The sequence below is a fragment of the uncultured Sulfitobacter sp. genome, assembly GCF_964021855.1.
Taxonomy (GTDB): Bacteria; Pseudomonadota; Alphaproteobacteria; order Rhodobacterales; family Rhodobacteraceae; genus Sulfitobacter.
In genome coordinates this window covers 1-57051 of the sequence record NZ_CAXHZD010000008.1, presented here as the reverse complement: position 1 = coordinate 57051, position 57051 = coordinate 1, and the positions used below count along the sequence as shown (strand labels likewise).

The 57051-nt window shown below is 53.3% G+C and carries 56 protein-coding genes, 1 pseudogene and 1 riboswitch (1 of these 58 only partly in view); of the genes and pseudogenes, 32 read left to right on the top strand and 25 right to left on the bottom strand.

The window, feature by feature from the left end:
* Positions 1-162, bottom strand: the start of a protein-coding gene (locus tag AADJ11_RS18340; protein WP_341235880.1) for a cation transporter. The gene continues 687 nt to the left of window position 1, outside the view; the window shows 162 of its 849 coding nt (coding positions 1-162); it begins with the start codon at positions 160-162; its stop codon lies beyond the left edge, outside the window.
* A gap of 56 nt (positions 163-218) precedes the next feature.
* Between AADJ11_RS18340 and AADJ11_RS18335 the strand changes: the two genes are divergently transcribed.
* Positions 219-563, top strand: a complete 345-nt coding sequence (locus AADJ11_RS18335) for a metalloregulator ArsR/SmtB family transcription factor (RefSeq protein WP_203243532.1) — start codon at positions 219-221, stop codon at positions 561-563.
* A 550-nt stretch (positions 564-1113) separates the two neighbouring features.
* Here AADJ11_RS18335 and AADJ11_RS18330 read toward each other — a convergent pair.
* The 5 genes from AADJ11_RS18330 to AADJ11_RS18310 form a co-directional block, all read right to left on the bottom strand.
* Positions 1114-1842, bottom strand: a complete 729-nt coding sequence (locus AADJ11_RS18330; RefSeq protein ID WP_341235879.1) for a DUF736 family protein — start codon at positions 1840-1842, stop codon at positions 1114-1116.
* A 206-nt stretch (positions 1843-2048) separates the two neighbouring features.
* Positions 2049-6326: a strawberry notch family protein gene (locus AADJ11_RS18325; RefSeq protein ID WP_341235878.1), complete on the bottom strand. Its 4278-nt coding sequence runs from the start codon at positions 6324-6326 to the stop codon at positions 2049-2051.
* Positions 6327-6434: 108 nt separating this feature from the next.
* Positions 6435-7094 carry a hypothetical protein gene (locus tag AADJ11_RS18320; protein WP_203243535.1) on the bottom strand — a complete coding sequence of 220 codons (660 nt, stop codon included), beginning with the start codon at positions 7092-7094 and terminating at the stop codon, positions 6435-6437.
* Positions 7094-7687, bottom strand: a complete 594-nt coding sequence (locus AADJ11_RS18315) for a DUF3085 domain-containing protein (RefSeq protein WP_341235877.1) — start codon at positions 7685-7687, stop codon at positions 7094-7096. The genes AADJ11_RS18320 and AADJ11_RS18315 overlap by 1 nt, the downstream gene beginning before the upstream one ends.
* Before the next feature lie 92 nt (positions 7688-7779).
* The gene (locus tag AADJ11_RS18310; protein WP_341235876.1) at positions 7780-9753 is read right to left on the bottom strand and encodes a ParB/Srx family N-terminal domain-containing protein; all 1974 of its coding nucleotides are present in this window, start codon (positions 9751-9753) and stop codon (positions 7780-7782) included.
* Between the two features lie 1198 nt (positions 9754-10951).
* Between AADJ11_RS18310 and AADJ11_RS18305 the strand changes: the two genes are divergently transcribed.
* The 3 genes from AADJ11_RS18305 to AADJ11_RS18295 all read left to right on the top strand — a co-directional run bounded on the left by AADJ11_RS18305 (position 10952) and on the right by AADJ11_RS18295 (position 14343).
* Positions 10952-11977, top strand: coding sequence for a replication initiator protein A (locus tag AADJ11_RS18305; protein WP_341235875.1), 1026 nt, complete (start codon positions 10952-10954; stop codon positions 11975-11977).
* 96 nt (positions 11978-12073) lie between these two features.
* Positions 12074-13729, top strand: coding sequence for a Fic family protein (locus tag AADJ11_RS18300; RefSeq protein WP_341235874.1), 1656 nt, complete (start codon positions 12074-12076; stop codon positions 13727-13729).
* 248 nt (positions 13730-13977) lie between these two features.
* Positions 13978-14343 carry a hypothetical protein gene (locus AADJ11_RS18295; protein ID WP_341235873.1) on the top strand — a complete coding sequence of 122 codons (366 nt, stop codon included), beginning with the start codon at positions 13978-13980 and terminating at the stop codon, positions 14341-14343.
* A gap of 14 nt (positions 14344-14357) precedes the next feature.
* Here the strand turns inward: AADJ11_RS18295 and AADJ11_RS18290 are convergent, their stop codons facing one another.
* Positions 14358-14882: a hypothetical protein gene (locus AADJ11_RS18290; RefSeq protein WP_341235872.1), complete on the bottom strand. Its 525-nt coding sequence runs from the start codon at positions 14880-14882 to the stop codon at positions 14358-14360.
* Between the two features lie 264 nt (positions 14883-15146).
* The gene (locus AADJ11_RS18285) at positions 15147-15530 is read right to left on the bottom strand and encodes a hypothetical protein (protein ID WP_341235871.1); all 384 of its coding nucleotides are present in this window, start codon (positions 15528-15530) and stop codon (positions 15147-15149) included.
* A gap of 216 nt (positions 15531-15746) precedes the next feature.
* Here AADJ11_RS18285 and AADJ11_RS18280 point away from each other — a divergent pair, with 216 nt between their 5' ends.
* From AADJ11_RS18280 to AADJ11_RS18220, 13 genes are all read left to right on the top strand, one after another.
* Complete coding sequence (locus tag AADJ11_RS18280) at positions 15747-16118, top strand: hypothetical protein (RefSeq protein WP_341235870.1); 372 nt, start codon at positions 15747-15749, stop codon at positions 16116-16118.
* Positions 16069-16782, top strand: a complete 714-nt coding sequence (locus AADJ11_RS18275) for a lytic transglycosylase domain-containing protein (protein WP_341235869.1) — start codon at positions 16069-16071, stop codon at positions 16780-16782. The genes AADJ11_RS18280 and AADJ11_RS18275 overlap by 50 nt, the downstream gene beginning before the upstream one ends.
* The gene (locus tag AADJ11_RS18270; protein WP_341235868.1) at positions 16782-17063 is read left to right on the top strand and encodes a TrbC/VirB2 family protein; all 282 of its coding nucleotides are present in this window, start codon (positions 16782-16784) and stop codon (positions 17061-17063) included. The genes AADJ11_RS18275 and AADJ11_RS18270 overlap by 1 nt, the downstream gene beginning before the upstream one ends.
* Positions 17064-17131: 68 nt before the next feature.
* On the top strand, positions 17132-19786 hold the full coding sequence (locus AADJ11_RS18265; protein WP_341235867.1) for a VirB3 family type IV secretion system protein: 2655 nt from the start codon (positions 17132-17134) through the stop codon (positions 19784-19786).
* A 195-nt stretch (positions 19787-19981) separates the two neighbouring features.
* Complete coding sequence (locus tag AADJ11_RS18260) at positions 19982-21088, top strand: lytic transglycosylase domain-containing protein (RefSeq protein WP_341235866.1); 1107 nt, start codon at positions 19982-19984, stop codon at positions 21086-21088.
* Complete coding sequence (locus AADJ11_RS18255; RefSeq protein ID WP_341235865.1) at positions 21078-21878, top strand: type IV secretion system protein; 801 nt, start codon at positions 21078-21080, stop codon at positions 21876-21878. The genes AADJ11_RS18260 and AADJ11_RS18255 overlap by 11 nt, the downstream gene beginning before the upstream one ends.
* On the top strand, positions 21875-22378 hold the full coding sequence (locus AADJ11_RS18250) for a hypothetical protein (RefSeq protein ID WP_341235864.1): 504 nt from the start codon (positions 21875-21877) through the stop codon (positions 22376-22378). The genes AADJ11_RS18255 and AADJ11_RS18250 overlap by 4 nt, the downstream gene beginning before the upstream one ends.
* 2 nt (positions 22379-22380) lie before the next feature.
* On the top strand, positions 22381-23388 hold the full coding sequence (locus tag AADJ11_RS18245) for a type IV secretion system protein (RefSeq protein WP_341235863.1): 1008 nt from the start codon (positions 22381-22383) through the stop codon (positions 23386-23388).
* A gap of 28 nt (positions 23389-23416) precedes the next feature.
* Positions 23417-24073, top strand: a complete 657-nt coding sequence (locus tag AADJ11_RS18240; RefSeq protein WP_341235862.1) for a type IV secretion system protein — start codon at positions 23417-23419, stop codon at positions 24071-24073.
* Between the two features lie 2 nt (positions 24074-24075).
* A complete protein-coding gene (locus AADJ11_RS18235) occupies positions 24076-24816 on the top strand; it encodes a TrbG/VirB9 family P-type conjugative transfer protein (RefSeq protein ID WP_341235861.1) in 741 nt (246 codons plus the stop codon).
* Position 24817: 1 nt separating this feature from the next.
* Positions 24818-26314: a TrbI/VirB10 family protein gene (locus AADJ11_RS18230; protein WP_341235860.1), complete on the top strand. Its 1497-nt coding sequence runs from the start codon at positions 24818-24820 to the stop codon at positions 26312-26314.
* Entirely contained in the window at positions 26314-27303 is a 990-nt protein-coding gene (locus tag AADJ11_RS18225) for an ATPase, T2SS/T4P/T4SS family (RefSeq protein WP_341235859.1), read from the top strand. The genes AADJ11_RS18230 and AADJ11_RS18225 overlap by 1 nt, the downstream gene beginning before the upstream one ends.
* A gap of 245 nt (positions 27304-27548) precedes the next feature.
* Positions 27549-28112, top strand: coding sequence for an isoprenylcysteine carboxylmethyltransferase family protein (locus AADJ11_RS18220; protein WP_341235858.1), 564 nt, complete (start codon positions 27549-27551; stop codon positions 28110-28112).
* Between the two features lie 227 nt (positions 28113-28339).
* Here the strand turns inward: AADJ11_RS18220 and AADJ11_RS18215 are convergent, their stop codons facing one another.
* Together AADJ11_RS18215 and AADJ11_RS18210 are read right to left on the bottom strand one after the other, a co-directional pair.
* Positions 28340-29134: an ImmA/IrrE family metallo-endopeptidase gene (locus tag AADJ11_RS18215; RefSeq protein ID WP_341235857.1), complete on the bottom strand. Its 795-nt coding sequence runs from the start codon at positions 29132-29134 to the stop codon at positions 28340-28342.
* The gene (locus AADJ11_RS18210) at positions 29118-29450 is read right to left on the bottom strand and encodes a helix-turn-helix transcriptional regulator (RefSeq protein WP_341235856.1); all 333 of its coding nucleotides are present in this window, start codon (positions 29448-29450) and stop codon (positions 29118-29120) included. The genes AADJ11_RS18215 and AADJ11_RS18210 overlap by 17 nt, the downstream gene beginning before the upstream one ends.
* Before the next feature lie 106 nt (positions 29451-29556).
* Between AADJ11_RS18210 and AADJ11_RS18205 the strand changes: the two genes are divergently transcribed.
* The 13 genes from AADJ11_RS18205 to AADJ11_RS18145 all read left to right on the top strand — a co-directional run bounded on the left by AADJ11_RS18205 (position 29557) and on the right by AADJ11_RS18145 (position 42284).
* The gene (locus AADJ11_RS18205; RefSeq protein ID WP_341235855.1) at positions 29557-29745 is read left to right on the top strand and encodes a DUF1508 domain-containing protein; all 189 of its coding nucleotides are present in this window, start codon (positions 29557-29559) and stop codon (positions 29743-29745) included.
* 93 nt (positions 29746-29838) lie between these two features.
* Positions 29839-31248: a DUF2235 domain-containing protein gene (locus AADJ11_RS18200; protein ID WP_341235854.1), complete on the top strand. Its 1410-nt coding sequence runs from the start codon at positions 29839-29841 to the stop codon at positions 31246-31248.
* A gap of 485 nt (positions 31249-31733) precedes the next feature.
* On the top strand, positions 31734-32450 hold the full coding sequence (locus AADJ11_RS18195) for a hypothetical protein (RefSeq protein ID WP_341235853.1): 717 nt from the start codon (positions 31734-31736) through the stop codon (positions 32448-32450).
* Entirely contained in the window at positions 32425-33690 is a 1266-nt protein-coding gene (locus AADJ11_RS18190; protein WP_341235852.1) for an XRE family transcriptional regulator, read from the top strand. The genes AADJ11_RS18195 and AADJ11_RS18190 overlap by 26 nt, the downstream gene beginning before the upstream one ends.
* A gap of 303 nt (positions 33691-33993) precedes the next feature.
* A complete protein-coding gene (locus tag AADJ11_RS18185; protein WP_341235851.1) occupies positions 33994-34893 on the top strand; it encodes a hypothetical protein in 900 nt (299 codons plus the stop codon).
* A 62-nt stretch (positions 34894-34955) separates the two neighbouring features.
* Positions 34956-35531, top strand: coding sequence for a hypothetical protein (locus AADJ11_RS18180; RefSeq protein ID WP_341235850.1), 576 nt, complete (start codon positions 34956-34958; stop codon positions 35529-35531).
* 144 nt (positions 35532-35675) lie between these two features.
* Positions 35676-36266, top strand: a complete 591-nt coding sequence (locus AADJ11_RS18175; protein WP_341235849.1) for a ComF family protein — start codon at positions 35676-35678, stop codon at positions 36264-36266.
* A gap of 2 nt (positions 36267-36268) precedes the next feature.
* Positions 36269-36826, top strand: a complete 558-nt coding sequence (locus tag AADJ11_RS18170; protein WP_341235848.1) for a hypothetical protein — start codon at positions 36269-36271, stop codon at positions 36824-36826.
* 371 nt (positions 36827-37197) lie between these two features.
* Positions 37198-37415: riboswitch (cobalamin riboswitch) on the top strand.
* Between the two features lie 120 nt (positions 37416-37535).
* Complete coding sequence (locus AADJ11_RS18165; RefSeq protein WP_341235847.1) at positions 37536-37943, top strand: DUF1636 domain-containing protein; 408 nt, start codon at positions 37536-37538, stop codon at positions 37941-37943.
* Complete coding sequence (locus AADJ11_RS18160; RefSeq protein WP_341235846.1) at positions 37940-38722, top strand: ABC transporter ATP-binding protein; 783 nt, start codon at positions 37940-37942, stop codon at positions 38720-38722. Before AADJ11_RS18165 ends, AADJ11_RS18160 begins: the two co-directional genes overlap by 4 nt.
* Before the next feature lie 14 nt (positions 38723-38736).
* On the top strand, positions 38737-39672 hold the full coding sequence (locus AADJ11_RS18155) for an ABC transporter substrate-binding protein (protein WP_341235845.1): 936 nt from the start codon (positions 38737-38739) through the stop codon (positions 39670-39672).
* A 6-nt stretch (positions 39673-39678) separates the two neighbouring features.
* Complete coding sequence (locus AADJ11_RS18150; protein WP_341235844.1) at positions 39679-40731, top strand: iron ABC transporter permease; 1053 nt, start codon at positions 39679-39681, stop codon at positions 40729-40731.
* Positions 40732-40931: 200 nt separating this feature from the next.
* Complete coding sequence (locus AADJ11_RS18145; RefSeq protein ID WP_341235843.1) at positions 40932-42284, top strand: DUF6880 family protein; 1353 nt, start codon at positions 40932-40934, stop codon at positions 42282-42284.
* 102 nt (positions 42285-42386) lie between these two features.
* Here AADJ11_RS18145 and AADJ11_RS18140 read toward each other — a convergent pair whose 3' ends face one another.
* The 7 genes from AADJ11_RS18140 to AADJ11_RS18110 all read right to left on the bottom strand — a co-directional run bounded on the left by AADJ11_RS18140 (position 42387) and on the right by AADJ11_RS18110 (position 48892).
* Positions 42387-43289: a DMT family transporter gene (locus AADJ11_RS18140; RefSeq protein ID WP_341235842.1), complete on the bottom strand. Its 903-nt coding sequence runs from the start codon at positions 43287-43289 to the stop codon at positions 42387-42389.
* Between the two features lie 123 nt (positions 43290-43412).
* Positions 43413-43574 (bottom strand): hypothetical protein, encoded by a 162-nt coding sequence (locus tag AADJ11_RS18135; protein WP_203243566.1) that lies wholly within the window; start codon positions 43572-43574, stop codon positions 43413-43415.
* A gap of 43 nt (positions 43575-43617) precedes the next feature.
* Complete coding sequence (locus AADJ11_RS18130; protein WP_188678666.1) at positions 43618-43893, bottom strand: DUF5676 family membrane protein; 276 nt, start codon at positions 43891-43893, stop codon at positions 43618-43620.
* A 149-nt stretch (positions 43894-44042) separates the two neighbouring features.
* Complete coding sequence (locus tag AADJ11_RS18125; RefSeq protein WP_203243478.1) at positions 44043-44660, bottom strand: sigma-70 family RNA polymerase sigma factor; 618 nt, start codon at positions 44658-44660, stop codon at positions 44043-44045.
* A gap of 109 nt (positions 44661-44769) precedes the next feature.
* Positions 44770-45180, bottom strand: coding sequence for a hypothetical protein (locus AADJ11_RS18120; RefSeq protein ID WP_203243479.1), 411 nt, complete (start codon positions 45178-45180; stop codon positions 44770-44772).
* A 1-nt stretch (position 45181) separates the two neighbouring features.
* On the bottom strand, positions 45182-46540 hold the full coding sequence (locus AADJ11_RS18115; RefSeq protein ID WP_203243480.1) for an APC family permease: 1359 nt from the start codon (positions 46538-46540) through the stop codon (positions 45182-45184).
* 15 nt (positions 46541-46555) lie between these two features.
* Positions 46556-48892 carry a copper-translocating P-type ATPase gene (locus AADJ11_RS18110; protein ID WP_341235841.1) on the bottom strand — a complete coding sequence of 779 codons (2337 nt, stop codon included), beginning with the start codon at positions 48890-48892 and terminating at the stop codon, positions 46556-46558.
* Between the two features lie 1250 nt (positions 48893-50142).
* On the opposite strand from AADJ11_RS18110, the gene petA reads away from it, so the two are divergent.
* Complete coding sequence (petA, locus tag AADJ11_RS18105) at positions 50143-50712, top strand: ubiquinol-cytochrome c reductase iron-sulfur subunit (protein WP_203243482.1); 570 nt, start codon at positions 50143-50145, stop codon at positions 50710-50712.
* A 248-nt stretch (positions 50713-50960) separates the two neighbouring features.
* Here petA and AADJ11_RS18100 read toward each other — a convergent pair whose 3' ends face one another.
* The 3 genes from AADJ11_RS18100 to AADJ11_RS18090 are packed head-to-tail and all read right to left on the bottom strand — an operon-like array spanning position 50961 to position 53270.
* Entirely contained in the window at positions 50961-51500 is a 540-nt protein-coding gene (locus AADJ11_RS18100; protein ID WP_203243483.1) for a TlpA disulfide reductase family protein, read from the bottom strand.
* A complete protein-coding gene (locus AADJ11_RS18095; protein ID WP_341235840.1) occupies positions 51497-52777 on the bottom strand; it encodes a sialidase family protein in 1281 nt (426 codons plus the stop codon). The genes AADJ11_RS18100 and AADJ11_RS18095 overlap by 4 nt, the downstream gene beginning before the upstream one ends.
* A 43-nt stretch (positions 52778-52820) precedes the next feature.
* Entirely contained in the window at positions 52821-53270 is a 450-nt protein-coding gene (locus tag AADJ11_RS18090) for a c-type cytochrome (RefSeq protein WP_188678676.1), read from the bottom strand.
* A 150-nt stretch (positions 53271-53420) separates the two neighbouring features.
* Between AADJ11_RS18090 and AADJ11_RS18085 the strand changes: the two genes are divergently transcribed.
* Positions 53421-53621: a heavy metal-associated domain-containing protein gene (locus AADJ11_RS18085; protein WP_341235839.1), complete on the top strand. Its 201-nt coding sequence runs from the start codon at positions 53421-53423 to the stop codon at positions 53619-53621.
* Between the two features lie 74 nt (positions 53622-53695).
* Here the strand turns inward: AADJ11_RS18085 and AADJ11_RS18080 are convergent, their stop codons facing one another.
* From AADJ11_RS18080 to AADJ11_RS18060, 5 genes and pseudogenes are all read right to left on the bottom strand, one after another.
* On the bottom strand, positions 53696-54136 hold the full coding sequence (locus AADJ11_RS18080) for a cytochrome c (RefSeq protein WP_341235838.1): 441 nt from the start codon (positions 54134-54136) through the stop codon (positions 53696-53698).
* A 34-nt stretch (positions 54137-54170) separates the two neighbouring features.
* The gene (locus AADJ11_RS18075; protein ID WP_341235837.1) at positions 54171-55409 is read right to left on the bottom strand and encodes an ABC transporter ATP-binding protein; all 1239 of its coding nucleotides are present in this window, start codon (positions 55407-55409) and stop codon (positions 54171-54173) included.
* A 9-nt stretch (positions 55410-55418) separates the two neighbouring features.
* Positions 55419-55952 (bottom strand): plastocyanin/azurin family copper-binding protein, encoded by a 534-nt coding sequence (locus AADJ11_RS18070; protein WP_341235836.1) that lies wholly within the window; start codon positions 55950-55952, stop codon positions 55419-55421.
* Between the two features lie 117 nt (positions 55953-56069).
* Entirely contained in the window at positions 56070-56783 is a 714-nt protein-coding gene (locus AADJ11_RS18065; RefSeq protein ID WP_341235835.1) for a copper-binding protein, read from the bottom strand.
* A gap of 47 nt (positions 56784-56830) precedes the next feature.
* Positions 56831-57051 (bottom strand): annotated as a pseudogene (locus AADJ11_RS18060) (copper oxidase); the annotation flags it as partial.

Sequence of the window (57051 nt, the reverse complement as noted above, 5' to 3'; positions counted from 1 at the left end):
GGTCATGATATGTGTCGCTGCCGACACTTTCACCGCGTCGGGCGCGACCCCGGCAGACTGCGCCGCCCGTTCAATCTGTGCGGCATCCTTGGCGCAATCCATGCCGGAGACGCGGTAACGGAAGGATCGGGCATCTGTTATCGCACTTTCTGCATTGGCCATGATCGCAGTTCTCCTGTTAAAGTGAATCAAAGAACAATATATCAGTGAGTAATGATATGACGCAGATCGTTGCCGACCACAAGACCGCTACCATTGAACAACGCGCAAAGCTGTTCCGTGGCTTCGCCGACCCAAGCCGATTGGCTATTCTCGGCGCTTTGTGCGGGGGGCCGCTGGTTGTTCACGAACTCGTCGAGCGCACGGGATTATCACAACCAAACGTATCCAACCATTTACGGTGCTTGCTGAAGTGCGGGCTTGTCAAAAGTGACCGCAATGGGCGCTTTGTCCGCTACCGTATCAGCAGCGCACGTATCGCAATGCTATTGAGCGATGTGGACGAACTTCTTGATGTCGTCGCAGAGGGCGTTGAGGCTTGTGACAACTATCGCGGTAGATAAACAGCCGTCTTTGGCGCATTGGGCAAATCGGCAGCGACCCTTGGAAATTCTTCGGCCTGACAACCTTAGAAAAACTCTGTCTGATTTTGACACGTTGTTAGCAGTATGTCTAAGAGCATGTATTGATAAGCAGCGCAGCATCGTGCAATTGAGGCTGGGTTTGTTCTCTAATTTATAAATTTGCTTTCTCACTTTTCGGGCCGTTTGACGTCTGAGGTTGCCTTGGTTCTCTTCGACCTCACTGGTTCATGATGGGGTTGGCTGGGCGTGGATCGGCAAGTCCCTTGGCGTTATAGAGATAGCCCATACCCGATCAAATCATCATTTTCATGGATGCCGTCATCTTCTGCGATCCGCTTTAGTTCCGCAATTTTTTGGAAGAAGCAGTACGCCGGGCGACTGGATATAGCCAATGGATCTTACCGCATTTGTACCACCAGATGGCCGTTCGAAAACGACTGCAAACCGAAAAGGGGCGCTTGAAAAATCTCAAGCGCCCCCGTCTAATTTTTAACTGCACTCACGTGGCCAGCCCATCACGGCTCGGTCGTTACGCGACCAAGGCCAACCCACCAGTTGTCGAGCCAACAGTCTCGCCCGCTTCAACAAAGGGAATGATTGAGAATGTATCCCCGCCACGCTGTTCTTCATTCTGGACTGCATTGACCCGCAAATCCCCATCAGGCGTGTTGATCAGAAGCGAGATGTAATCGTTGCCGGTCTTCTCGCTTGTGGCAAGCCAGGCCGACCCGACGCGGATCGCTGTTCCGTTTGGAGAGCTGATTTCAATGCGATAATCTGGGTGCTTTTCAGCTGTCTTGTACTCGTTCTCGATCAACATGAAGTTCAGATCGAACATCATATTGGCCACATAGCCCGCAAATGCGTTATCTGCATCCATCGCAGTCAACTCACCGCTGATCGAGCCAGACTTCATCACACTGTTTGCAACAAATGGAATGATGTCAAAGTCGTTGCTCTTGGCTTTGCGTGCCTCTTCGGTCTGCACTGCATTCACCCGAAACGGACCATTTCCGACGTCAACTTGCAACGAGATGTAGCGGTTACCGGTTTTGTCACTGATCTGGTCCCACGCCGATCCAATCCGAATTGTGCGACGAGTGCGATTGATCGCTGTCACTTCGAAATCAGGAGATTTGGGGGATGTCTTCGCAACCGGGTTGAGCGCAATGGCGATATCGAAGTCCCGCGCATGCAATTTGCCGTTAAACGAGACAGTGTCACGGGCTGTGGTTTGGGTGAGAGTTCCTGCGAACATGGGAAGTATCCTTCATTGATGTGCGCCAGCCGACCTTCGATCTGCCGCACGGTTTCTCTTTCAGGTCCCTCATGGAACCCAAAACTAAAAAAGCTTGCTTTAACTTTCTTGCGCACCGTCAGATGCATCCCCGTATGTGGGCGATGACACGCTGGCCCACCCCCACACGGCACTTATTCGGACAGGTTCTCAGCCCAGGGCATGCCTTATACTGCATCTGCTCTTAGATTGTCACTGCTCTGGCCCGTTATGCGGGCCAGGATCGCCGTGGTATCTGCCCCCTCACCGTGCGGCACAAATAACCGCAACTGGAAAGCAATGATTTCAGTAAAACAACCCATCGACTTGAGGGTGGCGGTGGTTGGTCCATCGGCACCCTCGATTTCAAGACGTGTCTCGCCCGCAACGCGGCGACGCCGCAGATAAAGCCCGTGACCCAGATCAACAGGAGTGGTCGACCCAAGTGCAACTGTCAGCATCTCATTCGGGGTCTGCGGCGTCCCTTTCATGAAACGTGCACGAAGGGCCGCGGCCCCATCCTCACTCAACGTCCGGCCAATCATCGCGCCACCTCCACGCGGAGACACCCGGTAAATACGCTCATTGCGGGTTGGAATATCTTTCCAGATCGGCAACAACAGGCCGGTGAGCAAAAAGAGTTTGGTTGTCTCCTCGCGGGGCAGCGCGTCGGCCTCATCATCCCAAAGACGTGCAAATTCGCCAACGTCGACTTCTTCCCAAGCAGATTTCTCAAACGCCTCTTCCAAAATCAACTTCGATCCCGTTGGTCGTACTGTCTTGCGCATCAGCGTGACAACATCCTCGTCATAGATTTGCATTGGTGCCCCATCGATCAGGGCAACACGGCCCGACGCGTGGTTGATCATCGGTACGCGACGCCCGGCCCGCTCGAGTGCCTCGCCTGATCTGCGCACATGAACCGGATTGGTGACCTCAAGACCGATAATCCGCGTGACAGCGTGGGATTGGGGGCAGGTCCAGAGATCCTCACCTGACGTCTGGACAATCTGGTCACCGCGCAGCGTTTCAACTCCCAGATCGAGCGTTCCGGCTTCGCGCGCACGTGCGGTCTGCGTTGCAATGCGCTCCATGAACTCTTCAAACAATGCGTTCTGCATATGGATGGGCAGCGCGAGAACGCGGTTGAGAAACCGTTGAATCGGCGGAAGATCATCAAGCAAAACCCCCTCACCATCCACCAAATTGAGTGCCGTCCACTCCGTAAAGGTTTCATAGCGCATCGACGATGCTCTATCATGGGCCAGATCGGCATAAAGGCCACGCAGCGCGTGCCGAGCGATCGGGCTTTCGAGGTTGTCTTCTTCGCGAAACATCCCCTGACCGCCGGTTTCCCGCTGACCTTTGGTCAATGCGCCCAGATTATCCAGGCGGCGGGCAATGGTTGCAGTGAAGCGCTTCTCGCCGTGCACATCGGAAGTGCAAACACGAAAGAAAGGCGCACTCACCTGTGCAGAGCGATGAGTCCGTCCCAGGCCCTGAATGGCCGCATCGGCGCGCCAGCCCGGTTCAAGCAGGTAGTGCCTGCGCCGTTTCTGGTTCTTAGCGTTTTCCGCTGCGTGGTATGACCGCCCAGTACCGCCCGCATCCGAGAATATCAAAATGTTCTTCTCGGCTCCCATGAACGCACCGGTTTCAGAAGAATTGGAGCTTGCGCTGCGTTTCTCGATGTAGAGCGTCCCATCCGTGCCTTTAAGGGGTCGTAGAGAACGGCCGGTAACCTCTGCAACGCTATCTGCCCCAAAGGCCCAAAGGATTTGATCAAGGGCGGCTGGGATAGGTGCCAGTGACATGAGCTCCACCATCGCCTCCTCGCGCAGCCCAAGCGCCTCGCGCGACACAACGAGATCACCGTTGGCATCTCTGAGGGGTTCGGCAATCACATTTCCATCGATCTCAACAAGCTTTTGTGTATGGATAGGGAAGGCTTGCTCGAGATATCCCAATACGTAATCACGCGGCGTAAGCGCGCCTTCGACCAGCTCATCTTCGGGATCCATACCGTCAAGGCGCCGCTTGAGCAGGCTTTCTCCGGTAGAAACGATCTGAACAACAGCCGCCCAACCGTCCTCCACATCTTGTTGGACGGCCGCAATGATGGAGGGTGCTTTCATCCCCATCAAAAGGTGGTTGAAAAACCGTTGTTTGGTGCTCTCGAAACGTGACCGCGCGGCGGCCTTAGCGCTGGAGGCCTGGGTTTTGCCAGTCGCATCAACCACACCTGTGGCCTCAAGAGCGGCATCCAAGTTCTGATGGATGGTTTTGAAGGCACGCGCATAGGCGTCATAAACTTCGATTTGCGCTGCGCTCAAAGCATGTTCAAGAACATCATACTCAACACCATCAAAACTCAAGGCACGGGCGGTATATAGCCCCAGAGCTTTGAGATCACGCGCGACAACTTCCATAGCAGCAACCCCGCCAGCTTCCATGGCTGAGACAAAGCTCTCGCGGCTTGGAAACGGATAATCAGCGCCTTGTCCCCAGAGACCCAAACGTGACGCATAGGCAAGATTGTGAACATTTGTAGCACCCGTTGCCGAAACGTAGAATATGCGCGCGCGGGGCAGGGCCAACTGCAATCGCAATCCCGCAAGGCCTTGTTGAGAGGGCTTTGTACCGCGCCCTTCCTCGGAACCGGCCGCATTTTGCATGGCATGTGCTTCATCAAAGCTGATGACACCGTCAAAATCAGGTCCGAGCCATTTAAGGATTTGATCAAGCCGCGTATTCCCGCCTTTGCCCGCAGAGCGCAAGGTTGCGTAAGTGACAAAGAGAATTCCTGCCGCCATAGAAATGTCCTGCTCAGGTTTCCACTTGGACAGGGATTGAATATCCGCGGGTGAGCCGCCCAGATCATGCCAATCTCGAACTGCATCTTCGATCAACGTAGCAGATTTGGAAACCCAAACCGAACGGCGGCGGCCCTGCAGCCATCCTGCGAGGATGAGACCTGCGACCTGGCGGCCTTTGCCGCACCCCGTTCCGTCACCAAGGAAATACCCCAAGCGGTAGGCCTTCGCTTCTGGATCATCGTCCTTGCGCACCAACTGGGTGTTGTTGTCGTTGATGGTAAACTTGCCGGGCAGATTACGCTCATGCGCGTCATTGGCCATGATGATTGTTTCCAGTTGGGCGTCCGACAACACCCCCTCGGACGTGATGCGCTTTGGCAATTGGAGCTCTGCGATTTGTCGCGCGGCGGGTGCGGGCGGTGCAACAGAGGCCATTGCCAGACTTTCCACCAGTGGCGTCGGGTGAGAGCGGGCCTGCGCAATGTCGATCCTTTGCGGGGCATAACGTGCATAGATATCGGAGACTGGCGGGTTTTCTCGTGGTGCGGCCAAAACATCATAGGCGACTGGCGCAAGCGCGTGTTTTGGCCCGATCACGACCCCAGTCGACAGACCCGACGCCTTGCTCGAAGTGCCGATGCGCCGCAAAGCCTCCCTGTTGACGGTCAGAATTGGTGATCGTGTTCTGGCGAAAGGTCCCGGCTGAACATCGCTGCGCTCAGGTAGGGTCTCATCGAGCAGGGCAAAGGCTTCTTCGAGGGTGTCGGCTGAGCGCTGCTCAAAGACGTGATCATCTAACGCCACCTTGTCGCAAATCAGGACTTGCGTATCGACCGTTGTGCCCATCTTTCGGTACACCGACCCTGGAATGTCCAAAGCGAGCCTTGGCGTGACGATCCCCGTGAGCCGCGTCCAGTAGGCTGGCACGCTTTTTGCTGAGAACCGCGTCGGCATGATCGCCACCAGCCTGCCCCCGGGGGCCAGCCGTTTTGATGCGGCGACAAGGTGTTTGGCGGCGGTATGCGGATCATTGCTGCGATCAATGGAGGAAGAAAACGGCGGGTTCATCAGGACGACGCTTGGCTTGCGGGGATCGAGCAACAGATCATCAATATGCTCGCCGTCATGGATGCTCGGCGTCAAATCAAAGATTGCTTCCAGCAGTACTGCCCGAAATGGATCTATCTCGTTGAGCAGAATGTCCGCCCCGTGACGGACGGCCATGGCCGCCAAACTACCTGTGCCAGCTGACGGCTCGAGAACGAGGTCACTTTTTCTGACACAGGCCGCATGTGCGACAAGAGCGGCATAGGGCAGGGGGGTTGAGAATTGCTGCAAACGGATCTGATCCTCAGAGCGCCGCGTTTCGGTGAGCAGGCCCTGTGCCAGCTGCGCCAATGCGCGCGGCGGCGTTGGGGACGTGGCGTCCTTAAGCGCCAAATTCGCCGCTGCTTGCATCACGTCATAGGCCATGCGCCAGTCCCAGTGCCCGGCAGCGTCACTGCCGCCGAAGTGGACGCGCATCGCTTTGGCAAGGTCAGCGCTGCGTAGACTTCCCCGCGTCACCAAAAGTGCCGTGGCTTGAAGCAAGTGGCGCAAGGATAGAACGCTCAGGGCTTCAGATGTTGCGGATGCGTTGGGGTCTGACATGGAATTTTTCCTTTCGGGGTTTGAACTTCACCAAAAAGAAAGCCGCCTTTCCTCTTTTGGAGAGGTTGGGCGGCTTGGAAAAAAATTCTACAATCTGATGCGCCGAGATCACCTCTCTCGTTGACGGGCATAAAACTCGGCCAACACATCTGAGCCAGTCGACACGGCCCCTTTGATCAACACCGACCCTGCCAGGCTCTCTTTGGAAAGCCGCACCAAGGTCCCCGACTTGATGTCTGCAAAACAGGTCATCCGCCGTCCGCGGCGTTTGTAATGCGTGCGTCGGACGTCCTGAACGGTTGATCCATCGGTGATCGTGACAGGTGCTGCAAGATGTATTTCATCACCCTCTTGGTAGTTTGGGATCGCGGCCCAGTCTTTGCATTTTTGCCGCCAACCGTGCGCATAGGACTTCGGGTCAGAGATTTCTGACAGACATGCGATAAGCCCAAGGGGTGCGCGTGCCTGCACGGGGCCCATGGTCTCATCCATATCCTTGTAACCAAAGCACCCCTGATCATAGCCGGTCAGAAACACAGCCGCGAATGTATATGCCCCGTCCGGGCCTGCAACATATTGGGTTTGCGTGAACGACGTTCCCGGTCTTGGTAAAGATCTGACAGCGACATACCAGACAGACCCTACTTTGCTCAGTCTAAGGGGCATCTGGGACAATGTATCGTTCTCAAAAGTGCAAATCCGTGTAATTTCTGCCTTTTCTTGGGCGTGACCCCGGATGCGCTGGTCGGTATAAAAAAGCCACCCCATCACGCAGCTCCTTTCATCTCAATTGGATAGATCTTGTCGAGCGGGACGCGGTAGGGCAAAGCATTGTCAAAATCTTCACTGTTTCCGTGATTTCGAACCCATGCATGGGTCGCTGTGAGATCCAGAATTTTGACGTGGAACACACCTCCGAGACCGGATGGCGTCTTGTAGATCTGACCGATCAACGGCGTTTGCTTTCTGGGATCAAACACATCGATCACGTGGTTGGACACGCACAGCATCAAGGTCGGGTCCCCGCGCGTGATAATCTGTTGCGCCGCCTGAATAATGTCGAGGTGATAGATGCCGGTATAGCCACAAAAAATTGCCGTCACCTCAGCAGCCCAGTTGGGATCAACTTGCGGGTTCTTGCCGTCCGCATAAACCAGCATTCCGTTGGTGTCCGGCGCACCGACTTCCTTGATCGAGGTCGCATCCAGCCCATTGGACATCAGGAAAACGCCCTGAGCGACGGAGAGGATCAGGCCGGGTTGCGTTACCTCACCGTCCCATTTGGGTATAAATCTGGTACAGCTTTGTGCGTGTTTGATAATCTTGGCGACCTCTGGGGTCGCGAATTCGAGTAGGGCCATTTGTATCTCCGAAGATCTGTATTTGAGGATTTGTTTTTGATGTGCTGGGGCAAGACCCAAAGAAACGACGCTCCTTTGGGTCTTGCCAGTGATCAGGCGGCTTTGGCGTGATCTTCGACGTGATCTGGGACATCGCTGGTCTCAACTGTTGCAGCCGGCGTGACGGTTTGCATATCAGGCGGGCACCATGTGGCCACGGCCGTGCGCTGTGCGTCGGTCAGGGTTGCAAAAGGCTCTGCAAAGAGCTGATCACAAAAGGTGACCACGTCGTTCTTGCTGGAACCGGCAAGATTGAGTGCTTCTTGGGTCAGGCCGAGGTCTGCATTCAGCATATGCAAAAGCTGTGCCTTTTTGAAACGACCGAAGAGCGCTGCATTCGGTGCCCAATGCGCGCGGAGATCGGGCATGATTTCTGCTTCAAAGTCGTACATCAGGACGTCTGCGGTCCGGTTGCGCGCAAAACAGGGTTTGACCGTCAGCCCGACAGCGAACGCGACAAGGGCGGCCTTCTTGGAGCCATTAAGCGCACGGAACTTGGCAAATTGCTCGGCAGGTGAGCGGGTTTCATCGGCCCAGCCCAGATCCAGCGTTTCGCGGATCACGTCCATTTGCTCCTGCGCGGTTCGGTCAATCTCATCAAGCTTGGCGTGAGTGCGATGCTGAACAGCTACCGTCAAGTCGATGGCGTAGGTACGGGCACCAGCGCAGAGCACATCGTTGATAATCTTGAACAGAGCAAAATCCGTGGCAATTTCAGGGTGGGATGCCAAGGCGGCTCCCAGAGCCATCGCCCGTTCCATCTTCAGGTCAGAGGAAAGTGCTGCAGAATAGGTAATGGCGTCGCTCTTGGTCACATCCTTTGGCGCTATGTTTCCGTCACCTCCAGAAGTCACATTTGCGCAGGCTTGATCTTCTGGGCGGATCAGACCAACCGTCAGATGGACATTGCTGTGGTTCCAGGTCGCAAACACTCCGGCGTTCTTGAGGTCATCCGGCAGATACCCGGTTTGCAGCTCATCCGCCTCTTCGGTTAGCGTATCGATTTCATCATAGATCTCGTCCGCCTCGTCTTGGCTGATCTCTTCGGCAGACTGGCGATCTTCCAGAGCAGAAACCAGCGTTGCGATCTCCCCAAGTCGCGCTTGACCTGCTGCGTCCGGCACGATTGTTGCTGGATAGACGCGGCCATAGCTGCTGAACATCTGGTAATCATGCTCACCCGCTGCATCTGCCCAGGCAAACCCAAGGCGGTCACGCTCGGCTTCGGCGGCCGCCTGAAGTTTTTCGATCAAAACCTTTTTGGCCAGATCCATATCTTCAAGGACCGAATGCTCGTCGAGCAAGTCCGCGGCAACTCCTCCTCCTTTGGCTTCATAGTCGTCCCGGATGAACGCACCCAACGCGTCACCCACTTGAATCCCACGGGCGCGCAATGTGGACTTGATCTGATGTGCATGCGGCCGCGCCCCGTCCTGGGTCAACGCCTCAAAGACTTCGAACTGGACTTCCGGGGAGGGATGATCGGCAAATGCCTTCATGGCATCCAGAGTGAGTGTCTTGGCCCGGACTGCTTCGCGGATGCTGGAATGAACAAGCCCGTACCGGAGGCGTTCTTTGACGGCAATCTCGGTCGTACCGAAGGTCATCGCGATACTGGCGATCGACTGATTGTCGGTCTTCATCATCCGGGCAAAGGCGTCAAACTGGTCAATCGGCGACATTGGGGCCTGGGTGATGTTCTCAGCCAGAGAGATGGCAGTTGTCAGATCGCAATCGGCGGGCACGACCCGACATTCGACCTTCGTTTTGCTTGTAAATGCCTTCTCAGAGGTATCAGCAGCCAGTTCTTGTAGAGCGGCGCGACGACGACCGCCGCCCAAAACACCGTATTTCGACCCGATCTTCTGCACAACCAGGGGCTGGATGAGGCCGAGCGTCACAATGCTGGCCTTAAGATGTACAATATTCTCGGCTTCATAAGCCTCGACGGATTGAGCACGCACGTTGGCGGGATGCTGTTCCAGTTTTCCGATTTCAATCTGTTGGGATGTCATTTGGGTTGTCATGATGCTTCCTTTATTGGTTGGTTCGATCCCGAAATGTCAGGATCACCCCCCAAAGAAGCCTGCTTTTACTTTCCTTCCGTCCGCCGGATTCAGCCCCCGTCTTCTAGACCTTGGAGCACCCGGCCCATCTTCATTCCCCTGCAAGGTCCCGCAGGGACCGCGCAGCGCCCCATTTGATCGTAACCCTCGTGAGGCAGATCGACGTACATGCAGGTCTGCATGAGCCAAAGGAGATTGGGCAGCTCAGTTTGCTGATATGGTCAAACGACTATTGGAACAGTGGAGATGTATCGTGCGGTGTTCTGGGGTGGAGCCGATTTATCGGCGCAGGCCTAGAGCAAGGTGCCCCGACTTGCGGGGCAGGGGCCATGAAACGCTCATCAGGTAATGCTTAGATGCCAACCGAAGAAATGCTTCACGAGGCTCACTTGTTTGGGCAATCTGGCCCAATGGGATGATGAACACAGAAACTACTTTTCATGTTTGAAATTGTCTGTCGCGAGAACTTTTGGCCTCAGGGCAGAAATATGACAGTAATCTACTTCATCCAATCCGGTACGCGACCCTCTGCTTCCTTTTTCTAAGCACTTTCAACGTTTCTGATTTCTACGTGGTTATTTGCGCGAATTAGCCCGTCGGTTTGCTGTGTTATATATGTGTTATATAGTGTGTTAAGGCACTGAAAATCCAGATAAGTCATTGGTGCATAATAATAAAATCGGACAAGCGGTGTGTGTTACCCCGAATGGACGTGTCTGATACCCCGAACCATAGTGTGTGTTACCCCGAATCGGGCTCGGTGGATCTGCAGACACGTTGAGGGGGTAGCCACATCGTTTGGTTGTTCGATTCGGTTTCTGATGCCTCAATTTTAGACCGTAATCGGGCAAATATTCCAGCATCGGTGGGTGAAACCCCGAATCGGCCCGACTTGGTGTGTAAAACCCCGAACCAGAGGAGCGTGTGTGATACCCCGAAAGATGGCTTCGGCCCTTAATAGTCAGGCAAAGGTGGGTGAAACCCCGAATACCCAGCCGCGGTGTGTAAAACCCCGAACCAGCCGATTGCATATTTTATAGTGTAAAGCGACATTTAGCCGGAATGCAGGTCTCCAAGTGTCTAATACCCCGAATCTCTTGACAGGTGTGTGAAACCCCGAATAGTTATCCACATGGTGTCTAATACCCCGAATCCAAATTTGCAGCTCCTACCGGAGCGCCACCCGCAAGATGATCTGTTCATCTGCGATGTGGCGGATGCAGTGCTGAAGGATGTGATGCCGCAGATGGAGCATCCGTTTTATTCACTCTCCAAGAAACCTGAAACAGCCGTTCGCCGCTATGAGCATAACGGTCATTGGGTCGAGATCACACCCAGCGTGAAGGGGTTGGCGACGATCTATGACAAGGACATCCTGATTTATTGTATTTCCCAGATCATGCATAAGCTGCGGGATGGAGAAGAGGTGTCTCGGCGCGTCCGCCTGAACTCCCGTGATCTGCTGGTGTTTGCCAACCGGGGAACGTCTGGCAAAGATTATCAAGCGCTTGTGCAGGCGGTGGACCGTTTGGCGGGCACGCGGATCAGCACAAACATTCAAACCGGCGATGAGGAACAATACGATACATTCGGCCTGATCGATGCGGCCTCTATCAGACGCAAGCACGGCAATGATGGGCGCTTGCTGTGGTGTGAGCTTAAACTTTCCGAGTGGGTGTTCAATGCGATCCGCGCGCAGGAAGTGCTGACGCTGCACAAGGACTACTTCAGGCTGCGCAAACCGATTGAACGCCGGGTCTATGAGATTGCCCGCAAACACTGTGGGCGCCAACCGACGTGGTCCATCAATTTGGATCTGCTGCATAAGAAATCCGGGTCAAAATCCTCGCTGAAAGAGTTTAGGCGGTCCTTGCGGCATTTGGTCGAACATGATCATCTTCCCGACTATTCGATCTCTTTCAAAGGAGATACGGATCTGCTCGTCTTTGTGAATCGGGGGACGATGTACAAAGAAGTTCAGGTGGTCGAGGCGGCGGCGCGCATCGTACTGGAAGCTGCGACCTATGAGGAGGCGCGCGACATCGCTCCAGGCTGGGATATCTATCACCTCGAGGGTGAGTGGAAAGTTTGGATGAGTGATGGTGGATTGGATGCCCCAAAGAACCCTGATCGTGCGTTCCTGGGGTTTTGCCGTAAGTGGTTCGAGAAAAGGGGCCGCCCTTAATCGGGTGCGCTGTACAGTGTTGGGTTGAGAGGCTTTGGCAGTGTGCGCTGACCTGGCGGCCTTTGTAACATCTGCGAACTTTGGAGCGCAACAGAGTTGACGCGCAGGCGCACAGCAATATATACGCGCAATCAAACAACACAAAATGCGCGCAGACGCACAACAAAAGTTACGCGTGTACGACGGCCCGTATCAAGGCAAGTGGTGAGCGTTCGAAAGGCAAAAACAGTGGCAAAACCCAATGAGAAGCTCGCATCTTCCTTAGAGGTTCTTCGTAAAGTTCAAGACGAAACGGGCCCGGTTGTAAAAAGCAGTCAGGTGTCCCGCGTTCACCGGGAGCGCTTACAAAAGGCCGGTTATCTGACTGATATTGCCAATGGCTGGTTGATTACGACACGACCACAAGACAGGGCGGGGGATTCCACATTTTGGTATGTCTCGTTCTGGGAATTCTGCAAACGATATTGCGAAGACAGGTTCGGGTCAGACTGGTGCCTGTCACCTGAGCATTCGCTGGTGATGCATGCTGAAAGTACAACCATTCCGCGGCAGGTTATTGTCTGGAGCCCAACGGGGTCGCGCAATAATAAGGATCTGCCATTCGAGACATCACTTTATGACCACCAGACCGAGCTACCCGCACCCGCTGACAGAGCTGAGATAAACGGGGTGCGCTTGATCGGAAAAGAGTTGGCGCTTTGCAAAGTCACAGAGGCCTTTTTTCAGACACATGCCCCTGAAGTCCAAATTACGCTGAACGGCCTGGCATCCGTGACACCACTCCTGACGCGGCTGCTGGATGGCGGTCACGTAAATGCATCAGGGCGGATCGCCGGGGCATTGCGCAAGATGGGGCGCGACAAAGATGCTGATCTGATCCTCAAAAAGATGGGAGATGCAGGTTATGATGTACGCGAGAAAGACCCCTTCGGGGTGGTTGCACTCGCCCCTCGCATTGCAAACGGAACATCACCGCTGGTCATGCGCATTCTTCAAATCTGGGAGAAGGAACGCGACGGTATTATAGACCGGTTTCCGAAGCCAAGCCCACTGCCACGTGATCCTGCGACGTATCTTGCGGCAGTAGACGAAATCTATGTCAACGACGCCTATAATTCATTGTCGATCGAAGGGTACCGCGTCACGCCCGAACTGATCGACAAGATCAGGGCAGGGGCCTTTGATCCAGAGGGTAACCCCGAGGATCGAGAAGATCGAAACGCTTTGGCCGCAAGCGGATATTGGCAAGCATTTCAGTCTGTGCGCAGATCCATTGAAAGCGTTCTTGCCGGACAAAACGCTGGCGAGGTCGCACAAGCCGATCACGATGATTGGTACAGCGCCCTGTTCCAGCCTTCCGTCGATGCGGGTATTCTAAAAGCTGGCGTGTTGGCCGGTTACCGGAGCCATCCGGTCTATTTGCGGGGTTCACGCCATACACCGCCACGCTCCGAGGCGGTTCTTGACGGCATCGAGGCCTTGTTTGACCGGCTACGCGACGAGCCTTCGCCCGCCGTCAAAGCGGTGATGGGCCATTGGCTTTTAGGGTATGTTCACCCCTATCCGGACGGAAACGGTCGTATGGCACGCTTTTTGATGAATGTCATGCTCGCGTCGGGTGGATATCCGTGGACCATTATTCGTCTGGAAGATCGCAGCAGCTACATGGTAGCCCTTGAAGTTGCCAGCACGACGACGGATTTACGGCCCTTCGCCGATTTTGTTGCAACAGCAATGGCGCGCGGAGTGTAGACGGTCGAGAACGGTGTCTTCCATCAAAAGTCTGGCGATGGAAACATGAAACCAAAATTTTTTAAGGGAAATTTTCCGTATCGGTATCGCTAAGCCAAAGCGGAAAAGGCTTTGCAAAAGGCTTTTGGCGCATAGAAACCTTTGGTTGAAAATAAATTTTATAACCGCCCCCAGATTGTGCTTGAAGCAATTTTGCGAACGGTTAAGAACACTCCTCATTGATGCCCAAGTAAGACTGGTGATATTTTATGAATGATGTGTTTTTTCCCGACTTGCCACTCAATTTGGTCACGAAAGAAGGCGTGGATGCCTGGCGCACCCAAGCGGAACCCTTCGCAATTTCCTATGGTCTGATCGGGCATGATGATACCGGTCGTCCTCTCTACCGCGCGCTTTTCGAAAAGACAGGCGAAACATTTCTGCTGGTCGACCCGGGTACGCTGGAGATTGTGTCAGCACCGATCAGCCTCAAAGGCGAGGATGCAGTTGTCGATCATTGCTTTGAGATTGCGCCAGAAGCCTCGCCTCTCTTGTATTTGGACACATCTGAATTTGTCGACGGCAGGCTTCCGATTGCCGCCTGTTTCATGGCACCGAAACAGCGCCGGTCATGACTCCGATTTCAAGATCAATACCGGACCAACTCATAGCCATGGCGACCCTCAAAGTCGTGCCATTCTATGCCGACGCCGCGGTAGAGACCCATGCCGCTATGACATCCCGTCGACAAGGCCATCCACGAAGGCACACTTCGGGCACTTGAGCGTGTCCAGTTGAAATCGCCTTGCACACCGTAAGTGCCCAAGAATGTGCGGTCGGTTTCTTCGCAACCGCCTTCGCTCCCCTGTTCGCGGTGCACATAGTGATCCACGCGCCAAACTTTAATGCTGCGCACAAAGTCAAAAGCGGGGTCAGAGATATCAATGTCAGCTGTTCCATTGTCGTCGGAGATGCTCTGGGCCAGCAATAATACAGCGGCCTCTTGGTCAAAGATCTCGTTTTGAACCGGAGCGCCGCGTGCGGGCTGACCAATGGATGCCAGAACAGGAAGCTCTCCGATCGGGGTCGATTGTTGCGGGGCATCTTCAAAGGCGTAGCGTAGGAACCTCTCGCTTGGAGATAATGGACTTGGTTCGTTCAGAACTGTCCGCATCGGGCAACGCCAGATCTGAAGAGGCGGTTCAATGGGCCAAGGTGTGATCCGGCGTATGAACACGGCGCGCGCATGAGCGCAGGGTGCCGAAGCTGGCCAGCCGCCTGACAAACACAAAAGGATCGCGCAATCGACTTGGTATGCTTGGGCGGGTCGCGGCACAAAAGCGACAAGACAAGACACAGCAAGAACAAGGAGTAGGCAGCGGGTTTTGAGAAAGTCAGTCATTTTCGTCTCCGATCTGAAAGATGTAGGGAAGTGGGGTCAATTGTCTTTACGGGGCGTATCCAAAAGCGCCGTGTAGTCACGGATAGCGCCTTCAATCTCGAGGCGTGTTGCGCCATGCGCCTGTTGCAGACAGTTGAGATAGTCTTGGGCATCGGTGAAATACTGGGAGAAATCCGCAGAAAGCTCGGCTCTAAACTCGATCAGCATCTCCGGATCGTTTGGAAGAAGGGGCACCGCAGGGGGTAGGCAAAAAACTGTCTGGGAAAGCACGGCGGCAGGCAGGCTGCAGACCATCAACAACACAAAGCCTTGAATGCGGTTTGCAGGTGTCCGTCCGAATCGTGCGCAAAAGACAGAAAACGCGGCTGCCGTGACGATCCATCTATTTGGTTCTGTGTATGAGCGCAGAATTGCGGTCATGAATTTGTGGCCGTGCTGCGATTGTTCATGGGGGAGAACTTCCCAATATCTTAGGGCTGGAATTCGCTTAAGGCTTTATATTGAGCCACTCTGAAGGTCTCATTTCACCATACAACCTGAAATAGCATTGACTAGGTTAAATATGTAACCTAACGATGAATATGCAAACTACCGTAATGCGCGAAGTGCTAGCGATGGTTGGGACGGTGGTGTTAGATGACCCAGATGAGTGGCTTTGGCTGCAGCTGTGGGGAATCGAAAATGAGAGACAGATCGTCTGTGCGCAAGATGGCCGGTGTTCGTGAGGACATTTCGGCTGGGGGAACGTTAGAAGTCGAATGCATAGAAGGTGCGCAGAAGGATAAAGGTGTATGGCGAGGGCTTTGGCGGCTGTTCGTGTGTACCCAAGCTGATGATGGTGCGCCGTTACGTGCACTTGTTGTCGTCGCGGGGGACGCAAGTCCAAAATACATCGTCACCGTATCCGGTCTGGTATCTCTTGCTGTCGAACTTGGCTTCAACGTTGTGAACATCCCACTTGCCGCAGGCCAAAAAGAGGTTTGGGAAATTGCGGAGGACCATAGGTAAAAATCTTTGGATCATTGCGCTTTGCGTGATAGCCGCAAAATCTTCACCAATCGCCGCACAAGCAGATGTTATCGACCTTGAAAAAGGTGAGTTTTCCAACACCACAAGATCACCCAGTCAATTCGTGTCAGGCGTTCTGGATCTTGATAGACCAACCCCTCAGCCCGCCGCACAACTGCTCGATCAGCCCGACCCTGTAGTTCTGCCAAGCGTGAGCGCACCCCGGCAGGGAAGTGCCGAGGTCGAGGAGATGATCCGCAACGTCGCCGCGCAATATCTTGATCATCCCGGTCTTACGGCTGCCGAACTATCGGGTCTGCAATGGCTCGCATTGTTTCGTGCAAATATCGGCATTGAATCCAATTTCAGGCAATCCGCCGTCTCGCATGTCGGCGCAATTGGGCTGGGACAGCTTATGCCCGAAACCGCCCGCGTACTGCGGGTGGACCCGCATGATGCCGAAGAGAACCTGCATGGCTCCGCGCGCTACCTTCTTGCGCAAATGCTGAGGTTTCAATCCGCAGAACTGGCGCTCGCTGCTTACAACGCGGGTCCTGAAGCCGTCACACGCTACGGCGGCATTCCCCCTTACCGCGAAACGCAAGAACACGTTGTCAAAGTGTTTGCGCTTTATCGCGCAACGATCCCACAGGAGAATTTGTGATGAAACAACTGAAGCGCCTTTTGGCTCTGACGCCCTTCTTTTTGGTCATGGCGGACCCGGCGCTCGCGCAGAACCTCGATCCGCTGGAAAATATGCTGCAAACGGTGGTCGACGCGCTCACCGGTCCAATCGGCCGCCTTGTTGGCATCCTCGGGTTGGTCGCCGCTGGCTACATGATGTTCACCGGGCGGCTTAACTGGCCGCTGTTTTTGGCGATTTTCCTCGGCATTGTTTTGGTATTTTCCGCCGCGACCATCATCGACGGTTTCGCAGCACCTTAAGAACGCAAGCAACCCTGCACCTGTCTTGAGGGTGCGGGGTCCCATCCATTTCAAAAAGGTGCCCGCAGATGCGTGAAACGCCCGTCTTTCTTGGATTGACCAGACCTCCCAAGTTTTTCGGGTTGCCTATCGGGTATTTCATTGGGCTGATGATGACGGCTGTGATCCCGTTTGTCGGATTGGACGAGTGGAAGTTCCTGCTTCTGATCCCCGCGGCTTATCCGGTGCTCTGGGTTATCGCAGATCGCAATCCCGCACTGTTTGAGATTTTGGCGACTGTGTACACAACGACACCGCCCACGAGGAACCGCGCCATTCGTGGCGGGGATAGTTATGGGCCCACACTGTCGATGGCGGGGTCCAATACGGCGCAACTCATCGGGGCAGCCGCGAGTAAGGAAGAACCTGCGGCACGTCATTTGCCATATATGTCATCGCTGACAGACGACATTATTCTGACGCGGCAGGGAGACCTGATGGCGTCGGCCATCGTGGAGGGGCTCGACAGTTTTACATCTGACGATGCGGACGTGGACACGCAAGCAGAGGCTTTCGCCCGCCAGGTGGGCCAGTTTGGCGAACAATTTGGATTTTACGTCAACAAGATAACCATCCCCGAGAAGGTCGATCTGGATCCTGTCGATGAAGACCCGTTCACCTCAGAAGTTGACCGCCGTTGGTTGTCGGATGTGAAGTCACGCAACCTCAAGCGACGTGTGATTATGATTTCGCTGCTCTTGCGACCAAGCATTTCTGACAAACTGGGCCTGTCAAAGTTTTTCTCCCCCAGAAAAGAGAATGCGCAGTTTCGCGCGGAACTCATCGAACGCCGGGACAAGCTGAATGAGGCAATGCGCCTTCTTGAGGGCATGCATCAAGGCGTTGGGTTTCGGCGGTTGCGCGTAGGGGATGGCGAGTGGTTGGGCCTTCTTGGCTCCGTGCAGGGTCAGAGCTACCAACCGCGCCATGCCGTTCCAGGCCAATTCCTGTCCACGGCAGGGGTCAACAGTGAGTTCACGTTTAAAGGCAAGCTGGTTGAGATCGATAATGGCCAGGAGAAACGGTTCGGGGCCTTGTTTGGCGTGCAAGCTTACAGCCCCAATACGTGGCCCACGATGTTGGACGCGTTAGAGCTGCCCTTTGACATCGTGATCACCAATAGCTTCACCCCGCAGCGCAACAACGCGGTTGTCGAGAAAATGAAACTGGTCTCACGCCAAATGAAGGCCACAGACGATGCTGCCCGTTCTCAACAACAAGATTTAGAACTTTCGGCTGATAACGTAGCCTCTGGCCGACAAGTTTATGGCACACACCATCTGTCGGTGATGGTCACGGCGGACAGTCCCAAAGAATTGGAGATCGCCGCATCCGAGGTTTGGCGCGCCGCGCAAGAAACGGGTGCTACGATGATCCGCGAACGCGCCAGTTATTGGGCCTTCAAAGGCGTGATCTCGGCCCTGTTCTTCGCTCAAGCTCCAGGGAATTGGTCCCATCGCGTTCGCACAGCCTTGCTGTCGTCCGACAATTTCGCCGAAATGGCAGCGTTTCACAAAGCACGCCCTGGCAGAGTCAAAGAGCAATCACCCTGGGGAGAGGTGATCAGTGTCTTCCCGACGATTTCATCGGGGATGTACCGCTTCAATTTTCATGACGCAGGCAAGCGCCTAGAGGAGCCGAGTGCGGGGCACACGCTTGTGTTGGGCCGCACCGGGTCAGGTAAAACCATCGGCACGGCCTTTCTTATGGCGCAGGCGCGACGTGTCGGTGCGCGCGTTTTGGTCTTCGACAAGGATCAGGGCCTGGAGATGTCAGTGCGGGCGATGGGTGGAGCCTACAGTTCGATCAAAGTAGGCGAAGCCACAGGGTTTAACCCGTTCCAAACTGAAACCGATGAGCGTGGTGCTGCATGGTTGACCGATTGGCTGACGGATATTTTGGCCCGCAACAAGCCGCTTTCCACGACACAGACTGTCGCGATTAACAACGCGGTGCGCCAGATCACCTCAGCGCAAGAAGGGCTCCGTACATTTGCGGGCTTGGAAAGCCTTGTCACATCTACCGATGATGATGGCGACCTCCTCGCGCGGGTGCGTGAATGGACCAAAGGTGGACGCTACAGCTGGCTATTTTCCAAAAAGGCCGACCAGCCGATTGAGATTGGTGAAGAGGTCGTTGGCCTCGACATGTCGGAGATTTTGGACCTCAGCACAGAACGCTCGGCCCTTCTGGCTTATCTCTTCCGTCGGATCGAGCGGGTCATTGAGGATCGAAAGCCGACGATGATTGTCATTGATGAGGCCTGGAAGATGCTGAACGACGAGATGTTTGAAAAGCGTCTGCACGATTGGCTTGTGACAATGCGCAAGAAGAACTGCGTGGTGATCATGTTGACGCAAACACCCGGCCATCTCGAAAAAAGCTCCGTTGGTCAGATCATCGCAGAGAGCGTGACGACGCAGGTGCTGTACCCGAACGCGCGCGCGAACCCAGAGGATTACAAGATTTTGCGGCTTAATGATCGAGAGGCAGATTTCCTATCTCGCGGGGCCGGTGCGATGCGGATTGCTTTGGTGCGTTCTGGTAGCGACAGCGTCTTTGTCGACATGGACCTCAGCGGTCTGGGAAGCGCGCTGACAGTTTTGGGTGGCGGGCGCACGGGAGAAGAACGTGCGCCTCATAATTGGCGCAAAGACACTGAGTTTTGGAGACATATGTCATGAAGTGGATCACAGGAATATTGTTGGCTTTGATTGTCCCGGGTTGCTCTGGTGTGAGCACCGGCCAGCGGTCGGATTGTTTTGGCCGCATGGACATAAGCGATACGTTTGTGACCAGAGATGGAACCAGCGTGTCGCTACATGGGGCATTGTCAGCGATAGCGCCCGTTGACGACTGTGGGTTTGTGGACTTTTGAGATGAGGTGCATTGGTCTCGCAAAACTATGCCTCCTGATTGTGATTGGCGGCCCAGTTTGGGGGCAGGGAGTTCCCATCATCGATGGAACCCGGCTCTCGAATGCGATCTCGCGGCTTTCGGAACGCGCGAGGGATTTCACCGAGCAGGGCACAAAGCTCGCCACGCGGGACGAACAAAGTACGCTGGAACAAGAACAGCTCGACGCCTTTGAACGGTTTTTGGCGCAGACAACCGGCATCACAGACATCTCCGGTTTCGAGACGGGTGGAAGCGGTATCCCGAGTGCTGCGGAGACCTACCCAATCGAAGAAAGCCATCCAGACCAGCAGCGGTTGTTTGGAGACAACGCGTCCGTTGAACAAATGATCATCACCACAGCGGCCCGCTACGAGAACCACCCTGGTGTGCGTAAAGTTGGGTTGTCTCCGACCACATGGCGCATCCTGTTCCAATCTTTGATCAAGCAGGAAAGCCGCTTCAACAATGCGGCTGTGAGCCATGTAGGTGCGCGTGGATTTTGCCAACTTATGCCTGGCACTGCCGCCGATCTTGGCGTTGATCCCAGAGACCCATGGCAGAACTTGGATGGTGGCGCGCGCTACATCGCCACGCAGCTCAATACCTTCGGCCGGATCGACCACGCCCTTGCGGCCTATAATGCTGGGCCGGGCAATGTGAACAAATATGGCGGCATACCGCCATTTGAAGAGACGCAAAATTATGTGCGCCGGATCCGTGGGTATTACGATGAATATCTGAGCATCATTACCGGCGCAGACATGACTGGATCCCTCAATGGGATCGACGGGGCGAGTGCGGCTTGGGGGAATTGGGCGGATGCTTCTGCCGGATATGGTGCCTATCAAAGCGGGCAGGTGGATCAGGCGATGCGCCGCGTCTCAGAATTGTTGCGACAAGCGGAGCCAACATCGGCCAAAGAGGCCGTCGACCACAACACCTACATGATGGCCGAACGGGCGAGGCTGATGGCTTTAACTCTGAGATTGCGCGCGGCCCACGTCAAAGTTGAAGCGGCGGCTGGCATGAACACCGCTGCGCAAAACCTTCAATACACAACATTTTGGGAGTTCACCGATGAAGGCTAGTATCAAAGCGGCATTCCTGGGGTTGGCACTCACGCTGCTGCCACTCTCGGTACACGCGCAAGGTGTTCCAGTCATCGACGGGACCAATCTTGCAAAGAATGTAGAGCAATTGCAGGCCGCGCTGCGCGACGCAGAAAACCAGATCGCGCAGATCGAAGAACTAAAACGGCAGGTCGAGCTACAGATAGAACAATTGACCAACCTTGAAAATATCCTGGGGTCAATAACTGGATTGAACGACATCGCGGCGCTGTACAATTCGGTTGAAGATATACGCAGTAGGGCCGCGAAAATTACGGATCTTAGCGGTTTCCGGGATGCACTCGCTATTGGCGATTTTGATGGCCTGTTGGAAAATCTGCTTGATGGCGACGTGACAATGGGAGAACGCCGCGCGGCTGATGCCATGCGCGAAACGCTGGCGGGTGCGGGCTTTACGCAGGAAAGGCTGCAGGGCCTTTCATCCTCAGATAACGCAGCTGATGGATTGATCGCGGAGACTGCCGCAGCGAATGCGACCGCGATCGCTGCAGCGCAACTGTCTTATGAAGAGGCGGGACAGAGCCTCGAGCGAATTGATGGGCTGGTGGGTCAAATTGCCAACCAGGAGACGATGAAAGAATCCATCGATCTCAACACGCGCATGGCGGCCGAGACCAACTTCATGCTGGGGCAGATGTGGCGGCTCAATGCAGCACAGGGTCTGGCAGCAGGTCAGAACGGGATCAACTGGGCCGCAGAGCAGGCCAAAGAACGCGCATTCTTTGATTTTTCGGGAGCAGCAGAATGATATCCCGCACAATATTTACTTTGATCTTTGCAATCCATCTCGCCTCGCCGCTTGCCGCTGAGGAATTTTCAGACCTGTCGCCGCAACAACTCCAAGAGAGTGCCGTGGAGGCAGTCAATGAGGACGACAGCCAACGGTTGCTGAAAATCATGAAAGAGATGCAAAGCCGCCAGCTATTGTTCTTTGCAGATACGAGCGAAGAGGATTGCAATCGTGAACCGGACCGCGTTGGCATCTTGGCCTTCAGACCCTTTGCATGGGGGTTCGCGCGAAAGGCCTATGTGACGTTCCTTAAGCAGCAACAGCTTGAAATGGGGGCTTGCGGCTGCCTCACACAACTTATGACGTTTGACGCGTTTGCACTCCAGATGACCGGTGCGCCTGCGGCGACCATGGATGAAGCGCAATACGAAATTCTGAACAACTATCAGCGAGATATGGGTAATCAGGTTGCGGACGCGCATAGGGCGCACCGCCAAACAAACTGCGAAGCCAACTGAAGATGGCCGTGATCGAAGACGTATTGTCAGGCGTTGATGCCACAGTTGCGAGCATCGGGGCAGACGCATTTGAAATTGTGGCGGGCTCAGTTGTGCCCGTCTTTCAGGTCGCAGCGGTCTTGGTTGTGGCGCTGACAGGGATAAATCTTGCCATTCAAGCCATTCCGATGACCGTACCCAACGGCATCAGCTTGATGCTGCGTATCGTTGTGGTCGCAATTTTCCTCACCAGCTTTAATAATTTCTTCGCGGTATATGATGCGATCACCGAAGCTCCATCGCGGTTTGGGGCCACCATTCTTGAGGCGGTGACGGGTGGCGGCGTCGCGGACCTCTATGACGGGTTGGACAATCTTTACAGCGAAAGCCTCGATGTTGGGAACGCCATAAGCGCCAATGGGTCTTACCTGGCAGGTGCAATTGCTGGCGTCGTGATGTTTTTGATCTCTGCCTTGATGGCCACGATCAGCATTATTGTGATCGCGGCGGCAAAGCTGATGATTGGCGTGCTGATCATCATTGCACCGCTTGCCATTGTGTCGACCATGTTCAAACAGAGCGCGCCCTTCTTTGAGGCCTATGTGAAGCTCGCTTTGGGGTTCGCGCTCGTGCCGATGCTGGCCGCGGCCATGGCCGGATTTACCATCGCCACGGCAGTCGCCGTCACACCGAGCGATATGAGCACGGTGGAAACCATTGGCGATATGGTCAGCTTCATCGTGGTGATGATGCTCGGGGCCGGGCTGATGTTGATGGTTCCGTCTATTGCGCAATCTTTGGCCCAAACAGGCATTGGGCTCGGTGCGATTGCATTCTCAACCTATGCGCAAGGCAAAGCGTTCGGATACGGCGTCGCCTCGACCACAGATTCTAGCGCACGCTTTGCCAGAGGCGCTACCGAACGCGCGATGGGGAAACCCTTGGCACGTGACGCGACAGCGCCGCGACGGGCGGGATTTGCCAGCACCAACACTGTGATTTCACTCGCACAGAGGATGCAAAGAGAATGATTGACCTTACTATTGAGGGGTGTGCGGTTTGAGCGAGCATGGCTTTGATATTGATCTGATCCTTGAACCGCGCCGGAGTGCGCGGCGGGCGTGGATTGTCGCATGGGTGGCTGTTGCTTTGGCGTTTCTGCTTGGGCTTGCTCTGGTCGTGTTGATGCCGCTCAGGACAACAGAGGTGTTCACCGTGCTGGTTGATAAGACAACCGGACAAGCGGAGCGCATCGTACAGGTTCAACCTACCGGTATTCAGGATGAGGAAGCCATCAAGCAGGCGCTGCTAGTCGCCTATGTGACGGATCGTGAGAGCTTTATTCTCGCGGGTATTCAACAAAGGCTGGAAAGCGTCCAGCGGCGGTCAATCGGTTCTGCACAAAGAGCACTCCGCGAACTATGGACCGACAGTGGTGACAACCAAGACTACCCGCCGCGCATTTACGGGCAGGGGGCCGAGGTCACGATCACAGTCAAAGCGATCAACTTCCTGGAGCCGCTGGTTGCACAAGTGCGTTTTGAAAAAACGTTGCGACGGACACGGCAGCAGACTGTCACTCGCGCCTTTGTCGCAACGATTGGATTTGAATTTGAACCGCGGCGGGAACGCCAGCTTCAACGTGTTTGGGAAAACCCCTTGGGGTTTGTTGTCTCAACCTATCGCGTCGATGCGGAAACACTTGGGGAAAACTGAAGATGAACATGTTCAAACTTGGGACAGGCCTGCTGGGTGCCGCACTGATGACGCTTGCGACGGTCTCCTCGGCAGAGCGTGCGCCTCGATCTTTGGGCGCTGATGCCCGTGTCCGCCAAGTGACCTACAGTCCCATTGATGTGATCCGTATCGACACACATCTGCGGGTCAACACTGCGATTGAGCTGGGACGCGGCGAACGTATCAGTCAGGTTTTGCTGGGGGATTCCGAAAGCTACGAAATCGAGGTCCTCTCGAACAGAAACACCGTGTCGGTCAAGCCGGTTGTGCCACGCGCATCAAGCAATATGACGATCTATACCAATCGACGCACATTGTCGTTTTTGCTGACAGAAGGGCGCAGCAACACCCATACGTTCCGCGTGGTGATAGAATATCCAGAAGAGCGCTCTGTGCCACCGACTGCGGCCACAGGCGTGAGGGACATCGGGTATCAATTCGCGGGAGAAGAACCGTTTCGCCCGCTACGTGTCTGGAACGATGGCAGACATACCTATTTCGAGATGCCTCGCGATGTCCGACCAAGTGTGTTCGGTATCAATGGGGCGGGGTTCGAGACAACAGTCAACTCCACAACAAATGGGCGCATCATCAAAGTGGCCGGCGTGCAGTCGGAATACGCCGTGCGTATCGGCGAGCGCGTTGTTTGCATTAGGAGGGTTACCGGTGGTGACACCCGAGACCAGGCAATCGTTTCTGTTCTGAACAGTAAGGAATTCTGAGATGGAGAGTGAGCCGGATTATGAAGTCAAAACGGAAGAGAAATCTGGCATAGGGCGCGCTGGCAAACTAGGTTTGGGCGTAATCTTGGCCGCTGTCATCGGGCTTATTGGGTATCCGATCATCGCCCCCCAGCTGTCATCGGTTCTGGAAACGTCTGAAAGCCAGGAGTTTCAGGATGAGCAGGATGGTAGCAGGTTCGGCCGTGTCGAACCCGGTGAAAATCCCCAAACCCAACAGCCGACCTTTGACATCGGCCCTCTGACCGACCAACTCGACCAGCAACGCGCTGAACTTGAGGGCAGGAATGCAGCACTTGCAGGTCAGGTGGAAGCCCTACAAGCGCAGCTGAAAGGAATTGCTGACGAGGCGGCGGCGGAATCCAACAGTATGGCGCAACAGCTGGCGGATGCGCTGCAACGCGCACAGGCCCAGAATGCTGAAGCCGTTGAGCAGCTAGAAACCAGCTTCCAGAACAGGTTGGCCCAATCAGAGGCCGAGGCAATGGACCGCCAAGCCAGTCAGACGACCCTTCTCGAAGACCTTCAAAAGCAGAACGCTGACTTGGCGGCCTTGGTGGCTGCGGGGACGTCGAATGCGCAGGATGCGGAACTTGAGCGTTTGCGGCTTCAGGCCGAGACAGACCGTCAGAGGCGTGAAGATGAAGCGGCGGCCGCTGCTGCAGCGGAAGAACAACGGACAGCAAGCCAACGGGAACAAGAAAGGCTCGCTGAGCTGCGCGCTGCACGCGCAGCTCAGAATGCTCTGATGGAAGCTCGGATCAAGTCGGATTCCGTTGTTTTTGATGAAGGGTCGTCTGGCGGGTCGGAGGATCAGGCAAACGCGGCTGGCACCAGAGATATTGATCCTCAGTCGGCAGATCAACGAAACAGGGACTTTGTTGCAAACGGCGGCATAGCGGCTGATGTGACCCAAGCAGAAGCGATTGCAAACCCATCCAACACGGTGCTGCAGGGGACGATGATCCAAGCAACATTAGAGAACGCTGTTGATTCAAGCCTACCTGGTGCTGTGACGGCAATGGTGAGTTATCCGGTCTACGCCTTCGACGGGACGCGAGTGTTGATCCCACCTGGATCACTTCTTATCGGCCAATACAGCTCGGACGTATCGCTGGGGCAGGCACGCATTCTTGTAGGCTGGACACGCCTTGTGACCCCCGATGGGCAATCCGTTCAGATCTCCGCCTTCGGGGGTGACGATCAGGGTCGGTCCGGGATCACTGGACGGGTGAACACGCGGTTTGCGCAACGGTTCGGCGGGGCAGCATTGATTTCGCTGATCGGGGCGGCTCCAGCCATCGCGGCCAGTTCAACGTCGAACGAGTTACGCGCCGAGACGGCGGAGAATGTCGCCGATAACTTTTCCAGCGCGACGGCAAGCATTGTGAACGAATATGCAGGGCTTCCGCCAATCATTGCAGTTGAGCAGGGTGCGCAGATCACGGTCATGGTGGACAGAGATCTGGAATTCTACTGATGCCGGGCCCAACGTCGTTTTTGCAAAGCTACCTGGAACCAATCGCAGGTGTCTTGCAGGATCCAGAAATCGTTGAAGTGGCAGTGAACCCGAACGGCAGCGTCTGGATCGAGCGCCAAGGCGGTGAGTTCATGATTGAGCATCAGGCTCACAAGTTTGCAGCTGAAGAGGCCAATAATCTTGGGATGTCGATCGCCTCAGCGGTCGGAGCGCAGTTTTCTGAGAAAAAACCAATCTTCTCTGGAAAGGTCATCTTTGAGGATAGGCCATTGCGCGCGCAGGTGGTCTCGTCCCCCGTGGTCGAGGGCGGCACGGCCATCACACTGCGGTCCTACAGCCAGAGAAAGGTTTCCTTGGAGAAAGCGGTTCTGTTGCACGGCAAGCTCGTCGATCTTGATGCCATACGCAAAGAGCGGGCCGAGAAAGTGTCGCAATGCGCAGGGCTTGGTGACATTGCCGGCGCAATGTCGGTTTGTGTCGAAGATCGGCTGAACATTCTGGTTTCAGGTGGAACATCGACAGGGAAGACGACATTTGCGCGGGGTCTCCTAGATCTTGTGTCCAAAAATGAGCGTATTGTTACGATCGAAGATGCTTACGAGCTGTTTCCAGATCAGAAGAATTCTGTCTGCTTGAAAGCCAGCAGAAGCGGAGCAGGGGAGACAACACCGGCCAAGCTACTTGAGGGCACCCTTCGGATGCGGCCTGATCGGATTATCCTCGGGGAAATTCGCGGCGAAGAAAGCAAGACGTTTCTAGATGCTATAAACACAGGCCATGGCGGATCATTTACAACCATCCACGCGGATACCGCACCCAAAGCAATCGACCGGTTAGCACTCATGATTATGTCTGTGGGAATTAACATGACTTTCGAAGAAGTGCGTCGCTACTGTGCGTCTAGTATCGACGTTGTCATTCAACTGGGACGCATCGCAGGCAAGCGCGGTGTAGTTGAACTTTACTTGCCAGGGATGGAGGCTGTTTAGGACGGCGGCTAAGTTCCAAAAATTCCTGTTATCGTAACTAGCCGAGCTCTATTGTTCCCGTGGCTCAGCCTTTTCAGGCCAACCAGAGCACTGTTGTAGGCGCGGCGGGGCAGAGGTGCTAAGGTGTACTTTCGCTGCACCAATGGCGGACCGGACACTCGCTGCGCTGTGTATGAACTCACACTCTGCAGACAAAGCAACCGTCATGTTGTTGCTAGTTTGCTGCCATAGTCTAGAGTTGTCTTATGGTAGTTTATCTTGCTCTCAACCTGTCAATTGCGGCCTGCATTTCAAGCCTGATCTTGTTGACGTTCGCCACTGTGGAGATGATAAATCCAGGCTTCAAGTTTTGGCCGCCACCAAAGAACGAACCGTGGAAGAAAATATTGTTCATGACGCTTTTTCGGATCATGGTTTATGGATTGGTTATCGCTTCCATCATCTATCTTTGGCAGGATGGGCTGCAATCTTCGACGTCAGTAAACATAGCCGCTATCATTTTTCTTTTGTGTGGATTTATTATCGCCTTCTGGGCGACGGGGGCGCTCGGGTGGGCAAACGCTTTTGGGTCAAAAGAAGGTTTGAGGACAGACGGAATATTCGCATATTCACGCAACCCGATTTACATCGCCACATGGTTTGGGCTTGCAGGATGGGCGCTTCTTGTACCTACCCCATTCATAGCTGCAACGCTGTGTTTCTGGGCGTTGCTCTATCTGGTAGCCATCTTTCTCGAAGAACGTTGGCTACTTGAGGAATATGGCGAACCATTTACCGAATTCTGCCGTAAAGTTCGAAGGTTCTTTTGACACCTTCGCTGCGCACCGCACGAACGACCGGTCTCCGCCTTTGGAACGAATTGCATGAGTTTTGCACCAGCTCAGACTAGCCTTGAAAACAAGGTCACTGAGGCGGTGCAAATTTCAGGTGCATAATTAGCGTAAGGTGCGTGAGGGTGCCGCACTTAACATCGGAGGATCCTCAGGCAGTTCTTTCAAGCTCTCGGGCCTACCAGTTTTGGCCCATGTACCTCTTGCTAGTCTTCAAACTCGATGCAGGTGTATTGATAGCCACGCCCAGAATAGTCGAAATACTGACTTTCCTGCGCAGCCCGATGCTCGTTCCAAGAAGTTCCAGAGTCCTGTTGGAGTTCGCATCTCTCGCCACTCACTTGCGCTGATAGTGCATGTGATCCCGTTGGTAATTCATCTCCAAACCGATACGCTGTCATGAACGGAGCTGACTTGCTCTTACAGCCCCAGATGATCATTCCATCACGCGACACTATGAAAGCGGTTGGTTTGCTAGATACTCCAACAAATCTCAAAGCGCTGGCTTGAAGGGAGCATTCAAAGCGATTTCCGATCTCACACAAGGATGCCGTGTTCCATCCGATACAACTGAACTCGGCTCTCAGCAGATTGGCAGGCATGAGGAGCCATGACGCAAAAACGTTTGCCTCATTTTCCACCTCATCTTGGAAGTTATTCAGCGTCTCGTGACTGTCTTCAAAGCAATCTCGCACATTCCGATGACACATGAAGTGTCCTAGCTCATGAGCGTAAGTGAAGCGTTGGCGGCGCTTGTTCTCAATCTCAGAGTTCAGCAAAATCGTCCACTTTTCTGTGTTCTTTGTTTTTACCAGACACCCTTCAAAAGAGTCATAGCCATCAATCTTGGTTTTCAGCTCTCCGCTAAAATCGCTATTCTGGAGTGCGCCATCGATCAGCGCTGAAATATCCAGGGGGTAAGTGTTTGGGCCGTGGTCCTGCCAAAGCCGTGTAAGGCGGTTCGCCTCCTTAATTGGAGGTCTACTAATCTTCGTCGTCAAAACCTGAAGCTATCCTTTCAATTGTACGCTTGTCACTTTCAGACAGCTTTTTGAATTTTCTGAAAAAAGCGTCTTCAACCTGCCCGACGTGCCTGTCTGAGGGTTCCATCTGCGTATCATCCAAAAAATACTCTGGGGATTCACTGAAGTGGTTAGCAATCTTAAGCAAAAGCTCTGCAGATGGCTTGGCATGCTCTTTGTTCTCAAGTTGCCAGACATAAGCCTTCGAAGACCCAATAACAGTTGCCAGCTCTTCAAGGGTCAAATTTTTGGACGTCCGCAATTTTCGGAGCTTTGCGCCAAATTTTTCGGCCATAGGAAATTTCTCTCTAACTTCAGTTGACAGAAGTATAGCGATGACTATATCAGAGCTCAAGTGTAGCGTTCGCTATACTTAATTAAACCTATATGGAGCACTACAAATGACAGAGACCTGCAAAGCCTCAAATGGCGATAAATGGGAAATCTACAAAGACGCGGCAAACCAATGGCGCTGGCGTCGTACGGCATCAAATGGCAACGTCGTTGGCGCGGCTACTGAGGGCTATGTCAACAAATCCGATTGCATCGCAAATGCGCAACGCAACGGAATGACATGCACGCCGTCGTAACAACGGGCTACGCGGCTACCTCCCAGTCGCGTAGCACTTCTCTTGCGGTATATATCGTTTTGTATTGTTAATTCTGATCAGTTGGAGACCAAGATGCCTAAGACCATATTGATATTCTCGGATGGAACGGGGCAGGTTGGTGGGCTGAGGCCAGATCAACGGTTGTCGAATATTTACAAGATGTACCGAGCGATGCGGCCGGGTCCAAATTCTTCAATTTCACCTATGGAACAGGTCGCGTTCTATGACCCAGGACTTGGAGCCGGTGAAGCTGGTGGGTTAACTTTCAAACGCACGCGAAACTTTTTCGCGTCTGCTGTTGGCAGCGGGATCGACGAGAATATCATCGATTGTTACGAGGCCATTATTGCGAACTACGAAGAGGGTGATCGGGTTTGCCTGTTTGGCTTTAGTCGTGGCGCATACACGGTTCGATGTGTGGCCAACGTGATGAATCTGTGCGGTGTCCCCACCAGAATGGCGGATGGCAGTGCAGTCCCAACTAACGGGCCAAGGCTTCGTAAAATCGCTGAAGATGCAGTCAAATATGTTTATAATCATGGCGCAGGTAAAGACCGTAGAACGTATTTTCCTGAGCGGGAAGCCAAAGCGGAGCGGTTCCGGAACAAGTATCATTCGAACGGCACGGGCATGGACGGCGAGTCTCAGGGCAACGTTCAGCCCGATTTCGTCGGCGTTTTTGATACCGTGGCAGCCCTTGGTTCACGTAAAGCCCAATGGGTCACAATGGCAGGTGGTTTGATGCTTTGGGCGACCACTGCCGTCGGTTGGTGGAATGATTGGACATGGTTGTTGACCGTCCCACTCACGGCGATGTCTTTGATTGCCCTTTACTGGGTGGTAGTGACCACAAAAAGCCAGATTAAGTATTTTCGTGAGGTGCCCGGTGGGCGGATAACATCGTGGCATTTTGCTTCATGGAATTTAAAGAATTATGATAAGTTTCTCGATAATCTGGTGCGCTTTGCCCGCCATGCCATTTCAATCGACGAAAATCGTAAGAGCTTTCCCCGTGTTGGATGGGGGCATAAAGACGACTATCGGAAAAATGCGCATTTGAACCCAGCTTGGTTGGAGCAGGTTTGGTTCAGTGGCAATCATTCAGATATCGGCGGTAGTTATCCTGAATCAGAGTCTCGGCTTTCAGATGTAGCACTGCAATGGATGATTGATGAATTCCAGCAAGCAGTTCCAGAAGTGCATATCCAAAAAGAGCTGCTTGTAACTTCACCAGACGTGAAAGGACTGCAGCATGACGAGGTGTTAAGTACAGCCCAGATGTGGCCAAGATTCATACCTGATTGGCTTCGACGTAAACTTACGTGGTCGGCGAAGACCCGACGGGTTCATGTAGATGCGAAATTGCACCCGACAGTATTTGAACGCTTAGACGCAGACGAGGTGCCTCACATTAACGAATCCAAAGCTTATCGGCCCGCAAACCTTAAGGGACACAGCAAAGCAGGAAGCTTTCTCGACTGAGTGGCCATGCGTCCGAAAAGGCTGACTTGATATGGTCAGTAGACTTGGCAATGCGGCACGTCTGGTTTGCCCCTTCCAAGACTTGCGCGTTAGGATAGGGAGTTCCCAAAATGGTAAGCAAAAATCTCAGGTTCCGAACTGAACCTTTTGTATTCCCGCTGCTCGTTGATGACGTAGAATTTCGCTGGTGTTCGTGAAAAGGCACCGATGTGCATCAGATGAAATCACGAAGTGATCGTCGGTATCGTAGTGCGCCTTTATCTGGCCAAGTCTTTCGAAATTCGAAGCATAGCGTGTGTTCTTCGGATCGTTAGCTCGTTGTCGATAGCGTCTGAGTTATGCGCTGTGCCCTGCATGCAGAAGTTTATAATGAGAGATGGTTGGGCGAGATGATCCGCAGTTTTGAGTAACAAGCATCATTGACTTAACGCAATTTTTTCCATACTAAATCCCTCATAACGCAATACTGTAGAATCGGAGCAACCATGGGCGATTTTGTGAAGACCCGCTTTCCTGTCGCCATTTATCGCGGCCTTATAATTGATCTTGAGGATCGCCTGCGTGGCGAGGCACTCAAGGCACATCGGATGATCCAAGATCACTCCGGCCTTGATCAACTTCGCGGACGGCGGCTTGAAGGAATGTCGCGCTTCCACATGATGGAAAAGGGTTTTCAGGAAGTTTGCGAACTCCACGGAGGCGCTTTACTTGCAGGCGGAATCATTCCCGGCACGGACTTTAAGGTTTTTCAGCCATTTATGCGTTTCGAGCATGCGAGCCAAGGTTTCATTATTGGCCTTGCTGCCATGCCAGAACCAAGCAAACTGCCTACCAAAAACAAATCAAGGTTGGCCGGGGTGACCCTAAATTACCATATCTCGCCACATTTCGACCTTGACGGCAAAGGCCCTAAAGCTGGGGATATTTGTATTTTGTTTCTCTTTTCTCGCGACCGTGAACAGGCTGGGAAAATAGAGGAACTTGCCATTGGCGTAGTGGATTCAAATTACGATCAATATCTATTTTATGAACGGATCGATCAGTACCTTGCGGACGACGGTGACGTTTCGGAATCCAGCTCGCCATTCCCGACGCCCCCAGCGTTGCCTTCCAGCGGCGCTGTCCGCCTGAAAAGCACAATGAAGACCTTTATGCCGCCCGAAACGCCATCTTTGGATGACGAAGAAGACGGCAAGGCATAGCTGGTGCGATAAGCACCGACGGGAGAGAATGATGCGAGTGGGAACACCTGGCTTTGTGCCAGAACGTTTAGTTGAAGCCCGCGCAGCGCGGCGGATTCAAAGCATGAAAGAACTGGCGCGTATTTTGGGCGTAAATCCGAGTTCTGTGTCGCGTTGGGAAACAGGGAAGCAAGCCCCTGAAGCAGAAGCATTGTCCGAGTTGGCTAAAGCACTGCGGGTGAGACGAGAGTTTTTCCTTCGGCCTGTATTCGATAGCTCGAGGCCCATGTTTTACCGTAAATTGGCCAGCACACTGAAGCGTGACCGCGAGTATCAAAAATCCCAGGTGAACTGGCTACATGAGATAAGCGATGTCTTACAGCATTACGTGGACTATCCCGAACTGGACATTCCTGACATGCTCGGCGGCTCTAGTTATAAGCAGCTCCGAGATGAGGACATTGAGGATATTGCTGGCGACTTGCGGACTCATTGGCAGTTGGGGCAGGGGCCATGCACCAATGTTGTAGCGGTTCTAGAAAAGATTGGGTGCGTTGTCGGTTCAATTGAAATGGGAACGTCGAAACTCGACGGTGTATGTAGCTGGTCAAAGGCTGAAGACAGGCCACACATCCTATTGGCATCTGACAAAATGAATCTACCACGCAGACAAATGGATGCGGCGCATGAACTTGGTCACGCAGTCCTTCACAAAGGTGTTAGCGCCGGTTCTTTGCGTGATGATCTGAAAGAAATCGAACGGCAAGCATTCCGGTTCGCAAGCGCCTTTCTGATGCCACAAACCACTTATGTACCTGAAGTTCCGAATTTCTCCCTTGCTGGACTGCTGTCACTGAAAGAGCGCTGGCGCGTTTCGGTAAAGGCACAGATCAAACGCCTGCTCGACCTTGAGATCATCCCCCCAGACCACGGCACCCAGCTTTACAAAACATATTCTGCCAAAGGTTGGAGTAGACAAGAACCTATGGACAGGGAATGGGCTGTTACAAAACCACGTATGCTACGCGATGCGCTTTACTTGATAGTAGATTCCGGAACGCGCACGAAGGAAGACTTGCTATCGGTCGAATTCACCATGCATCCGGGCGACATTGAAAACATTGCCAATCTGCCATCTGGCTGGTTTACAAAGAACACAGGCGATGTGGTGCCTTTGACACTGAAACCCGCTACTCCGCGCGGAACAGAGCCCCCTGCAGGCGGCTCTGTCATCTCATTTTTCCGACGCGAACAACCTTGAGGGGATAAGACGTGCGTGTATCCATCGACGTTTTGGAGGAGGACTTGGATGGCGACTACGGATCAGTGCCGGGGCTTATTATTACATGCTCCCGATGCCGCCACTCGGTTGAGGTCTTTGGAACGGAAGAAAGTTCCTTAAAACGCGGAGCAGTCATGATGCGTGATGAATGTCCTTTTGACGAGGCCAATTTCTACGAAGCCTAAGCCAATTTCGGCGGAGGTCACGCTGAGCCCAGCGGATATAAAAATTATTTGAGGGCTTCCTAAACTGAATATTGATTGAGTATCGAAGGACATTGGAATGGCATTACCCTCAAACTACCGGTGGATTGTGGTCGGCAATCTGGCAATCAGGAATCGTGCAAACGCCCCGCATTATGCACCGGCATTCGAAATAGGTGACTTGCTAGCGGCGCTAACGGATCGGATTGCCCGTGAGGATGTACATCGTCCATATGCGAAAAATTCGCGGCTGATGTGGTGTGCTGATCTGGCTGAAGATGACGATTACTACCGGATGATCCTTCAGGTTGGAGACAAAAACGTAACTGGGGTTTCATTCCTACATTTCGAAACCAAGGAAACACGAGACATTGAAAAGGATGAAGATGAAGGTGGTCACTATGCTGCCCACATTCTGATAAAGAAGACGGGCGATCAGTTTGGGCGGCATTTGATCTTGATCGAGAAGGTGCCAGGCATTTACCTATCTTCGGTCAAGGATCATCTGACTTGGGTTTGTAAGAGCGCGCTATACGAAAAAGAGGCTCAGGATGATGACGGTGAATCTAAGCGGTTTCGGCCAGTCTTCGAGATTGATGGTCATCAATCCAAGACTATCCGTGAGGCGTTGAGGACGGGGACGCTTCAGGACATTGAGTTCATTGGACACGAAGAAAATCACGAAGATGGGTTGGATGAAGATCCAATTGTGGAAGAGATCGTCCATGAAGCAGGGTGGGAGGTGAAAAAACGTGTCACCGAAGACCAAGCGCAAACGATTTTTGGACGTATTGGCGGATTCTTGGGTGGCTTCAGAGGTGGTGCTGATGACACGCAGATTTTTGTTAGGATCAAGGCTGCAAATGGCCAAATCAAACGAACTGAAGTGCACCACAACGGCGATGAAATTCTTGAACAGGCATTTGTGCAGAACGAAATCGTCAATGAATTCGACCCCCCCCCTAACGCAACGCTATGAGGCGTTCCGCCAAGACATGGTTGAGAAGATGATCGCAGTCGCCGACGCAGTGGGCGGTTGAAATGGCCCTTCAGAAACATACCAAGGTCTTCACCGTATTCTCGTTCTTACGTCTCCGAAGCGCTGATATTTTTTGGTATCAATGGATTTATCCGTCTATCTTTTTCGCCGTGACCTTTGGTGGCTTCCTATTCTGGGGCCATCAGTTCGTTAGTTTTGATCAGTCGAAGTTGATTGGAGATGTCAACGCCTTGATGGGCATTTTAGTCGGGTTCTATATTGCAGCCTTGGCAGCAGTTTCGAGCTTTGCAAATGAGAACCTAGATCAAATCATGAGGGGCAGAGCCCCAACCCTTACATCTGTTCGCAAGGGCAATGAAATCAAAGAGACGCTGACCAGACGGCGGTTTCTGGCAATCATTTTCGGATACTGCGCCACCCTGGCAATCATCCTTTATGTCTTTGGAGTGCTTCAAGTCCATTTGACGGTAACGCAACCAGCCGCGCTTTGGGCGCAAACCATCATGAGTGTAGTAGGATATATTGCTTGGGCGATTTATTTATGGATAATCTCTAGTTTGCTTGTCGTGACCCTTCCAGGACTCCACTACCTTGTTGAGCGCATGCACCGAGCATAAATCACAACTTGTGTGGGCTCTCGCGCCCTGCAAAAACGACCGCTGGTTCATCTAGAATTAAATTTCCGACAGATGCGGTCATTTACCGGATGAAAGCAACGTCAGTACTGATTATCCGTGATATCGATTTAGGGAGACGCGATTTTGAAGGTACGCATTAAGAAAATCGCAGGGAACTGGGAAGATGGCTATGCTCTCGATAAGCATACTGCCAGTAGCACATTCACCGGCCACAACGAACAAGGTTATGCGACGTTTGACACTGTCAGAACAGAAGCAGGCGAGGCAGTTTACCAGCTCAAGTACAGGCAGGATTTCGATCAAGTCCAGCCGCTGGCAAAAGCCGTCATCAAGTACATCCTCCCTCATTTGGGTAAGATCGGCTTGGTGGTCCCTGCTCCAGCCTCAAATGCACGCAACCGGCAACCCGTTCATGAGGTCGCGGCAGCGATTGCAGAACGTATCAAGGCACCTTTTTTCGACGACATGATCATCAAGTCAGCAGTAGCCGCAAACTCAAACTCGCTTAAGAATATGAGTACTAAGGAAGAAAAAGAAGAGACCTTAAGGGGCCGTTTCCTTCTCCAAAAAAGGATCGGCAACGATGGAACTTGGAATGCTTTGATAGTGGATGATCTCTATCATTCTGGGGCAACAATGGAGGCTGTTTGTGAACTACTTTCGGGCTATAGTAAGATCGGAAATGTATACGTGGCCGCCCTGACATGGAGATAACGATGCAGACAGTATTCATCGCAGGTTCAATCAAGATCAAGCGCCTTCATCCGCTGTTCGTAGAGCGTATCGCAAACATTGTCCGCGAAGGAATGCCGGTTATCGTCGGCGACGCGAACGGGGCGGACGCATCGATCCAAGCCGAACTTCTTGCTCAATCTGCATCAGATGTGACTGTGTTCTGCACTGGTGAAATGCCAAGGAACAACCTTGGCGACTGGAAGGTCCACCGAGTTAAGTCTTCGGCCCAACCTGGAACCAGAGCCTATTTCACTGCCAAAGATATCGAAATGGCTGAACGTGCAGAGTTTGGTCTGATGCTTTGGGACGCTGCCAGCACAGGCACATTAAGCAATGTTTTCGAGCTGTTATCACAGGGTAAAAAGAGTGTCGTTTTTGTGAATAGAGAAACAAAATTCCTGAACGTGAAGCAGGGTGGTGATGTTCTCGATCTGGTAAGCTTCATGAGTGACGGTGCGAGAAAGACAGCTGATCGGAAGATACGTCTTGGCGAGCGTGTCAGTCAGTTGGCTGGTATTCAATCTAATATGGCTATCTGACTCACTTAAATTTCCAGCAATCTGGCTTCCACTTTCAGGCGAGGGTGACACCTCTACTTGCTCATGTCGGACTTTCACGGAGAATCTTATCGTCTGATCAAAGTCGCATAATATTCAATATGTGAAAATTTGATCCGTAAAGCGATGACCTACCGGGGCAGGGACCAGTTGTCACATTTGGCGTAGTCTTTCAAGGTGGCCGTTCATTCATGTTGCAGCTAATGCCGGGTGAGAGCCCTCTTTGACCGATGCTGAACGTTGGATGAATGGCGGCTTTTGAGGTCAGGTCCAAAAAACAATTAGGCCAAGCGCCGAGCAAACAAAACAGAACTGACTGTAGACATAGTGTCTTGACCTACTACCCACTTTCTACCAGTAGTAATTCAGATGGTTTCCAGCCGCTGAACATGCGTCTGGGATGAAAAGGGAATACGGTAAGGAAGAGCTGCTAAGCGCCGAAACCGTAACTGCCCCCGCAACTGTGAGCGGTGAGTGACCCCGATGAACACCACTGAGCCTTAGGCTTGGGAAGGTTCGGGCGAACGCTGATCCGTAAGTCAGGAGACCTGCCATCAACGACACCAATAGGTGCCGTAAATGTAACTCAACCCAGACGGGGTGTCTGGTTAGGAGATCATGATGGCGACACGGAAATTCCCGTGCTTTAAAACATGTCTGCCCTGCGCCCCGCATATTCGCGGAGGGCGATATGATCACGCACCAAAACCACAAGATAACCGTCTGCACACCCTGCAGGCATAAAGGCACGGACTGCCGCCCAGGATTCGAGTTGATCGAAAAGCTAGGAGCCGCAATTGCAGCGGCTGGGGATACGATCTCCGAAGATTTCGAAATATCGGGTGTGGCCTGCATGGCGGGCTGCGATCGGCTCTGCACGGTCGCCTATCATGGCAGCCGCAAAGCGACCTATTTGTTCGGCGATGTCGACCCAAAAGTGGACATCAACGATCTTGTCACCTTCGCACGGCAGTATGCCCACTTATACGACGGTTGGTGTTCTTCGGTAGATCGTCCAGGCAAGCTACGTAAATCCACACTTGCAAGGGTGCCCTCTGCGATGATCGCAATGGAAGCCAGTGACGTGCGCGCATCATGAACGCCGCTGATCTTGAGGTGAACGGTGTGAGTTGGGCACCGACCAATTCGGGCCAACCAGTGCTGCACCCCACAACCTTCAGCGTTGCTGCGGGAAGGGTTTTGGGTGTGGTGGGGCCGAATGGTGCGGGAAAATCTACTTTGCTGCGGCTTCTCTATCGGTTTCAACACCCCAAGACAGGGCAGGTTCGCGTGGGCGGACAAGACATCTGGTCCATGTCGGCTCGTGACGCCGCCAGGCGGACCGCAGCAGTCTTGCAGGAACAGGCTTCGGCATTCGGACTGACCGTTCAAGAGATCGTGCAACTGGGCAGAACACCGCATCGGTCAGGCTTTGCCGCATCGGGGGCGAGCGACGAGAAAGTTGTTGATTACGTCTTGGACACCCTTGGTTTGCACCCCTTGGCGCACCGTGACTTTGGCACATTGTCCGGCGGTGAACGCCAGCGCGTAATGGTGGCGCGGGCTTTGGCCCAGGAACCTCAGGTCTTGATCCTTGATGAACCGACGAACCATCTTGATGTGCGCCACCAGCTTGAAGTCGTGTCGCTGATTCGCAGTTTGGGCATGACCATCGTGGTGTCGCTGCATGACCTGAACATGGCTGTGAGCGTTTGTGATGATGTGCTTGTCCTCAAAGACGGGCATCCACAAGGCTTTGGTACGCCGCAAACGTTACTGACCGACACCCTCGTTTCGAACACGTTTCGCGTTGATGCGCGGCGTGAAACCCTTGCCCCCAGCGGGGCCCCTCATTTCACATTTAACCTTCCAGATTGAAAAGGAACCTTAATATGAAACTTACACTAACAACACTGGCAGCCCTTTTGATGGCAGGGTCTTCTATCGCCCAAACCACCGTGCAAAGCTGTAACCGCGTCGTGACGTTCGATGCCCCACCACAGGCCGCCATTTCCAACGATGTGAACCTGACCGAAATGATGCTGGTCCTTGGCCTTGCAGATAACATGGTTGGCTACACTGGAATATCCGGTTGGAAGACGTTGGACGAAGACATGACCGCCGGTGTCGAAGAATTGCCCGAGCTATCGGCGAAATACCCGTCCAAAGAAGTGTTGATCGGGGCTGATGCGGACTTCTTCTTTGCGGGCTGGAATTATGGCATGAGGGTTGGCGGCGAAGTGACACCAGAGACCTTGGCCCCCTTCGGCATCCAAGTTTATGAGCTGACCGAAAGCTGCGTCCACGTCGGCGAAAAAGACGCGGCATCTATGGACGACATGTATAATGATCTGCACAATCTGGGTGCGATCTTTGATGTATCCGACCGCGCTGAGGCGTTGATCGAAAGCTACCAGATGGCACTGCAAACATTCCTCGCCGACCTACCCGCGCTGGAAACTGCTCCACGGGTGTTTGTCTATGACAGCGGTGAAGACGCGCCGTTCACGGCAGGGGCATACGCTATGCCAAATGCCCTGATCGAGGCCGCAGGCGGTACCAACATCATGAACGACTTTGAAAAAAGCTGGGCAACTGTCGGCTGGGAGGCAGTGGTCGAGCGTAACCCTGAGTTCATCGTGATCGTGAACTATGGCGAGGTCACAGCAGATCAAAAGCGCGAATTCATGATGTCCAATCCTGCGTTCGCGGATATCGACGCGGTGCGCAATGATCGGTTCGTGGTGCTTGAATATGTCGAAGCAACGCCTGGGCCGCGCAACATCGAAGCCGTCAAAACACTTGCCGCTGCATTTCGGGCTGAGTGATCTGACATGACCCAAAAACAGCAATCGATACACTCTCCCAGACCATCCCGCGATCTTTGGATCACCGGCATCTTTGGCGTGCTGGCACTTTTGGGATCGTTGTCGATTGCTGTAAGCGTCGGGGCCATCGCGGTCCCTTTGGAAACCGTCTGCGGCATTTTGATCAACAAGATTGCCCCAGACACGATTGCCGTTGATTGGTCTAAGGGCCGCGAGGCTATCGTTTGGGATATCCGGTTCCCGCGCGCCATCCTCGCCTGTTTTGTCGGGGCGGGGTTGGCAATCGTCGGGGCCAGCCTTCAGGCGGTGACGCGCAATCCACTGGCGGACCCGCATCTTTTGGGGATTTCAGCAGGTGGCGCATTCGGGGCAATATTGGCGCTGTTGCACACAGGGTTGTTCATAGGGCTTTTGACCGTTCCATTGTTGGCGTTTATCGGTTCGCTTGGAGCGACACTCATCGTTCTGGCCGTTTCGCAATTTGCAGCCGCAACCAGTGCGGATAGGCTGGTGTTGGCGGGCGTGGCTGTGTCGTTCATCGTGATGTCGGCGGCGAACGTTTTGATCTTTCTGGGTGACCCACGAGCCACACACACCGTGGTTTTCTGGATGTTGGGCGGCCTTGGTTTGGCGCAATGGGATCAACTAATTTACCCAGCAGTGGTCCTAGTAGGTTGCGGAACCTATCTGTGGCTTAAATCAGAAACCCTGAACGCCATGACAGTCGGGGACGAAACCGCCACCACGCTCGGTATTCCCGTCGCCCGTTTCAGGCTGTCGGTCTTTGTCATCGGGGCGTTGATCACCGGCGTCATGGTCGCGTTCTCTGGCATCATCGGGTTCGTCGGCCTCATGATTCCGCACATCGTGCGCCTCTTAGTCGGAGGCGACTACCGCCGCCTTATACCTATCTCTGCATTGTGCGGGGCCGTATTCCTCGTTTGGGCAGATATCATCGCACGGACCATCATGGCCCCAGACGACATGCCCATCGGGATTGTCACGGGTCTGGTCGGCGGGGTATTTTTCGTTTGGTTGCTGCGACGGCGAATACGATGAGAGCGACGTGTTGCTTTGAACGGCAATGACGATTACAGGCCTTCGGCCTCAAACAGCCAAGGTTGGCTTTGTCCGCATCTTACCAGTTCGTGCGCCCCGCAGCGAAGGTCGGCTCACCACAGTTTGCCTTTGTGGCTGGACACGGAAAGATCCGAGGACAGGGGGCTAGAATTTTACCCTTTGTGCTCTAGAATTTCCATATGGCACCAAAGACAACACTGAACGCGGATAACCTTGCAGCACTTGGCGCTGAGCGTCTGGCTGATCTTCTGCTTGAGATCACCAAAGGCAATGCGGGCGCTAAGCGACGGCTCAGGCTCGAACTGGCGGGCGAAGCAGGGACGGGGGATGTTGCACGGGAAATTCGTAAGCGGCTTTCGGCGATTGCGCGGTCGCGGTCGTTTGTCGACTGGCAGGGGCGGAACGCCTTTGCGGCCGATCTGGATATGCAACGGCAAGCCATCGTTGGTCAAGTTGGGCCAACAGACCCTCAAGCCGCATTTGAACTGATCTGGCGGTTCGTCGCCCTTGCTAATGGGGTTTATGAGCGGTGCGATGACAGCACAGGCCGGGTACAATCGGTGTTTCACACGGCCTGCGAGGATCTGATTGATCTTTCTGAAGCGGTCGATCCGGATTCGATTGTTCTAGCCGACCTTTTGCTCACGGCTTTGCCTGATGATGACTATGGGCACTATCCCGCGTTAATCTCAGGTTTGGCACCCATGCTGGGGACGGAGGGTCTGCAGCACCTCCGGGCTGGCATTGCCGCGTTGGACGAAGATATGTCCGAGAATTACGCGCTGCGCATGGCGCTTGAAGAGATTGCGGATGCTGAGGGCGATACCGACGCCTATATCGCCCAGCAAAGTGATCTAGCGAGTAAATCATTCAGAGGTGCTGCAGAAATCGCCCAACGTCTTATGGCGTCGGGGCGGCTTGAAGAGGCCTGGGCGGCGATTAACGCGCCCGACGATGATGATCGCGGATGGATTCCTTACGAATGGGAAGCGACCCGGATCAATGTGATGGAGGCGATGGGGCGAAAGGATGCGGCGCGGGCGTTCATGTGGACCTGTTTTGCACGTAGCTTGAACGCGGACCACCTGCGCGCATGGCTCGCTGGACTGCCAGATTTTGAAGACGTCGCGGCGGAGGAGCAAGCCCTTGAGCACGCACAGGGCTTTCAAAGCTTCACAACGGCGCTGCATTTCTTGATGACATGGCCCGCGTTTGCACAGGCGGCAGTCCTGATCACCAATCGCGCCGCCGAAATCGACGGGAACCATTACGAGCTTCTCGGACCAGCCTCCGAGGTGCTTGAAGAGAAGTATCCGCTCGCCGCGATGCTTCTCAAGCGCGGCCTGATCGACTTTGCGCTTAAGAATGGCCGGGTCAAACGCTACCCCCACGCCGCGCGCCACTTGCGCGAGTGCAAGAACCTTGCCGCAAGGATTGAAGACTTTGTACCGTTTGAAACACATGAGGCTTACGTTGCAGGCTTAAGGTCTGTTCATGGGAAGAAGACATCGTTTTGGGGGCCGGGGATGTGATAGCCAGAGTGCCACTAGGTCGTGTTCTTATTTTGTTCTTAAGCGCATAATGATACTTATGTTAAATATTGACAGTTTTGGACATCTTTTTTGAATGGTTTTTCATTCAGCCGCAACTAAATCCGCCGTGTCGACAACGCCGTTTCTACTTACGAGTGCCACGCCAGCCACCGCTAGACCGATACCGAAAATTACTGCGGCACTTAGCGTTTCATTATAAAACAGAACGCCCATGGTTAGTCCGAAGAAGGGAACAAGGAAACTAAAGGCATTGGCCTGACTTAATGCGACTTCGGACAACACGGACATCCACAACACGTAGACCAAAGCGGACCCAAGTACAGACAGGGTGATCAGGACCACGATGAAGGAAATAGACCAGTCAATCGCCAGCGGCGTTTCAGTGGATGCCGAGAGGATCGCAAGCGGAACCGCCCCAATTAGAAACTGCCATCCGATTGTCATCAATGGGTCTACCGTGGCGGCGATCCGTTTCAAAACAATATTGCTGACAGTGATGCCAAGTGCTGCAAGCACGATGTAACTGACACCGATGATATAGTTGGATTGCGTCCCAGCAAAAAGGCCTGGCGCTGCAATCATGACAATACCGGAAAAACCTAACGAAAGGCCAACTTTGCCCCGAAGTGTTAACCGTTCGCCAAGGACGACACCTGCAAGGCCCGCAGCGAGCAACGGTTGACTATTGGCAATGACGGTCGCGATCCCGGGTGAGACCAATTCAGCTGCGTGAAACATGCCGAGAAACCCCAGGCTGGTTGCCCCAAGGCCAATTAAAGCAAGCGTCAACCATGTGCGAACACCTTTCGGGCTTGGCCGTCCAAGGGCCATAGCAAGACCAACTAGAATAAGTCCGGCAATGAGCGCACGTAGCGTCGCAAACGCAAGGTGCGGCGCGAATTTTATGCCGATCGTCAGCAGTGGGAAGCATGCAGCCCAAAGTATCATTGCCAACAGAATCTTCGCTAAAATGATGGCGCGCATACAAACTTCCTAAGTGATAGCGGGATTTCTTTTGGGTAGACCCAAGGGAGATCCTCAGCGTCGCTGTTTTGGGTTTGATTTGTACCGTTAATATTGTCGTCCAGTGTCAAATCTTAGGATACATCAATGTTCATCCTGTCGATCCGTTTCGGGGGCCGCGTTAGTTTTGGACACTTCATCAGGTTTCTTTTTGCCGTGCCCACCATGTCCGTGACCGAACAAGTGCATGGCAATCATGCCACCGCCGAAGAGAACGAGAAACCAGTTTTCTGCGAGCCATTGCATGAGTTTTCTTTCTGTTTGAAGTTTTCGAAATGGTGGGCTGATCTCAGCGCCTTTGCCGTGCGGAAAAGTAGTTGAACAACGGGCCAAAGATGAGGGCAACGAACCAGCCATAGGCAAAGGCTTCGATGAGTCCTAGGCCAAAGCTTGACCAACTAATCCAAGTGACCCACGGAAATAGCGGCAGCCATGCCTTAAACATTGTGGCTCCGGTAAAGATAAGTCCGAATGCCACGCAGATTGCAAAGGTGATTGCAAAAAATGCACCAAGACTCCATCCGAGCGCCTTGACGGGTATTTGGGGGGTGGTGGCAATGGTCATAACATCTCTCCTTCTGTGCAGCGCTTAGTGTCCGATGGACAGGATAAGCGCTTTCAGTAAGGTAGACGTATGTGCCGCAAGAACATTACACAATTGACCGCGGAAATCTGCGTGATGCTTTCAAATACAAGGTAAGTTGGTTTTTCGACCTAGCAACTGGATTGCGTAGCTTTGTTTTGGCAGCCTCCCGGCGGGCAAGAACAATCACTAAAGCCGTCTTTGCAACAGCCGCCGCAGTGGTCCAGCAAACTGTCGCGTAATGCCGCGCGCGCACGGTGGAGCCGCACACCTAAGGCCCCGACAGATACACCAAGGTCAGCGGCAACGGATCGCCGGTCGTCGTCTTCAATATCCACGCGACGTATCAGATCACTTTGATCCGGGCGCATGAATGGCATGAGCCCCGTTACACATTGGCAAACGTGGTCGAATTCTTCGGCTCCGTCTTCGCTTACGTCCGCCGTTTTCTGTTCATTCTCGAAAGCGGCGCTAAGCCTGCGACCACGCCCGATCTTGCGGTAGTGATCATTTAAAGTAGAGCGCAGGACCGCATAGAGCCAAGCTGTCAGTTTGTCGGTTTCACGCAGCTGGTCTTTGCGTTGCATGACCCTGATACAGAACTCCTGCAAAACATCCTCGGCCTCGGTTACGTTTCCCAATCGCTTGACCAGAAAACCAAGAAACATCTTCCGGTTAACAGAAAGCGCCTCAACAGAGGGGTCAGTCGTCGGTAGGACGTCGCCGGAAAAATGATCGCCATTGCTCAATTGACCGGACCTCTCTTAAAATAGAAATGTGGCCCGTGCGCTTGTCAAAAGTGGCGGCACAAGACCCACCAAGTTGTAGTCCAAAATCAGCAGAAATGCAAATACCGCGTTAGCGCCACAGGCCCCAACTGATCGCGAGCACCGCCGCCAGTATGACATCAATTATGATGCAGAACGGGACATACCACTTCGGGACATCCGTCAGGAAATGGGATTTCCTATAGTGAAGCATGTCCCAAACCGCGTGTCCCGCCAAACCAAACGGAATGATCCAAGGCGCTATGACCAATCCACCCAAAGCAAGCACCCCAAAGGTAATGGCAACGGAGACTTCTGACACGAAAGCCTGTTCCTGGCCATGTATCACAGTAAATCCAACATATATGCCCGCAATGAACGCTAGGGTTAGGGCCGCTGCCGCAACCGACCAATCCATCGGCAAAAGCAGGTGTGGGACGCTGACCGCAAGTGCGACGATCAGACCACTCCGCATCGGATGGTTTCCAATAAACGTCAGCATGTCACATGCCCTCCATGGCATGATCTTTGTCGTCGGATGGGGCCACATACCATTGTTTCAAATATATCCGCTGGAACACAAAAACGGCCCCAATAGCGATGGCTGCAATGAAAACAATAATCGGGTCCGACCCCAGTTTCATCACGGTGAATGCTGCAAGAACAACCGCGTCAAACGCCAGTGCGCACATCAGAATGATGCCGTTCGCGCCAATTTCATGCCGCAAGTGCCGGAACACGCCCCAGTGCACCAACATATCCATGACCAGGTAAAAGAACGCCCCAAGTGACGCGATCCGGCTGAGATCGAAAAAGACCGCCAAAATTGATGCCATCACGACGGTATAAACCAAGGTGTGGCTGCGAACTGGACCAGACATTCCGAAATGCCGGTGCGGGATCATTTTCATGTCCGTTAGCATCGCCAACATCCGCGAGACGGCAAAAACGCTTGCCAAAACACCTGATGCAGTCGCTACGGCGGCCAAAACAACCGTGAAATAGAACCCCGCTTGGCCAAACGCAGGTGCGGCGGCTTCGGCCAGTGAATAGTCTTTGGCGGCAACGATCTGATCAATGGTCAGGTTGGATCCGACCGCCAGTGCAACCAACAAATAGATCACAACACAGATCGCGATCGAGATCATGATCGTGCGCCCTACATTGCGGTGAGGGTCCGTGATTTCCCCGCCGCTGTTCGTGATTGTTGTGAAGCCTTTGAACGCAAGGATCGACAGCGCAACAGAGGCCACAAATCCGGTCGCGTCAAATCCGGCCCCACTGCTGCTGGCATTCGGGAAACTCAACCCGCCAACCCACAATGCGACAATGCCAAACACCGCAATGCCGCCAATTTTCACGACGGCCATGATAATCGACAGCAGGCCCACTGATCTGTTGCCCGAGACATTCACAAGAAAAGCAAACAAGATCACGCCGACGGCCAAGAGAGGAACCAACGGGCCGCTGGATATGTCAAACGGGCGCAGCACATAGGTCGCAAATGTCCGTGCCACAAGGCTTTCTGAAATCACCATTGAAAGCGCCATCAACAAGGCGGCCGCCGCAGCAATCGCACCCGGCCCGTATGCCTTTTGCAAAATCATCGCGACGCCACCTGACGACGGCCACGCATTGGACATCTTGATGTAACTGTAGGCACTTAACGATGTGATGATCGCGCCCAATACAAATGACAGCGCAAAATATGGTCCTGCCAGCTGGGCGATCTGACCAGTCAAAGCAAAGATCCCTGCCCCGATCATGACCCCCGTCCCCATGCCCACAGCGCCACTGAGACTGATCGAGCCTTTGTTCAGGTCTGTATCGTTCGTATCAGCGCCGCTGTGGTCATGTTGCATTGGATATCCTTGGGTTTAGATTTTTGCACTGCGCAGCCGTAGTGCGTTGAGCACAACGGAAATCGAAGACGCGCTCATGGCGAATGCCGCGAACATTGGGCTGATCAATATTCCGAAGAAGGGGAACAGAATGCCCGCAGCGACCGGAACACCTGCAGTGTTGTAGATCAGTGCAAAGAACAGGTTCTGGCGAATGTTGCGCATCGTCGCACTTGCCAGCTTGCGCGCACGAACGATCCCGTCAAGATTCCCTTTCAACAGGGTAATCCCTGCGCTTTCAATCGCGACATCCGCACCTGTGCCCATCGCAATACCGACGTCAGCCTGTGCCAAGGCAGGTGCATCGTTCACGCCATCACCCGCCATCGCAACTTTTGCGCCAGCTTCCTGCAATTCGCGCACGATACGCGCCTTGTCTTGCGGCAGAACGTCGGCACGGATTTCGTCAATCCCCAGACGGACACCGATTGCCTTGGCGGTGCGTTCGTTGTCGCCCGTTGCCATGATGATCCGGAAGCCCAGTTCGTGCAGCGCTTTTAGGGCCGCAGGTGTGGTTTCCTTTACAGGGTCCGCAACGCTGACCAGTCCTGCAATTTTGCCATCAAGAACGACAAACATAACTGTTTCGCCTTCGTCACGGCGCAGGTTGGCCTTGTCGATCAAATCCCCGCCTTCAAGGCCCATATCGGTGATCAACGCGCGGTTACCAAGTGCTACGCGCTTGCCATCAACAACACCTTTCACACCCTTACCAGTGATGGCTTCAAAGTCGGTTGCCGTGACCATGTCAACGCCACGTTCCTGCGCACCGCGCACGATTGCCTCGGCAAGCGGGTGTTCTGACCCGCGCTCAAGTGATGCGGCAAGGCGTAATACCTCCGCTTCATCGTGGCCAGCCTCGGGCAAGACGGCAACTAAAGTTGGCTTGCCTTCAGTCAGCGTGCCGGTCTTGTCGACAATCAAGGTATCGACCTTTTCAAACCGTTCCAGCGCCTCGGCGTTTTTTATCAGAACACCCGCTTGCGCCCCGCGACCAGTGGCTGTCATGATTGACATGGGTGTCGCCAGACCAAGCGCACAGGGGCACGCGATGATCAGCACCGCAACCGCAGAGATTAGCGCATAGGACAGTGCAGGTGCCGGACCCCAAAGCGCCCACGCAGCAAAGGCAAGAACCGCCACCAAGATCACAATCGGCACAAAGTACCCTGCAACTTGATCCGCATATTTCTGGATTGGTGCGCGGCTACGTTGCGCGTTTGATACCATTTCGACGATTTGGGACAACATCGTATCGGACCCGACCCGGGTGGCCGCAATCACAAGACTGCCCGTGCCGTTGATCGTAGCACCCGTGACGGTGTCGCCTTCGACCTTTTCGACAGGAACAGGTTCGCCTGTGATCATGCTCTCGTCGATGGACGATCGCCCTTCGGTCACTGTGCCGTCCACCGGAACCTTGTCGCCGGGGCGCACACGGACGTGGTCCCCAACAAGAACATCCTCAAGTGGGATTTCTTCTTCAGTGCCATCTTCGCGAATGACACTTGCGGTTTTGGCCGCCATATCAAGCAGTGCGCGGATCGCCTTGCCTGTGCCTTCGCGTGCGCGCAATTCCATTACCTGCCCCAACAAGACCAATGTGACAATCACGGCGGCGGCCTCGAAGTAGACGCCGACATTACCGTCGACATCACGAAAGCCGCTTGGAAAAATGGACGGCACAAGAACAGCAACGATACTGAATATCCACGCGGCCATGACGCCCATAGCAATCAACGAGAACATGTTGAGGTTCATGGTTTTGAAGGAGTTCCAGCCCCGTACAAGAAACGGCCAACCGCTGTAGAGTACGACAGGCGCGCCAAGGACCAGTTCGATCCAAAGCGTGGCGCGTTCTCCAAATATGTCGCGGACAGGCAGACCCAGATACGGGCCCATTGTCAGGATCAGCAGAGGGATTGTCAAAATTGCCCCAAACCAGAACCGGCGCGTGAAATCGACAAGCTCGTGGTTGGGTCTGTCGTCCATTGTTGCCGATTCCAACTCCAGTCCCATTCCGCAAATCGGACAGGACCCTGCATGCGGCTGGCGCACGTCTGGGTGCATCGGGCACGTGTAAACAGCGCCGTCAAATCCGGCAGGAACACCATCCAAATCACCAGCGGGCACCTTTTCGGCCCCATGATGACCGTGGACTCCATACCCTGTATGTGCAGCGGCGTCTGCCTCTGCCTTTGGCACCAGATGCATACCGCACTTGGGACAATCCCCCGGCCCGTCTTGTTGAACTTCCGGATGCATGGGACAAACGTACAAGGACGTATCAGCGGGTGAATGTGAGTGTTGCATGATGCAGACGTTCCTTAAATATGCTGTCTTTGCGACAAGACGGCTTGCCGATTTCTGTTGTGATCCAATCAAGGAAACCCAACCATTTAATGTCCCACACCCTCGACCACGACGATTTGCAAGGGCTCGGTTGTCGCTTGGTCAACGTTCATTCTGCAGGAGCGGCCCACGATGATACGGCAAATTCGCCGAGCTCGAGAATACTGGGTAAATGGTAGAGTTCGAGGGCGAGCGATGCAAATATAGCCAGACCCTCGGTTTTCCATACAATATCACCCAAGGCCGCATCCTGGACCGTCAGGATTTAATCCGAACCAGCATAAGCGCACGCTGTGTCTGCGTTTTCTTCCGTTTGGAAAGTAAAAGCAGATAACCCGCTGCTATGGTCAGAAAAATCAAAGTCATTGTCGTGTTCCTTCACTCAGAGAACTGGGCTTGTTGGTCCGCAATTATTTACCGCAGCAGCTGTGGGATTGATCTTTAGTTGGGTTAGATGTGGGTGCGCCTGACAAATCGGCGGTCTTCGCACGCTGGTTATCCACGGTTGCGCTGATCGTCTTAGACGACGCACAGCAACAGCCGCCTTGTGCCGGCTGAACGGTTTTTTCGTGTGGTGTTATATCTGTTCTCATGTCTCATATCCTTTGGCCAAAACGGTGTTGTATAAAGTAGACGTTCCATCCCGTAAGGCATTACAAAATTAGTTTGAGAACATTAGTGCGGCCTGTGATAACCGCAGCTTGTCGGTCCATCCTGCGATGGGCCGACGAACAATTCGCCGATGTGTGCGTTCAGGGTCTGTCGTCCAAACTTTAGTCGCTTAACCACTTCCGTCAAACTTATCTCTAGCCTAATTGCGACGATCAGAAGTGATATTCCTTCAAGATCAATCGCTCGGACGATTAACGCCTGATCCAATGGAAGTATCGGCAATAACAAATCCAGGCAGTCGCAAATCACGACTTTCATTTCATCGTCTAACTGTGTTTCTTGATGTATGTTCATCGCATGCTCCAGCGCGGGATCTTTGTCGAAACGTAGACGTTAACAGTGCCAATCCATTACAGGTTCGCCAGAAGTTGGAGGCCTTTGGGTGGAACTCGTAGCGCTTAGCGCATTCATTCGGTCTAAAAGATTGGGTCAAAGCGCAATCCTTGTAATGTTTTCGCCCGACATGCGTCTTCTTATCAGAAGCAACGTGTTCAGCTTTGGAAACGAAGCACGGAGTGCAAAAATTTGTGGAGAAAATCATGACTGATGCGGAAAAATCAGCCGAAAGGTGCAACCACCGCAACGGGACGACTACGATTCCAGTTCGCCGCGATTTTTTGTATTTTGCTACGGCAGGAGCGGGTGCCGTAGCCACCGGTGCTGCGGTTTGGCCACTCTTCAACTCAATGAACCCAAGTGCCGATGTCACCGCGTTGTCCACGATCGATTTAGATCTGGAGGGCATCGAAGTAGGCACACGCATTACACTAACCTGGCGTGGCAAACCGCTTTTTGTAGATCACCGCACGCAAGAACAAATTGCGTTGGCGCGGGCCGATGACGGTGCTGACCTGATTGACCCGGCACTGGACTCCGAAAGGGCACAACGCCCTGAATGGCTGGTGGTCATAGGCGTTTGTACGCATCTTGGGTGTGTGCCTCTGGGTCAGAACAGCAGTGAACCGCTTGGTGACTGGAAGGGTTGGTTTTGCCCTTGCCATGGATCACATTACGACACTGCGGGGCGGATACGCAAAGGTCCTGCCCCGCGCAACCTTGATCTGCCACCTTACGAATTCGTGACCAATTCGTGGCTACGGATTGGCTGAAACGACACCAAAATCGCAGTTTGGTTGTTGGTATCGGTAGTGGCTTAGAGCATATCGAGGACCACATAAGCGCGAGCGTATGTACCGTGAGAATGTTCCATCAGATTATTTGCCGACAAATAAGTGGAAAAAATCCCATCCGAAACTTACCGTTCTTGACCGGTATTTAGGACCATCCTTCAGCATTTATTGATAAATGACAGCGCACATCTTGTTAAAAGGCTATCAAGATTAAAGATACGGCTTTGTCACTCAAACTCAACCATCTGCTCTTCAAAAAACGAAATCGCTGAATCGCTGTCCCATTCAGCTGGCCCGGGCTTGCGACCTATTTCGCGTCCCTGAGGGTCAATCAGAAGGGTTGTCGGCATCGCAAAAATTCCAAGCCTGCGCATGGCTGATCCGGTTTGGTCTATGAATATGCTGTCCTCATCGAGACCAAGTTCTTGATAGAGGCGGAGCACGCTGGCGCGTTTTCCGGCATCGGTAGAAAGGGCAACGACCTGGAATTGTTGTCCCCCGAGTTCTTGCTGCAAACCCTGCAAGTCGGGGAGTTCCTTGCGACATGGCGGACACCACGTTGCCCAGACGTTCAGGAGAAGGTATTTTCCTTCGAAATCCTCAAGCGTAAACTGCTGCCCTTCCAAATCTTCAAACGCGATTTCTGGGATTTCTTTAGGTGTCGGATGAATGCCGAAAACGAACCTTTTTCCCTCTGCGAATGTCGTATCCGGCAAGATTGCAAGCAACATCACGAAGGGAAGAAACCGCTTTATGAACTGTTTCATTTCAACTCCTCCATTCGTGCCAACACCGTGCGTATTGTCGTCCCGCCTCTGGGTTGGGTCGCGGATGGGTTTGTGGGTTCTGTCCAGGCGATGAACACGCCCCCCTTGCCAAGTGTCATTCTGGGGAAACCGACTGTTCTCCCGCTTGGGCTGATCGCCACGATTTCGGGGCGTACGCAACCTTCTTGCGGTTTAACGGAACAGATCAGAATTGCTTCACCCTGCACTGTTTGTTTGACCCAAGTCACCAGCACAGAGCCATCTTTCAATTGTATGACGTCGACCCTACCGGACGGTGCACTGGTGTCGATTTCCAGCGCTTTCGCAAAGGTTATGCCATCATCGCTTGAAAACGCGACTTTGACCTTGGGAAAATCATTTGCCGCGGTGAACCACGCCACAGCAGCGTTGCCATCAACCGTATCAATCGCGGGGCCGTTCACGGGGCAGCCTTCGATGTTCCACCCGTCTACGCTGACTGGCTGCGGGGTGGACCATCCCTGCGATGTTTCGCGCACGATTGATATGTCCCGTATCTCTTCGAGCGACCGGTCCCTGTAGACGACAAGAAGTTCGTTATCGCCGGTTACCGCAGCGGAAGTCTGACAACATGTACAGGTACGCGCGTCGAGCAATAGATCCTCTCCCATGGAGCTATCGGCCGAAAATTTACGCATGCGCAATTGCATGGCGTTATCTGCAACATCTTGTGACGCGTAGGTGTCATAGCTCTGCCCATCCAACCAGATCACCGAAAAACCACCGCCTTCGTTTGGCAGCAGTGTCGCGAAACCGTGCTGGCGTTGTGAACGGTCGTCGTGAGGAATGATTGGTGTTGACCAAGTCACACCTTCGTCCTGTGAAAAGGCGATATTGATATCGTAGAAATAGTCATCATCACCATTGGCGCGTAGCCAATGCACAACAAGCGAGCCATCTTCCAAAGCAATGGCAGATGGAAAATCCGCCCAATTCACGAACAGATCATTCCGCTCAACCACGGTTTGTGGCCTAGACCATTCGGTACCATCAGAAATTGCGACTTTTACTACAAAACTGTCTCCTTGAGGTTCAGTCCAACTCATCAGCACGCGACCATCGTTCATGGTGGAGAGAGATGGCTCACGTGCCCCTTTGGTCACAGGCGGAGATAGTTCCTTGATAGAAGAAAAAACTCTATTTTCAGCATTGCTATCAGAAGCGCCGAGCCACAGAACGCACAACGATGCAAGCGCAGATCTCAGAAATTGGGTGAGCTGTTGGCATTTCAGTTTCATTTGTTCACGATCACTTCCCTTGGCTTCAGCACTCTTACCGTAACTATTCCACTACTTCTGGCCCAACTGAGACAAGATATGCCCAAATGTCTCTGGCATCGTCTACTTTTTTCAGCTTGAATCCCATCTTGGATTTAGCCTGCTTGTCGTCCAGGTAAACTGCCAAAAATTTCTTTGGGTCCGCAACGTAGCTCATGAAATCAGTTTCGCTCCACGCCAAACCACTTTCACCGGCCTCAACGATGGAACTGCCGTACTTGTCGCTAAAAACTGGGTCGGTTCCCGCAATGCGATTATACAGACCATAGAGGTTCGGCCCAACGGCGCCACCTTTTTGAATCACGTCGCCACTTGTATCGATAATTGAATGACATGCCTTGCATCTCTTAAAGACTTTTTCGCCTGCGTTGGCATCACCGGTTGCATGGCCATCAGCAAATACTGGCATCCCCAAAAATGCCAACGCAAGTGTTGTAAACATAACAGATTTCATTCTAGCCTCTCCTTTGGTTTGTTTGGTTTGGATCTTCATCCGGATTTTGGCGGGACTCAGTTTCGATCTGATTGCACGACCACCTAATCTTTTGGTTGATCTTCCGGCGCGGGAAGCTGTTAAACACCCACTGAAATGACAGGAGCAAACATGACAAAATTTTCCGTGCCACAGATGAGTTGTGGCCATTGTAAATCGTCGATCGAGAAAGCCGTTGCATCAGTGGATGCGGATGCTGTCGTCGACGTTGATTTGACCAATCGAGAAGTCTCAGTACGAAGTGTCTCCAACACTGAGATGTTGATCGAAGCCATGAAGTCTGCAGGCTATGAAGCACACGTCCTGTCCTGATCGCGGGCGTTGCCGCTGAGACCGGCTGGCCCGAGAATATCTTGCGTTCAGTAAGAAGATGCGGTTGCATGACTTCAATTGATCCCATTTTCTCTTTGTAGTGCGCGCACATAGGCCACGATGTCCAGAACGTCTGCCTGTGACACACCTTCAACGGCAGGCATGTTGCCAAATTTCCAATGATGAGCGCGAACACCGTTTTTCGCGGCCAGCACAAAAGCCATATCACCGTGGTGGCCAGGTTCGTAGAACCTATGAACCAAAGGCGGGGCAATACCATCCCTGCCCTGCGCATTCTTACCGTGGCAGGTAGCACAAACGGCATCATAGGCGCGCTGCCCAATCTCTTCTTGGTTTGAGAACGAAGCGGGCACCTGAACAGTGACAATCGCACCGTCCGCCAGAGTCGCGGTTCCGCGTTTTTGGGTTTCTACGTTGGGGCTTGCTGATAACGTCAAATACCATACCGCTGCAGCCAGCGCGACCAGTGCAAAGAATATTGCTCCCCGCCTCATTTTTGTGCCTCCTTAGAAAACGGGTCATTATGTTTCATGCGCGTACCATTGTCAGTGACGGTTCTCGAACCTTTACCACTTTTATGGGTCGTGGGTTTTTCGAGAAGAACAAAGTAATCTCGTGATACCGGATCCGGGTGTCTTCCAAGGTTTGATAGTAGCGAAAGAGTTCTTTCAAAGGCGCCGAGAAGTCTTTGTGTGCGGCCAACACAGCAACAAGCGCTCCAAGGCTGATCCGACCCTCAATCACGAAGTAGCCACCAAGAGAATAAAACAGAAACGGTGTGATCGCTGTCAGGAAGTTGTTCAGGGCTTTAATGAAAAATTTCAAACGAAAGATTTGCCGCCTGACGACCTCTAACTCCCGAAAATTCTTGCCGGCTTGCTCAAATCCCGAATGACAGGATTGCTCGGCGCTTAGCTGATCGCTGAGTTGCTTGCCCAGCAGTCTGACTTCTTTGATCCTCTTGCGCGAAAGTATGTTGACGCGGCGTTGAAGTCTAGGGAGCAAGATCAATTGTATGGGCAGTACGGTTAGCGCTGCAGCACCCAAGACCGGATCTTGCATGAACATAAACAGGAGGATGGTCAGCAACGTACCACCCTGCAAGATTGGCAATGTGATCACATCCGCGGCAAACCCTCCAACGGGTTCGACCTCTTGTGCAAGGATCGGGATGATTTCACTTTGTTTTTGCGCTTCCACATCATTGCGCCATTGCCGATAGATCAGCAGCCGGAAACGACGCAAAAATCGTTCAGCCACATAACCCTTAAAAACGTTCAGTACATATTTGTTCAGCCCATTCAGGCTGATCGCCATGAGATAAAGGCCGGACAAGACCATCAGCAGCGTGACTTGATCAAAGCCATACCCGAAAAACTCAAGCGGGAAACGCTCTGCATTCAAGGCATTATTCACAATCTGTTTAGGCAGCTCCAATGTGACATAAAGGATCGGCATCGCAACCAGACTGAGCAAAATCATTAATACCTGTTGCTTTCGAGTGTACTGCAACACCGTCTTGAAAAGACTTGTATCCAGTCCACGAACTGTTTGTGGCTGTGGAACACAGACGTTTTTCTGGCTCAATCGACGAAGGATACCGGTTATGATCAAATACAAAACAACGCTGACAAGCATCGCAGGTACCACCACAAAGATTACATGGATGAAAGGGTGGATCCAGTCGGGGGCTGTTTCGTCATACTGATAGCCAACGAATGCAGTGAAATCGTGGAGCAGATCATGATATCTGTCTAGGAGAGTCACTCTATACCTTCAATTCTCTCGCGTAGGGGCCAAGTGATCGTGAACCATGATCACACCCCACATCCCAGCCTCGCGATGGCCGGGGATCAGGCAGACGAACTCCATGTTGGTGGCATCGGAAAACTGCCAAACAAGCTCTTCTACTTCACCGCTCCTGATTGATACAGAATTTGCATAATCATGTTCCATGTCTGGAAATTTCCGCATCCATTGTTGGTGTTTTGCGACTTCATTGAAGGAGCCCAGCATGAACTCGTGATCAAGCGCTCCAGAATTGATTATGATAAACCGAACGACCGAGCCGCTCGCTATCTGGATCGCATCAGGTTCGAAGAGCATATATCCGCTCTGTGTTTCTTTGATATTCACCTTAATTATTCTATCGACTGGAACTCCGTCGTTTGGTTTTCCCATAGGTTCATGTCCGGGCGTTTCGTAAGGCCGCTCGTGTGGCTGACCCTTCGGTGCGGCCTCAGCATTCCCAGCCCACGTAGGGAGAGCGACAGAAACAAAAGAAATGCATATCAAAGTCAGCAGCTTCATAATTTGCGTGATCCACTGGAATTTTAACATTTTGCTGCGCTCACCCTGTTGACCGCCGCTTGGATAAATTCGGGAGGTTAAGGGGCACTGAACCTATCAATGCCCCTCCATTCCGCGCTATTTTAGTTGAGTAACGGTCAGTTTCCCTTTGACTCGATCAGCGACAAACTCGATATTCTGACCTTCAGACAAACTGGTAATCATTGCTTCGTCAGCACGAAACACCATCGTCATCGCAGGCATGTCGAGGTTGACCAGTGGGCCATGAATGATGGTCACTTTTCCAGCCTTGGCGTCGACTTTCTTGATTTTGCCAGACGTGTATTCCACGTCAGCCTGCGCCATCTGCTCGCCGACAGCAACTTCGCGGTGCATGCCGGACTCGTAGTGGCCAGGGATCAGGCAAGCCGCTTCAAACGTACCGGCATTGGCAAAAGTCCACACCACTTCACCAGATGCGCCAGAATCAAGGCGAATGCGATTAGGATCGTCATGCTCCATGTCCATTTTTGCCATCTCGATCTTGTGCTCGGCATTGCGCTCCACAGTATCAAGGACAAACTCATGCTCTAGCTCGCCTTCGTTCTTGATCTTGAACAGAATGGTCTCACCTTGCTTGATATTCATCTCTTCGCTCTGGATCAGCATTTCGCCGTCATCGTTTTCGAGCAGAATGACATCGATTGTACGATCAACCTTTGCTGAATCGCCCGGCATACCGATCATCATTTCCGGTGCTTCCGATGTTTCTTTCTTGGCATGACCGGCATCTGCAAAAGCGCCTGTTGCGAATGCAAATGTGATAGCGGTACTCAGAAGTAGTTTTTTCATTTTTTCGTCCTGTTTTTAAGTTTGGTAAAGTTAAGACAGAGGGCCAGTTAGCCCTTCTGCGTTGGTTTAGGTGTCAGTAGTGTTTTTGGGCTTTTGTTGGAGGCAAATTCGGGAAGTTCGCCTGTCCATTCGTAAGCCATCTCACCCGGAGGATTTTCGTACCACCCGGGATCTTCGTAATCGTCCGCGTCGATGCCATCCCGCACCTTCACAACCGAAAACATGCCGCCCATTTCAATCGGTCCATAAGGACCCCAACCTGTCATCA

What these genes read in the sequence shown, in the direction of transcription:
- AADJ11_RS18335 (WP_203243532.1), top strand. Translation starts at nt 219, where the DNA reads ATGACGCAGATCGTTGCCGACCACAAGACCGCTACCATTGAACAACGC.
- AADJ11_RS18330 (WP_341235879.1), bottom strand. Translation starts at nt 1,842, where the DNA reads ATGTTCGCAGGAACTCTCACCCAAACCACAGCCCGTGACACTGTCTCG.
- AADJ11_RS18325 (WP_341235878.1), bottom strand. Translation starts at nt 6,326, where the DNA reads ATGTCAGACCCCAACGCATCCGCAACATCTGAAGCCCTGAGCGTTCTA.
- AADJ11_RS18320 (WP_203243535.1), bottom strand. Translation starts at nt 7,094, where the DNA reads ATGGGGTGGCTTTTTTATACCGACCAGCGCATCCGGGGTCACGCCCAA.
- AADJ11_RS18315 (WP_341235877.1), bottom strand. Translation starts at nt 7,687, where the DNA reads ATGGCCCTACTCGAATTCGCGACCCCAGAGGTCGCCAAGATTATCAAA.
- AADJ11_RS18310 (WP_341235876.1), bottom strand. Translation starts at nt 9,753, where the DNA reads ATGACAACCCAAATGACATCCCAACAGATTGAAATCGGAAAACTGGAA.
- AADJ11_RS18295 (WP_341235873.1), top strand. Translation starts at nt 13,978, where the DNA reads ATGAATGATGTGTTTTTTCCCGACTTGCCACTCAATTTGGTCACGAAA.
- AADJ11_RS18290 (WP_341235872.1), bottom strand. Translation starts at nt 14,882, where the DNA reads ATGCGGACAGTTCTGAACGAACCAAGTCCATTATCTCCAAGCGAGAGG.
- AADJ11_RS18285 (WP_341235871.1), bottom strand. Translation starts at nt 15,530, where the DNA reads ATGACCGCAATTCTGCGCTCATACACAGAACCAAATAGATGGATCGTC.
- AADJ11_RS18280 (WP_341235870.1), top strand. Translation starts at nt 15,747, where the DNA reads ATGACCCAGATGAGTGGCTTTGGCTGCAGCTGTGGGGAATCGAAAATG.
- AADJ11_RS18270 (WP_341235868.1), top strand. Translation starts at nt 16,782, where the DNA reads ATGAAACAACTGAAGCGCCTTTTGGCTCTGACGCCCTTCTTTTTGGTC.
- AADJ11_RS18265 (WP_341235867.1), top strand. Translation starts at nt 17,132, where the DNA reads ATGCGTGAAACGCCCGTCTTTCTTGGATTGACCAGACCTCCCAAGTTT.
- AADJ11_RS18260 (WP_341235866.1), top strand. Translation starts at nt 19,982, where the DNA reads ATGAGGTGCATTGGTCTCGCAAAACTATGCCTCCTGATTGTGATTGGC.
- AADJ11_RS18255 (WP_341235865.1), top strand. Translation starts at nt 21,078, where the DNA reads ATGAAGGCTAGTATCAAAGCGGCATTCCTGGGGTTGGCACTCACGCTG.
- AADJ11_RS18250 (WP_341235864.1), top strand. Translation starts at nt 21,875, where the DNA reads ATGATATCCCGCACAATATTTACTTTGATCTTTGCAATCCATCTCGCC.
- AADJ11_RS18245 (WP_341235863.1), top strand. Translation starts at nt 22,381, where the DNA reads ATGGCCGTGATCGAAGACGTATTGTCAGGCGTTGATGCCACAGTTGCG.
- AADJ11_RS18235 (WP_341235861.1), top strand. Translation starts at nt 24,076, where the DNA reads ATGAACATGTTCAAACTTGGGACAGGCCTGCTGGGTGCCGCACTGATG.
- AADJ11_RS18230 (WP_341235860.1), top strand. Translation starts at nt 24,818, where the DNA reads ATGGAGAGTGAGCCGGATTATGAAGTCAAAACGGAAGAGAAATCTGGC.
- AADJ11_RS18225 (WP_341235859.1), top strand. Translation starts at nt 26,314, where the DNA reads ATGCCGGGCCCAACGTCGTTTTTGCAAAGCTACCTGGAACCAATCGCA.
- AADJ11_RS18220 (WP_341235858.1), top strand. Translation starts at nt 27,549, where the DNA reads ATGGTAGTTTATCTTGCTCTCAACCTGTCAATTGCGGCCTGCATTTCA.
- AADJ11_RS18210 (WP_341235856.1), bottom strand. Translation starts at nt 29,450, where the DNA reads ATGGCCGAAAAATTTGGCGCAAAGCTCCGAAAATTGCGGACGTCCAAA.
- AADJ11_RS18205 (WP_341235855.1), top strand. Translation starts at nt 29,557, where the DNA reads ATGACAGAGACCTGCAAAGCCTCAAATGGCGATAAATGGGAAATCTAC.
- AADJ11_RS18200 (WP_341235854.1), top strand. Translation starts at nt 29,839, where the DNA reads ATGCCTAAGACCATATTGATATTCTCGGATGGAACGGGGCAGGTTGGT.
- AADJ11_RS18195 (WP_341235853.1), top strand. Translation starts at nt 31,734, where the DNA reads ATGGGCGATTTTGTGAAGACCCGCTTTCCTGTCGCCATTTATCGCGGC.
- AADJ11_RS18190 (WP_341235852.1), top strand. Translation starts at nt 32,425, where the DNA reads ATGACGAAGAAGACGGCAAGGCATAGCTGGTGCGATAAGCACCGACGG.
- AADJ11_RS18185 (WP_341235851.1), top strand. Translation starts at nt 33,994, where the DNA reads ATGGCATTACCCTCAAACTACCGGTGGATTGTGGTCGGCAATCTGGCA.
- AADJ11_RS18180 (WP_341235850.1), top strand. Translation starts at nt 34,956, where the DNA reads ATGGCCCTTCAGAAACATACCAAGGTCTTCACCGTATTCTCGTTCTTA.
- AADJ11_RS18170 (WP_341235848.1), top strand. Translation starts at nt 36,269, where the DNA reads ATGCAGACAGTATTCATCGCAGGTTCAATCAAGATCAAGCGCCTTCAT.
- AADJ11_RS18165 (WP_341235847.1), top strand. Translation starts at nt 37,536, where the DNA reads ATGATCACGCACCAAAACCACAAGATAACCGTCTGCACACCCTGCAGG.
- AADJ11_RS18160 (WP_341235846.1), top strand. Translation starts at nt 37,940, where the DNA reads ATGAACGCCGCTGATCTTGAGGTGAACGGTGTGAGTTGGGCACCGACC.
- AADJ11_RS18155 (WP_341235845.1), top strand. Translation starts at nt 38,737, where the DNA reads ATGAAACTTACACTAACAACACTGGCAGCCCTTTTGATGGCAGGGTCT.
- AADJ11_RS18150 (WP_341235844.1), top strand. Translation starts at nt 39,679, where the DNA reads ATGACCCAAAAACAGCAATCGATACACTCTCCCAGACCATCCCGCGAT.
- AADJ11_RS18145 (WP_341235843.1), top strand. Translation starts at nt 40,932, where the DNA reads ATGGCACCAAAGACAACACTGAACGCGGATAACCTTGCAGCACTTGGC.
- AADJ11_RS18140 (WP_341235842.1), bottom strand. Translation starts at nt 43,289, where the DNA reads ATGCGCGCCATCATTTTAGCGAAGATTCTGTTGGCAATGATACTTTGG.
- AADJ11_RS18135 (WP_203243566.1), bottom strand. Translation starts at nt 43,574, where the DNA reads ATGCAATGGCTCGCAGAAAACTGGTTTCTCGTTCTCTTCGGCGGTGGC.
- AADJ11_RS18130 (WP_188678666.1), bottom strand. Translation starts at nt 43,893, where the DNA reads ATGACCATTGCCACCACCCCCCAAATACCCGTCAAGGCGCTCGGATGG.
- AADJ11_RS18120 (WP_203243479.1), bottom strand. Translation starts at nt 45,180, where the DNA reads ATGCTGACGTTTATTGGAAACCATCCGATGCGGAGTGGTCTGATCGTC.
- AADJ11_RS18115 (WP_203243480.1), bottom strand. Translation starts at nt 46,540, where the DNA reads ATGCAACATGACCACAGCGGCGCTGATACGAACGATACAGACCTGAAC.
- AADJ11_RS18110 (WP_341235841.1), bottom strand. Translation starts at nt 48,892, where the DNA reads ATGCAACACTCACATTCACCCGCTGATACGTCCTTGTACGTTTGTCCC.
- petA (WP_203243482.1), top strand. Translation starts at nt 50,143, where the DNA reads ATGACTGATGCGGAAAAATCAGCCGAAAGGTGCAACCACCGCAACGGG.
- AADJ11_RS18100 (WP_203243483.1), bottom strand. Translation starts at nt 51,500, where the DNA reads ATGAAACAGTTCATAAAGCGGTTTCTTCCCTTCGTGATGTTGCTTGCA.
- AADJ11_RS18095 (WP_341235840.1), bottom strand. Translation starts at nt 52,777, where the DNA reads ATGAAACTGAAATGCCAACAGCTCACCCAATTTCTGAGATCTGCGCTT.
- AADJ11_RS18090 (WP_188678676.1), bottom strand. Translation starts at nt 53,270, where the DNA reads ATGAAATCTGTTATGTTTACAACACTTGCGTTGGCATTTTTGGGGATG.
- AADJ11_RS18085 (WP_341235839.1), top strand. Translation starts at nt 53,421, where the DNA reads ATGACAAAATTTTCCGTGCCACAGATGAGTTGTGGCCATTGTAAATCG.
- AADJ11_RS18080 (WP_341235838.1), bottom strand. Translation starts at nt 54,136, where the DNA reads ATGAGGCGGGGAGCAATATTCTTTGCACTGGTCGCGCTGGCTGCAGCG.
- AADJ11_RS18070 (WP_341235836.1), bottom strand. Translation starts at nt 55,952, where the DNA reads ATGAAGCTGCTGACTTTGATATGCATTTCTTTTGTTTCTGTCGCTCTC.
- AADJ11_RS18065 (WP_341235835.1), bottom strand. Translation starts at nt 56,783, where the DNA reads ATGAAAAAACTACTTCTGAGTACCGCTATCACATTTGCATTCGCAACA.